This window comes from Shewanella ulleungensis (genome assembly GCF_014648315.1).
GTDB classification, from domain to species: domain Bacteria; phylum Pseudomonadota; class Gammaproteobacteria; order Enterobacterales; family Shewanellaceae; genus Shewanella; species Shewanella ulleungensis.
This window is the reverse complement of the sequence record NZ_BMQW01000001.1, coordinates 57,672-115,342: the sequence shown is the minus strand read 5'-3', so window position 1 is coordinate 115,342 and position 57,671 is coordinate 57,672. Positions and strand designations below refer to the sequence as shown.

47 protein-coding genes (2 of these 47 cut by a window edge) are annotated in these 57,671 nt (G+C 39.8%); 6 read left to right on the top strand and 41 right to left on the bottom strand.

Going from position 1 to position 57,671, the window contains the following annotated elements:
* The 4 genes in view from IEY40_RS00510 to sdhC are tightly spaced (at most 16 nt apart) and all read right to left on the bottom strand, a layout consistent with a single transcriptional unit that may run on beyond the window.
* Nucleotides 1-329, bottom strand: the 5' portion of a protein-coding gene (locus IEY40_RS00510; RefSeq protein WP_188952331.1) for a succinate dehydrogenase iron-sulfur subunit. It extends 379 nt beyond the left edge of the window; only the first 329 of its 708 coding nucleotides appear in the window; it begins with the start codon at nt 327-329; its stop codon lies beyond the left edge, outside the window.
* 16 nt (nt 330-345) lie between these two features.
* Nucleotides 346-2,112 (bottom strand): succinate dehydrogenase flavoprotein subunit, encoded by a 1,767-nt coding sequence (gene sdhA, locus IEY40_RS00505; RefSeq protein ID WP_188952330.1) that lies wholly within the window; start codon nt 2,110-2,112, stop codon nt 346-348.
* Nucleotides 2,113-2,460 carry a succinate dehydrogenase, hydrophobic membrane anchor protein gene (gene sdhD / locus IEY40_RS00500; protein ID WP_160054166.1) on the bottom strand — a complete coding sequence of 116 codons (348 nt, stop codon included), beginning with the start codon at nt 2,458-2,460 and terminating at the stop codon, nt 2,113-2,115.
* Nucleotides 2,454-2,849: a succinate dehydrogenase cytochrome b556 subunit gene (gene sdhC, locus IEY40_RS00495; protein ID WP_188739250.1), complete on the bottom strand. Its 396-nt coding sequence runs from the start codon at nt 2,847-2,849 to the stop codon at nt 2,454-2,456. The genes sdhD and sdhC overlap by 7 nt, the downstream gene beginning before the upstream one ends.
* A 410-nt stretch (nt 2,850-3,259) precedes the next feature.
* Here sdhC and IEY40_RS00490 point away from each other — a divergent pair, with 410 nt between their 5' ends.
* A complete protein-coding gene (locus IEY40_RS00490) occupies nt 3,260-4,546 on the top strand; it encodes a citrate synthase (RefSeq protein ID WP_160054168.1) in 1,287 nt (428 codons plus the stop codon).
* Between the two features lie 113 nt (nt 4,547-4,659).
* On the opposite strand, the gene IEY40_RS00485 is transcribed toward IEY40_RS00490, so the two are convergent.
* The 31 genes from IEY40_RS00485 to IEY40_RS00335 form a co-directional block, all read right to left on the bottom strand.
* Nucleotides 4,660-5,244, bottom strand: a complete 585-nt coding sequence (locus IEY40_RS00485) for an SEL1-like repeat protein (RefSeq protein WP_188952329.1) — start codon at nt 5,242-5,244, stop codon at nt 4,660-4,662.
* Nucleotides 5,238-6,011 (bottom strand): ChaN family lipoprotein, encoded by a 774-nt coding sequence (locus IEY40_RS00480; protein WP_188952328.1) that lies wholly within the window; start codon nt 6,009-6,011, stop codon nt 5,238-5,240. The genes IEY40_RS00485 and IEY40_RS00480 overlap by 7 nt, the downstream gene beginning before the upstream one ends.
* A 53-nt stretch (nt 6,012-6,064) precedes the next feature.
* Nucleotides 6,065-6,508 carry a hypothetical protein gene (locus IEY40_RS00475; RefSeq protein WP_188952327.1) on the bottom strand — a complete coding sequence of 148 codons (444 nt, stop codon included), beginning with the start codon at nt 6,506-6,508 and terminating at the stop codon, nt 6,065-6,067.
* Nucleotides 6,508-7,326: a TIGR02594 family protein gene (locus IEY40_RS00470; RefSeq protein WP_188952326.1), complete on the bottom strand. Its 819-nt coding sequence runs from the start codon at nt 7,324-7,326 to the stop codon at nt 6,508-6,510. Before IEY40_RS00470 ends, IEY40_RS00475 begins: the two co-directional genes overlap by 1 nt.
* Nucleotides 7,327-7,446: 120 nt before the next feature.
* A complete protein-coding gene (locus tag IEY40_RS00465) occupies nt 7,447-7,959 on the bottom strand; it encodes a hypothetical protein (RefSeq protein WP_188952325.1) in 513 nt (170 codons plus the stop codon).
* Complete coding sequence (locus IEY40_RS00460; protein ID WP_188952324.1) at nt 7,949-8,365, bottom strand: hypothetical protein; 417 nt, start codon at nt 8,363-8,365, stop codon at nt 7,949-7,951. Before IEY40_RS00460 ends, IEY40_RS00465 begins: the two co-directional genes overlap by 11 nt.
* A 123-nt stretch (nt 8,366-8,488) precedes the next feature.
* Complete coding sequence (locus IEY40_RS00455) at nt 8,489-8,776, bottom strand: hypothetical protein (RefSeq protein ID WP_188952323.1); 288 nt, start codon at nt 8,774-8,776, stop codon at nt 8,489-8,491.
* 10 nt (nt 8,777-8,786) lie between these two features.
* Nucleotides 8,787-13,733 (bottom strand): RHS repeat-associated core domain-containing protein, encoded by a 4,947-nt coding sequence (locus tag IEY40_RS00450; RefSeq protein ID WP_188952321.1) that lies wholly within the window; start codon nt 13,731-13,733, stop codon nt 8,787-8,789.
* A 6-nt stretch (nt 13,734-13,739) separates the two neighbouring features.
* Complete coding sequence (locus IEY40_RS00445) at nt 13,740-14,684, bottom strand: hypothetical protein (RefSeq protein ID WP_188952320.1); 945 nt, start codon at nt 14,682-14,684, stop codon at nt 13,740-13,742.
* Entirely contained in the window at nt 14,681-15,781 is a 1,101-nt protein-coding gene (locus IEY40_RS00440; protein WP_188952317.1) for a hypothetical protein, read from the bottom strand. Before IEY40_RS00440 ends, IEY40_RS00445 begins: the two co-directional genes overlap by 4 nt.
* 21 nt (nt 15,782-15,802) lie before the next feature.
* Complete coding sequence (locus IEY40_RS00435) at nt 15,803-16,093, bottom strand: PAAR domain-containing protein (protein ID WP_188952315.1); 291 nt, start codon at nt 16,091-16,093, stop codon at nt 15,803-15,805.
* 41 nt (nt 16,094-16,134) lie between these two features.
* Entirely contained in the window at nt 16,135-16,488 is a 354-nt protein-coding gene (locus tag IEY40_RS00430) for a hypothetical protein (protein ID WP_188952313.1), read from the bottom strand.
* Nucleotides 16,489-16,490: 2 nt separating this feature from the next.
* Nucleotides 16,491-18,347, bottom strand: a complete 1,857-nt coding sequence (locus tag IEY40_RS00425; RefSeq protein ID WP_188952311.1) for a type VI secretion system Vgr family protein — start codon at nt 18,345-18,347, stop codon at nt 16,491-16,493.
* Nucleotides 18,348-18,418: 71 nt separating this feature from the next.
* Nucleotides 18,419-18,898, bottom strand: coding sequence for an Hcp family type VI secretion system effector (locus tag IEY40_RS00420; protein ID WP_188952309.1), 480 nt, complete (start codon nt 18,896-18,898; stop codon nt 18,419-18,421).
* 360 nt (nt 18,899-19,258) lie between these two features.
* A complete protein-coding gene (gene tssH / locus IEY40_RS00415; RefSeq protein ID WP_188952307.1) occupies nt 19,259-21,865 on the bottom strand; it encodes a type VI secretion system ATPase TssH in 2,607 nt (868 codons plus the stop codon).
* A gap of 19 nt (nt 21,866-21,884) precedes the next feature.
* Entirely contained in the window at nt 21,885-22,892 is a 1,008-nt protein-coding gene (tssG, locus tag IEY40_RS00410) for a type VI secretion system baseplate subunit TssG (protein ID WP_188952305.1), read from the bottom strand.
* Nucleotides 22,889-24,718 (bottom strand): type VI secretion system baseplate subunit TssF, encoded by a 1,830-nt coding sequence (gene tssF / locus IEY40_RS00405; protein ID WP_188952303.1) that lies wholly within the window; start codon nt 24,716-24,718, stop codon nt 22,889-22,891. Before tssF ends, tssG begins: the two co-directional genes overlap by 4 nt.
* Complete coding sequence (gene tssE / locus IEY40_RS00400; protein ID WP_188953419.1) at nt 24,715-25,179, bottom strand: type VI secretion system baseplate subunit TssE; 465 nt, start codon at nt 25,177-25,179, stop codon at nt 24,715-24,717. The genes tssF and tssE overlap by 4 nt, the downstream gene beginning before the upstream one ends.
* Before the next feature lie 33 nt (nt 25,180-25,212).
* Nucleotides 25,213-26,001, bottom strand: coding sequence for a type VI secretion system accessory protein TagJ (locus IEY40_RS00395; RefSeq protein WP_188952301.1), 789 nt, complete (start codon nt 25,999-26,001; stop codon nt 25,213-25,215).
* Nucleotides 26,002-26,015: 14 nt separating this feature from the next.
* Nucleotides 26,016-27,551, bottom strand: a complete 1,536-nt coding sequence (gene tssC, locus IEY40_RS00390) for a type VI secretion system contractile sheath large subunit (protein WP_188952299.1) — start codon at nt 27,549-27,551, stop codon at nt 26,016-26,018.
* Between the two features lie 51 nt (nt 27,552-27,602).
* Nucleotides 27,603-29,096 (bottom strand): type VI secretion system contractile sheath large subunit, encoded by a 1,494-nt coding sequence (tssC, locus tag IEY40_RS00385; RefSeq protein ID WP_188952297.1) that lies wholly within the window; start codon nt 29,094-29,096, stop codon nt 27,603-27,605.
* Complete coding sequence (gene tssB, locus IEY40_RS00380; protein ID WP_188952295.1) at nt 29,096-29,596, bottom strand: type VI secretion system contractile sheath small subunit; 501 nt, start codon at nt 29,594-29,596, stop codon at nt 29,096-29,098. The genes tssC (IEY40_RS00385) and tssB overlap by 1 nt, the downstream gene beginning before the upstream one ends.
* Nucleotides 29,597-29,637: 41 nt before the next feature.
* Nucleotides 29,638-30,741, bottom strand: coding sequence for a type VI secretion system protein TssA (tssA, locus tag IEY40_RS00375; protein ID WP_188952293.1), 1,104 nt, complete (start codon nt 30,739-30,741; stop codon nt 29,638-29,640).
* A gap of 252 nt (nt 30,742-30,993) precedes the next feature.
* Nucleotides 30,994-31,764, bottom strand: a complete 771-nt coding sequence (locus IEY40_RS00370) for a PP2C family protein-serine/threonine phosphatase (RefSeq protein ID WP_188952291.1) — start codon at nt 31,762-31,764, stop codon at nt 30,994-30,996.
* Nucleotides 31,755-32,486 (bottom strand): type VI secretion system-associated protein TagF, encoded by a 732-nt coding sequence (gene tagF, locus IEY40_RS00365; RefSeq protein ID WP_188952289.1) that lies wholly within the window; start codon nt 32,484-32,486, stop codon nt 31,755-31,757. The genes IEY40_RS00370 and tagF overlap by 10 nt, the downstream gene beginning before the upstream one ends.
* Nucleotides 32,468-36,016: a type VI secretion system membrane subunit TssM gene (tssM, locus tag IEY40_RS00360; protein WP_188952287.1), complete on the bottom strand. Its 3,549-nt coding sequence runs from the start codon at nt 36,014-36,016 to the stop codon at nt 32,468-32,470. Before tssM ends, tagF begins: the two co-directional genes overlap by 19 nt.
* A 23-nt stretch (nt 36,017-36,039) precedes the next feature.
* Entirely contained in the window at nt 36,040-37,326 is a 1,287-nt protein-coding gene (gene tssL / locus IEY40_RS00355) for a type VI secretion system protein TssL, long form (RefSeq protein ID WP_188952285.1), read from the bottom strand.
* Between the two features lie 24 nt (nt 37,327-37,350).
* Complete coding sequence (tssK, locus tag IEY40_RS00350; RefSeq protein WP_188952282.1) at nt 37,351-38,679, bottom strand: type VI secretion system baseplate subunit TssK; 1,329 nt, start codon at nt 38,677-38,679, stop codon at nt 37,351-37,353.
* 24 nt (nt 38,680-38,703) lie between these two features.
* Nucleotides 38,704-39,174: a type VI secretion system lipoprotein TssJ gene (gene tssJ, locus IEY40_RS00345; protein WP_188952280.1), complete on the bottom strand. Its 471-nt coding sequence runs from the start codon at nt 39,172-39,174 to the stop codon at nt 38,704-38,706.
* Nucleotides 39,175-39,196: 22 nt separating this feature from the next.
* On the bottom strand, nt 39,197-40,510 hold the full coding sequence (tagH, locus tag IEY40_RS00340) for a type VI secretion system-associated FHA domain protein TagH (RefSeq protein ID WP_188952278.1): 1,314 nt from the start codon (nt 40,508-40,510) through the stop codon (nt 39,197-39,199).
* A gap of 58 nt (nt 40,511-40,568) precedes the next feature.
* The gene (locus IEY40_RS00335) at nt 40,569-42,557 is read right to left on the bottom strand and encodes a serine/threonine-protein kinase (protein WP_188952276.1); all 1,989 of its coding nucleotides are present in this window, start codon (nt 42,555-42,557) and stop codon (nt 40,569-40,571) included.
* A 322-nt stretch (nt 42,558-42,879) separates the two neighbouring features.
* Here IEY40_RS00335 and IEY40_RS00330 point away from each other — a divergent pair, with 322 nt between their 5' ends.
* A complete protein-coding gene (locus IEY40_RS00330; RefSeq protein WP_188952274.1) occupies nt 42,880-43,371 on the top strand; it encodes an OmpA family protein in 492 nt (163 codons plus the stop codon).
* 136 nt (nt 43,372-43,507) lie between these two features.
* Here IEY40_RS00330 and rhlP read toward each other — a convergent pair whose 3' ends face one another.
* Complete coding sequence (rhlP, locus tag IEY40_RS00325; protein ID WP_188952272.1) at nt 43,508-44,347, bottom strand: rhombotarget lipoprotein; 840 nt, start codon at nt 44,345-44,347, stop codon at nt 43,508-43,510.
* Nucleotides 44,348-44,658: 311 nt separating this feature from the next.
* Between rhlP and IEY40_RS00320 the strand changes: the two genes are divergently transcribed.
* The 4 genes from IEY40_RS00320 to IEY40_RS00305 all read left to right on the top strand — a co-directional run bounded on the left by IEY40_RS00320 (nt 44,659) and on the right by IEY40_RS00305 (nt 53,055).
* Nucleotides 44,659-45,729, top strand: a complete 1,071-nt coding sequence (locus IEY40_RS00320; protein ID WP_188952270.1) for an efflux RND transporter periplasmic adaptor subunit — start codon at nt 44,659-44,661, stop codon at nt 45,727-45,729.
* A 12-nt stretch (nt 45,730-45,741) separates the two neighbouring features.
* Nucleotides 45,742-48,993 carry an efflux RND transporter permease subunit gene (locus IEY40_RS00315; RefSeq protein WP_188952268.1) on the top strand — a complete coding sequence of 1,084 codons (3,252 nt, stop codon included), beginning with the start codon at nt 45,742-45,744 and terminating at the stop codon, nt 48,991-48,993.
* On the top strand, nt 48,990-52,055 hold the full coding sequence (locus IEY40_RS00310; protein ID WP_188952266.1) for an efflux RND transporter permease subunit: 3,066 nt from the start codon (nt 48,990-48,992) through the stop codon (nt 52,053-52,055). The genes IEY40_RS00315 and IEY40_RS00310 overlap by 4 nt, the downstream gene beginning before the upstream one ends.
* 106 nt (nt 52,056-52,161) lie before the next feature.
* Nucleotides 52,162-53,055: an MBL fold metallo-hydrolase gene (locus IEY40_RS00305; RefSeq protein WP_188952264.1), complete on the top strand. Its 894-nt coding sequence runs from the start codon at nt 52,162-52,164 to the stop codon at nt 53,053-53,055.
* Between the two features lie 75 nt (nt 53,056-53,130).
* Here the strand turns inward: IEY40_RS00305 and IEY40_RS00300 are convergent, their stop codons facing one another.
* From IEY40_RS00300 to IEY40_RS00280, 5 genes are all read right to left on the bottom strand, one after another.
* A complete protein-coding gene (locus IEY40_RS00300; protein WP_188952262.1) occupies nt 53,131-53,871 on the bottom strand; it encodes a phosphotransferase in 741 nt (246 codons plus the stop codon).
* Between the two features lie 252 nt (nt 53,872-54,123).
* Nucleotides 54,124-54,300 carry a Trm112 family protein gene (locus tag IEY40_RS00295; RefSeq protein ID WP_160054202.1) on the bottom strand — a complete coding sequence of 59 codons (177 nt, stop codon included), beginning with the start codon at nt 54,298-54,300 and terminating at the stop codon, nt 54,124-54,126.
* The gene (gene lpxK / locus IEY40_RS00290; protein WP_188952260.1) at nt 54,290-55,297 is read right to left on the bottom strand and encodes a tetraacyldisaccharide 4'-kinase; all 1,008 of its coding nucleotides are present in this window, start codon (nt 55,295-55,297) and stop codon (nt 54,290-54,292) included. Before lpxK ends, IEY40_RS00295 begins: the two co-directional genes overlap by 11 nt.
* A 12-nt stretch (nt 55,298-55,309) precedes the next feature.
* Nucleotides 55,310-57,121: a lipid A export permease/ATP-binding protein MsbA gene (msbA, locus tag IEY40_RS00285; protein WP_188952258.1), complete on the bottom strand. Its 1,812-nt coding sequence runs from the start codon at nt 57,119-57,121 to the stop codon at nt 55,310-55,312.
* A gap of 37 nt (nt 57,122-57,158) precedes the next feature.
* A protein-coding gene (locus IEY40_RS00280; protein ID WP_229776995.1) for a DNA internalization-related competence protein ComEC/Rec2 crosses the window boundary here: on the bottom strand, nt 57,159-57,671 show its 3' end. The gene runs 1,902 nt beyond the window's last position; 513 of the gene's 2,415 nt are visible here — the last part of the coding sequence; the start codon falls outside the window, past its right edge; the stop codon is at nt 57,159-57,161.

Genomic DNA, 57,671 nt, shown 5'->3' with positions numbered 1-57,671 from the left:
TTATAGAATTGAGTTAAGTCTACAACCAAATCACGAACTACCGGCATGCCTGGTAAAGGACGGATTTCAATTTTCTTCCCCTTAAAGGTAGATAATGGCGTGATACACGCTAAACCGTTTTTACCATTCATGTTTACACCGTCAGAACCACACACACCTTCTCGGCATGAACGACGAAACGCAAGCGTTGGGTCTTGTTCTTTCAGCTTAATTAATGCATCTAACACCATCATATCAGAGCCATCAGGCACTTCTAAGGTGAAATCCTTCATGTAAGGCTTGGTATCTACATCAGGATTATAACGATACAATGAAAATGTTAATTTCATTTTTGCAACTCCTGCCTTAGTAGGTCCGTTTTATCGGTGGAAACGCATCACGTAATTTAGGTGACATGTTGACATCACGTTTGCTCATTGCTTGAGTGATTGGATCATACAAGCTGTGGCATAACCAATTGTCATCATCACGTTCTAAATAATCTTCACGAGAATGCGCGCCGCGGCTTTCAGTACGGAAGTTAGCTGCATATGCAGTCGCTAGCGCTGTTGCCATTAAGTTGTCTAACTCTAAACATTCAATACGTTGAGTATTAAATTCTTTTGAGTTATCGCTTAACTTAGCATTTTCAAGACGCTTTTGAATTGCTTGAAGCTGTTCTAAACCTTCAGCCATGGCATCACCACTGCGGAAAACAGAGAAATTTAATTGCATACACAATTGAAGATCTTTGCGGATAACCGCAGGTTCTTCACCGTCTTTGTTGCTTTCCCAACGATTAAGACGGGCAAGTGATGCATTAATTTCTACGTCAGACGCCAGTTTTGGATCAGGTGTAGCATCTAATGCTTTACCTAAGTGCTGGCCAGCAGCACGACCAAATACCACTAAGTCAAGCAGTGAGTTACCACCTAAACGGTTTGCTCCGTGTACAGATACACAAGCAATCTCACCTACAGCAAATAAACCTAACACGTCTTGCTCTGTGCCATCGTCATTCTTACGAATAACCTGACCACTCACCTTAGTCGGTAAACCACCCATCATATAATGACAAGTTGGCAACACTGGAATTGGACCATCGGCTGGGTCAATATGAGCAAAAGTACGTGATAGCTCACATACACCTGGAAGACGTGCTTCTAAGGTCTCTTTACCTAAATGGTCAAGTTTAAGTAAACAGTGAGGACCTAAAGGACCATCTAAACCACGACCTTCACGAATTTCTGTCATCATTGAACGTGCTACCACGTCGCGTGATGCTAAGTCTTTCGCGTTTGGCGCATAACGTTCCATGAAACGCTCGCCGTCTTTGTTTAAAAGGTATCCACCTTCACCACGACAACCTTCAGTAACCAAAACACCCGCGCCAGCTATACCCGTTGGGTGGAACTGCCACATTTCCATGTCTTGTAACTGAACGCCAGCGCGAGCAGCCATACCAACACCGTCACCAGTATTGATATGAGCGTTAGTGGTTGATGCGTAAATACGCCCTGCACCACCAGTCGCTAAAATAGTTGCTTTAGCTTTGAAGTAAACAATTTCACCGGTTTCGATTTCAATTGCTGTACAACCCACAATAACGCCATCTTCGTTTTTAACGAGATCTAAAGCATACCATTCAGAATAAACATCTGTTTTATGCTTAACGTTTTGCTGGTAAAGGCAATGAAGCAACGCGTGGCCTGTACGGTCAGCCGCGGCAGCTGTACGAGCAGCTTGCTCACCACCGAAGTTACGTGATTGACCACCAAAAGGACGTTGGTAAATAGTGCCATTTTCAAAACGAGAGAAAGGTAAACCCATTTGCTCAAGTTCGATAATAGCTTCTGGTCCGGTTTGACACATAAACTCAATGGCTTCTTGGTCACCGATAAAATCAGAACCTTTAACCGTATCGTACATATGCTGTTCCCAATGATCTTCGTGCGCATTACCTAATGCTACGGTGATACCACCTTGAGCAGAAACAGTATGTGAACGAGTTGGAAACACTTTAGATAAAAGCGCACAGCTTTTACCTTCTTTAGAAATCTGTAATGCTGCACGCATACCCGCACCACCGGCGCCGATCACGATTGCATCAAATTCGCGTACTGGAATACTCACTTAAACACCCCACACTATTACAATGCCTGACGCTAAATAACTAAACGCGACCACAACAAAGGTAAACTGTAATACACCACGCAACGCAGTGTGCTTGACATAGTCAGTCAACACTTGCCATACACCAATCCATGCATGGATAAGTAAAGCAATCAGCGTTATTAGGGTAAACACTTTCATTGGAAGCGAGCTGAATAAGCCACTCCAAATCTCGAAGGTTAACGGGGCACTACACGCGATAAAGCCTACTAAAAAGATAGTATAACAAGCGAGAATCACTGCGCTTGCGCGTAATAAAATATAGTCATGAACACCACTGCGTCCAAAACTTGCTGCGTTTGTTACCATACCCAAATCCCCGCTATGATTGATAAGACCGCTGCTAATGCAAACGTAGCCTTAGCTGATGCGACACCCGACGTTAATTCTTCCCAACGGCCGGTATCCATAATTAAATGACGAATGCCACCTAATAAGTGATAACCCAACGCGGTTAAAATTCCCCAGAGGATGAACTTCATCACGAAACTATCAAACAAGGATTGTACGCTAGCGAAACCGTCTGCTGATGTTAAAGTTGAATTCAACAACCAAAGAAGGATACCAATAGCAAATAGCATGATGACACCGGAAATGCGGTGTAGTATTGACGCGATCGCTGTTGCAGGAAAGCGAATCGTTTGCAGGTCTAGATGGACAGGTCTTTGCTTTTTCACGTTCTGCTCACTCAGCTCCATTGAGCATTATTTTTGTTATGTGTCTATTTTTTGCTTAATGGACAATGTCGACATTCGGCATAACAGTCTTAAACAAAAAACAAACTACTCTCACACATCATAATCAGTTGAGAAATCACTATTTAGTACGTAAATCGATCATTGCTAAACTGTGACGTTGGTCTCCCTTAGGGACGCAGGCAAGTATACTCGCGGGAATTGTCAAATACAAACCTCACATTATGCAAAATAAGTTTTTTTATTAATTTTTTATTCTAATGCAAGCGCAGAGCGGTTTTCAGCGGACATATACCATGGTCTAACAAATTTAAACGCTTATTTAAATTGATCTGTGATCCACATTCACTGTACAGTAATGTCCGCTTAACATGCCGCACTCATAGATAAGAATGACGTAAGGAGAACGGGGTATGGCTGATAATATAGCCAAATTAGAGTTACCAGGAAACGATTCAATCGACCTACCTATTAAAAAAGGTACTGAAGGTTTTGATGTAATCGACATTAGCACACTTGGGAAAAAAGGTTATTTCACCTTCGATCCAGGCTTTTTAGCTACTGCATCTTGTGAGTCAGCAATTACCTATATCGATGGTGATAAAGGTATCTTGTTGCATCGTGGATACCCAATTGAACAGCTAGCAACCGAATCGACCTATTTAGATTTATGCTACTTGCTCCTTTACGGCGAATTACCGTCGAAAGTTGATTACGAACAATTTGTTGCCACAGTGAAAGAACACACTATGGTACACGAGCAAATTGCATTCTTCTTTAGAGGCTTCCGTCGTGACGCACACCCAATGGCAATGCTATGTGGTGTAACCGGTGCATTATCTGCTTTCTATCAAGATTCTCTTGATGTGAACAATCCAAAGCATCGTGAAATTGCAGCTTACCGCTTAGTGTCGAAAATGCCGACAATCGCAGCGATGTGCTACAAGTACTCAACGGGACAACCTTTTATTTATCCACGTAACGATTTAAGTTATGCGGGTAACTTCCTGTCGATGATGTTTGCTACTCCGTGTGAAGAGTACAAAGTCAATCCAGTCGTTGAAAAAGCAATGGAACGTATTTTTGTATTGCATGCTGATCATGAGCAAAATGCATCTACATCTACTGTCCGTTTAGCTGGTTCTTCAGGTGCGAATCCATTTGCATGTATCGCAGCTGGTATTGCTTCGTTATGGGGGCCCGCTCATGGTGGTGCTAACGAAGCATGTTTAGAAATGTTAGAAGAAATTGGCAGTGTTGATCGCATTCCTGAGTTTATCGCGAAAGCGAAAGACAAAAATGATCCATTCCGCCTAATGGGATTTGGCCATCGCGTTTATAAGAACTTTGACCCACGCGCTAAAGTAATGCGTGAAACCTGTCATGAAGTCCTTAAAGAACTTAAAGTGGTTGACCCATTACTAGACGTAGCAATGGAACTTGAGCGTATTGCACTTGAAGATGAATACTTCATCTCTAAGAAGCTATACCCGAACGTTGATTTCTACTCTGGTATCATCATGAAAGCCATTGGTATCCCTAACGATATGTTCACAGTGTTATTTGCACTGTCTCGTACCGTTGGTTGGATTTCACATTGGAAAGAAATGTTAGATCAACCAGGCCATAAAATCAGCCGTCCACGTCAGTTATACACTGGCGAGTCTGCGCGAGATTTTGTGAGCGTTGATAAGCGTTAATCTCTTGATTAACCAAACTAAAAAAGCGCCGAAAGGCGCTTTTTTGTTATCTAAAGGTAATCTAATTAGCTTGTACTTGTTTTATTGATTTCGAAATATGATGACGGTTGGTGTTATTTAGATAATCTCTCGCTAATATAAATTTTCTCGTCTCGAAAAAACTTTTTCTCCATGTTATTATTTTCATTATTAATAATATACTGCAAACTTTTTGAAGCATCCTGCCAAAGTTCCAATTCTTTGTATATGTTATACAGAGCTTTCTGAACTGTAACTAATTGATGCTTTGTCAGTGATTTATTTTTCTTGTGGCTCAAATAATCGGTATATAGATTAATAGACTTATTAAGATCCCTTTCAACGAAAGACCCATTACTATAAATCCACGCTAATATTTTGATAGCTTCAACATCATCAGCTTGTGCATGTTTTTTAACTTCATTGACATAGCGAGTCCCATCACCTGTGTAGTATCCAATGTATAGAAGTGATCTCCAACTCCCCATAGAATAAGCCTTCTCACACCACTCCTCGAGGCTGTATGGTGCATACATTGAACTTTTCGCACATTGTTGCGCGGCCTGTTCGACTGTTAAGTTTGGATCGTTAATATCAATTGTATGCCACAAACTGTTTGCATACACATTGTTGGAAATTAAGTTTAGCGTTAACAATATAAAAAAACTTATCTTTACCATTGCAATTCACCATTTGAATTGACCCGTTTTTCCGGAATATGAACCTGAAATGACTTAATAGCCGACTTATAAGGAAATCCTTCACGGTAAAAGTACTGCTGCTTAAGCGGAGTATCTTCAGCAGAACCTTTCCTGCAATCCTTTTCGGTTAAGCACAACATACCTCCAATAAAGTCTACAAAGACAACATTATGTATCCCTTGCTTTTGGATTAACGTATCAATGCCTTCTTGATAAGATGCAGCTTCAACAGCATGCCACCGATGCATGAAAGCCACCACACGATGTTGGTTTGATTCTTTTATGATACTCACAATATTATTTGTCCAGCTATCATTGCGTTTAGTATGAGTATCCTTACAAATACCCGCCTCAGCGTTGTCAGACGAGCAAGCTGCATCAAGACTTGCCATTTGCTCTAATGTCATGTCCAAAGCAACTATTTTCAAACCAGCAGTTCTTGCTGCTTTAACAAGTTCACCATAAGCATAAGGAACTAAATACCCCCATGCCCAGTTATCATTAAAGTAACGCTGAATAACTTCAAATCCCTTACCTGTACGTTGATAGAATGCCACTTGTTCCTTCATTGATTGTGGTAACATCTCTATAGCAAAATGGGTAAAGCCAGCTGCTTTTAATTGTTTGATCGCTTTAATCGCTTCATATTTATAACCAGCAGTGTTGTGATTAGACTCACCTAGCATAACTAAGCGAGCATGACCTGCCATCGTTTTGTAATTTACATCCATGTTAATTTTATTCATTATTTGTCCGTGATTTTTATTAAAACTTGACAGTCTAATTTTCTGAAATAATACTACTTACACCAATCTGCTACAGAAACAATATCGATCAACTTTTCTTTATTTTCAGCTAACCATACATCGATCACTGTTGAAGGTTTGAATTCAGAGCCAGTACCCGGCCAGTAGTAATTCCCTGCACTATCTAAACACAGCGCGACATAAACTGGAGTAGAATTAAAAATGACATCTTCACCTTCCTCGACAAGCATTTCATAGTTTATGTTTTTGTGAGATTCACCTTTATAAGTATCGAGGACTTCAGCAAAAAAGACCTGCTTTTCTAATCCATCATTCTGAACCGTTACTTCCACTTTAGTGACTTTTAATTTAGCAAGATAATGTACATTTTTTATAGCTTGTATAAAGCCGTTTAATTCTGATGAGGCTTCGTTTTGAGCGAGCGCTGGATGGATAACACCTACTAACAAGAATAGGAGAACTATGATATTTTTCATTATGCTTCACTTCCTGCAATCGATGACTTTTGAGTATAAACAGGTAAACTGGCAGATGATGAGTCAAAGTTAGAAGGAACAACAAAAGCATCCCACACCTCTTTTTTATACTTAGAAACTTTCACACTATTACTTTGATTACCTCCGAGCATAAATAAATAATGACCATCAACGCTTTGCCCTACTACAAAAGCAACATGCCCGCCCCCTTGTCTTGATTTGATGCCTATAGCACCGTAAACAGGTTGAGTTATTGGTTTACCAAAATCAATCCACGATTTGGCTCTAAAAGCATTTTTTACAGGTTCAATATTATTTTGTTTCATTACCCAAGCAACAAAAGAGCCACACCAGGCATTTTGACCACCACTGTCATCACTTCCCCAAAACTTAGAAGCTTTAAAATATTCTAAAATTTGAGGGTTTGCTTTAGTACCTGCAACTTCGGATTCACCCACCTCATTAACAGCTGTTTTCATCCAAAAAGCATTAGTTACAGGAATTTTTAAAGAGGTATTTACATTAGGAAGTACGGGTACACTCAACAGTTTTTCATTCATCTTTCTATGAGTTCGACCATTTACGTCAATTTTGCCATCTGGACGTACCATGTTGAGTACTTTACTTTGAAATAGCTTTATCGCTGCAACAGTTTTAGCGCTTTCAGGCCTAGAACCTAAACGGCCATCAACAATTAAAGGTTTTGTAGGGGGAATGAGTTTAAGTAGTTTGTTTAAACCAGTTTGTACTACTTTTACATCGTTTAAATTGTTAGCGCCACCCAGCCCGACAGCTTGAGTTATTTTTATTGATGACATCGTATTATCCTTGTCATTATTGGTGTAAAGCAGAAGTTAAATCTACTAATTTAGTACTTATTATGGTACCAATTAACTTTTTCACATAGATTGTGTTGGGCTAGAGGCTAAATACCCTCATCACTGAGGCCCCCCCCAAACCTGCTCAATAATGACCATCGGATTAAATGGTTTTTTTAATGATTCGATACTTTCTAATTGAGCTTTTATATTTTCAGTAAGATTTTCATACTCTCGAGCAGAAGCTACTGCAGATTTAGGAAAAACTAAAAGACGTATATTTTTAATTTGCTCATTTATAGCCTGAGACTTTTCAACCTTATTCTGCTCTTGTAATGTCAGAATAGCGCGAGCTAAATTAAAGACTTCAGGCTGAGCACAATTATATAACGCATCATCAAAAAGCTTACCGAGAACACCTGCAGTTTCTCGAGGCATCTGTTTTAATTTCAACATATCACTTTCTGGTAAAATGAAATCCGTTACTTGCTTAAAGCAATGGCTACTTTTATTCTCATATTTAGCTAAGTTAACCTGCAACATAAGTGTTGCATATTTTCCATCTTCAGAAATTTCAGCTTTAGCCATAAAAGATATAAATAAAAAAAATATAACGATACATTTATTCAACATTGGGCTTACATCCTTTTACTATTGAACTCCAAAACAAGTATTCCTTTGGGCTTCCGTTATGAGCCATAACCTGCTTAAATGCAATTTTGCTTATAGACTCCATGGCTATCTTATCAAAAGCACTAAATGACTCGAAAAAATATTCCCAATTGGCCTGACTCACTGCATACTCAGTTTGCGCCGCGTCAGAACCTGCAATTTGAAATGCCAAGGAATCATCCAGAAATCTTACACCAGAACCAGAAGTTCCTTTAACTGCAAGTCCCCCAAATATTGAATAAAACTGACCAATTAACAGAGAAAGCCGACCTATTTTTGTGAGATCATATATCTCATTAATCTCTGCAATTCCCAGCTTACTTTCCTCATCAAAACTTAGGCCTACTATCGCTGGACATTTTTTCATAACTATTTCCTTTAGTTAACATAATAGAGAATCCTTACCACTTTATTTTCTTTTTTTAATTTCTCGTAAATCACTTTCAATGACTGAACTTTTTCATTTTACGACAAATCATTCTTTCACAATTTAGCGATATAATTCCATTTCCATCAAGTATTCCCCGTATGCTCTCATTGTCAAAAACTGCTTACCTGCCAAATAATAATCTCTTTCTATACCCTTCATAGCCTCATCAATCTGCTTTGAATTAAGGTTCTTCTGATAACGAAAACTCCAGTATTTTTTAAGATCCAGCAAATTGAATGGATCTTTACCTATTAAAGGAGCTTCCTTTATTGCCTCATTTAACATTTGTTGATATTCAGCTTCTTCCTTTCTTCTAATCTCTTGTAACCATTTATCATGTTCATTCATATCATCACCACTAGTTTTCCCCATGAGCGTCAATAGCTTGCTTCCATGTTTTCCCTTTGTTAGCGCTAAGGGCGTTAATCGCATCCTTCTTGAATTTTCCATCTGGCAAAGCATTTGTCACTCTAAATATTTCTTCATTCGTAATTATTTTTTCTTTCAAATCAATCACAAATTGATTATTTCCTTTTCTTCTTGTTAGTTCCACGTAAGCATCTCGATTATAAACTGACGTTTTTCCATCTTTCACTACTGCAACCAATTCTTTATTTCCATTAGGCAGAGTGTGGTGCAATTCGTAACGGCCTAAATTTGGGTTATTTTCATAATACTGAACAAATTGGTTTCTATTGCCTCGAGCAGCGACAAATCCTCCAGCGACAACATCAAAAGGGACGATTGGATCATCTCCTCCTGGAGTTCGTAAAAGAACTCCTAGTAATGACATTTCAAGTGGTGCATCAACATCAAATACATTTACTTGGCGATCCGTTGCAAGCGCTTCTTTGTGTAGCCCCTCTATCTCATAAAGCCCACCAAGCCTCTTATCGACGATAATTGACGGTACTTTGCTTTTATTCTCAGATTTAAGCAACTCAACTTTGAGTTTATCCGAAAGCATTGCCGCTTCCCAATGCGTTTGATCATGTGTTAGCGTTGTATTATCTTTTTTCGCTTCATCAATCAATAAAGGTTTAATATTATCTGGGTTTATTACAGGAATATCTCCTAAGGCCAGTTCAGGGATAACGCCAGACTTCATTAACCTTGATTTACCCGCACCGGTATTACCTCTCATTGCATGAATAGCAGGTAAACCTACAAGTGTTTGTACTTTAGATAAAGCTTCGACTGTAACTCTATTTAAGATATCCGCATGTAATAACCTTCTTTCATCAAGCCAATTTTCATCTACTGCAGCTTTATCCCAGGACTCTCCCATTGCACTATCATCTGTAAATGCATCTAATGTGGTCATGGTACCATTGCTATTTGCTAGCTTTGTTTTACGAGCAGCATAGGTCTGCGAGTCTTCTTTACATAACCCAAACGGATCCACCCAATTAACGGGATTAGGCGCATATTGATAATGGTTTATGCCACCCACTAATCCGATAGGGTCTTGATGTATAAATCGTGCTTGCCCAGGGCTGTAGTACCTAAAGCGGTTGTAGTGTAACCCTGATTCGTCATCAAAGTACTGACCTTGAAAACGGATTGGGTTAGCAATTTTGTCTTGCAGAACTGCATAATCAACATGCTCATTATCCGCATCTTTACAATCTGCGCCTTCAATTGTTTGACCGAACACGTCTTGTTGGCTGCGCCAAACAATTTGGGTGTTTTCATCAGTTAAGCAAATCGGTGTGCCGAGTTGGTCTAGGTGATAATAATAAACCAGCCCGGACTTAATGAGTGCGACGGGTGTGAAAGTATCAGGTTGATAAATATACCAGGTGTATTCACCTAAGGTGCATTCGCCAATCAGTTGATGATTATCCCAAATAAAGTCGGTGCGACCAAGCTCAGTGATTTTCGCACTGCGGCGACCTAATGCATCATATTCGTATTGGGTCAGCTTGCCATTAACGTTGATTTGAACCAGTTGGTTTAAGCCATTAAAGCTGCGTTGTTGTTTGTCACCCCTACCCACTTGGCTGATTTGGTTGCCACTGGCGTCGTAGCGGTAATCGACACCCGCCATGCTTATTAAGCGGTCGTTGTTTACCACCACATCATGATTGTTTTTATTCGGTCTTACTGTTTCAGCTGATTGACTGCTAGCCGTTTCATTAGCGCTAACATGATTACTACTTATATCTTGGGTATGGGTATGAATATCACTAGCACGAATAGCCTGTAATGGGTTACCAAAAGCATCCCATTGGTATTGCTGACGAAAATCAGATGCATTGTCAGCAATATTTAGGTTTTCGCCAAACACGCCAGAATGACTATTACTGATTAACTGGCTAATTTTGTTATAGCTAAACTGTTTAACCTCTGGCTTGTGGTTAATGTGCTCAGAAGACTGACCATCCACAGCGCTATCGTTACCAAGCTTACTTTCGCAGCGTTGTAATTGATGCTGTTTATCGTATTGATAACGTCTTGATTCAAATAATTGCGTCTCTTTTTGTGCATGTCGCCATGTCTGCTCAATTAATCTTGAATGAGCATCATAAGCATGAGTGAGTTCAAGCTGATTACCCTGTATGGTTTTATCCAATAAACCCGATGGTAGATAGTGATAATGGGCCAGCTGCACAATCGGCTTCGATGGGCCATTGCCTGTAACGCTAATGCCACTTAATTGACTGTTTTTATTGTATTGATAATCAATCTGTTGCCCATCAGGTAAGGTTAAGACACTGCGATTGCCTGAGTCATCATATTGATAATCAAGTTGCCATTGGCTTTGTTGTACCTTGTTAATGCGCCCTTGAGCGTCAAGATGTTGTTGCACGGTACGATGTTGGTTATGGGCGCGGGTAATTTGCCCAATCTGATTATATTGATAAAAATTCTGGGTATTGAGTAATGCAGATGTGGCACTGGGCTCAAGTTTGACATGGCTACTTTGCTGACAAATGCGCCCCATAACATCACGTTTTAGCTCAACAAAACGAATATCACTGTCGTTCACGGCAACTAATTTGTCATTAGCGTCATATTGATAATGTTGTTCACGGCCATCAAAACCAATTAAGGTTTTAGGTTGTTCTGTTGCTGTGTATTCAATACGGTACTGAGCACCGTCACTGCGTTCGATGCGATTTAGGTTACGTTCTTTATCATAAAAAAACTTCAGCCAACTGCCATCGGCAAAGGTTTGTTGGCGCGGTTGGGCTAAACCGTCATAGTCAATAATGTTATCAATGTACTCACTATCGTTACTGAGATCTTGCTCGCCAGCAACATCAGCCTGTTGGCGCTGGCGAATAATACGGCCGGCATCATCGTACTGATAGTAATGACTAATGGCTTCTTCAGGTTTGTCTTGATTATCTTGTGGGTAGGATTTACTTTCGACAATTTGGCCTTTGTTGTCGCGAATAAATTCAGTGACCAAACCTTGCGGATTAATCGTGGCGTTAACACGTCCCAGTCTGTCATGGCTAAAACGGGTTAACGCATCACCGACTTGCGTTGCCAACAATTCGCCATCGCGGTCCCAATGGTAACGATGAACAACCCCATTAACATCGACTTTTTGCGTTAACTGCCCGGCATCATTGTATTGGTATTGACTTTGACGGCCATCAAAACCACTCTCAGACAATAATCGCCCCGTGGCATCGTAATGTCTTTTAGCCGTTCGGCCTATGGCATCTATGGTAACAATTCGTTGACCTAAGCGATTATATTCAAACCTTGTGGTACCACCATCTGCCTGAATAACAGCCAGTAACTGCCCTTGCTCGTTATAGTTGTATTGTATTTTATTATCGCATGCATCAACGGTGGCCACTTTACGACCGACAGCATCATATTGATGACGTATCACACTGCCATTAGGCTTATGATGCTCAGTCAAAAGCCCCTGTGCATTATGAATAAAAGTCTCGCGATGACCTAAAGAGTCTGTGCAACTGCTTTTTATACCGTTAACGAGTGTCGTATAGTCAAAGTGATAATGATAAATATCATCATCACCCCATTGCTCAATACATTTCGCACGCTGATCGTGCCCGTCCCACGAAAAGTGATGACTAAAGCCAGATGCTCGGGTTCTGCGTTGTAATAAGTAGGTCGTAGTTCTGCTACGATATGAAACATCTTCGTCAGCGGAATTTGTCGCCGACTTCACTTTGACATAACTGTAGCGCTCTACTCGTCCGTTGCTGTCTGTGGCGGCAATAAGGGCTTGATCATCATCGTATTGATAGCTAGCTAACAAATTTTGGTGAATTTGTTTGTTGCCTTCGTTATCTAACATGTAAGAAGCGACTTTTAACAAATTGCTTTGTGCATTGTAAAATAACAATACGCCACGTTTTGGGCCTGTGGTGATTTGGGTTAAACGCCCTTGCTGATCATAATACAGCTGAAAATATTGGCCTTGATGATTACTAATCGTTTCAAGTTGCCAAACCAGTTTACCCGCAACGGTTTTTTGTATAAATGCCCAATGGCTGTCATCTGGCTTTATTAGCACATGGCGGCCATCTTCTTGATGGACTAACGACCAACCTGTCGAAAGTTGAATGCTGGTTTGCCCTCGTTTAACCGAATCGAACACGTGTACTCGGCCTTCATCGTCGGTTAATTCAAACCAATATTTACCGGGTTTTTTAGGGCCTACTTTTTCAGGCGCTTGGTATTGATGGGTTAACTGTAAACAAAAATTGTGTCGCCAACCAAAACCCAATCCAACATTGTGTTCAATTTTGCTTGAGCGATATAAACGGCGCCACGTGAGCGGCATTAAGCCATTAAGCTCAAAATCAACCAGTGGCAGTATCTCCTCTCCACTGAGCATTGAAACAGGATCGCTGCGGCATTCTTGTTGCGCAATACCGACGTCGGTAGGTGTGTGGTTATTCACACTACCAGATGCAACTGCTGCTGAGGTTTGCTTACCCTTACTGGCTTTAGGCTTTTTTGAATTGCCAGAGCTAGCACCTAAAGAACCTGTTTCAGTAGAGTGTTGAATTTGTTGTTTAGGAGTTTCGACATACACTCGAAGTAAATTTCGGCTAATGGCATCACTCAATTTAACGGTAATGTCCCTTGCACGTAATGTTGTATTTAAGCCAACGCTCATCACCAACGCGTGCCCTTGCATTAATGCATTTCGATCGCGCACTAAATGAGGCGAAATTTCATTAATAATGGCACCGATATTGTCTGCTTGATCAAACGTTAATAACTGGAAACCACCTGGAGTGGATACACTGGTAGGCGCAATAACAATATAACGATTTAGGCCTTTAAAATAAAAATTACTTACCGTCATGTTTGCTTATGCCTTCTCTATCCATGAGTACATTGCCAAACCCAGATGAAGTTGTTGAGACACTTCAAGTTGTAAGCTTGTTCCTGTAATATTTTGTTGTTGATAACGATGATAGATATGTAAAAAATTGTATAAACCCGCGGCACAACCAATGTCGCCAGTAAAATAACTTGATTGAATGATTTTGGTATATTGGTCAATACTTCCTGCTAAATGCTCGTAAGCATTTAACCAATTGTCTGTCACATTCGCTTGGTGCCCAGGCAAATAAAGTTGTGACAAAATAAGCGCACTTTCAAGCTGACTAACACAATCAAATAAGGTTTTTATCGTTTGTGTTTGTTGAACACTGCTACAAGACTCTTGAAAAATATTATCTACTTGCAAGCCATCTGATGCTAAATTGATACTGGCCATGATGACAGCTTCAGCAGGGCAACGTCCTGAATCTTGTTGTTGTGAAATTAATTCGTTATTGCTACCTAACTCATCGAGTTCAAAAAACAAGCTGTCCAATGCAATAAAAGTCGCACCTGTCGTATCACTATCTGTAGCTTTTAGAGTGTTAAGTGCAGATAGTACCCCTGCACTTCCCATGGGGAAAAAACGGCTCTGCGGATGTTCAAAACAGTGTGGCAAAAGTGCATGCAAACGAGCAACAAAATCAATTAACTGTCGCTGTTCAAGGTTAGGTAATATCCAATAAACAGGCTGATGCCGATAAGGCTGCCATTGCTCCTCATTTAAAATGGGTAGCTTATGCAGTAATTCTATTAAACGCGAAAATTGGTTTTCAGTAGATAAACCATGTGCCATCAGTGAGGCAATATGTTGGCCATTAGGTAACTGAAAATCAAAATCTAATGGTTCTGAAAATGGCAGATTAATTAAGTGTTGAGGGTCTTGATACTCACCAACGATGATACTAACAACATTTGCCTTTATAATCATAAGGCAACCTTCACACGTTGCTGAGTGGGACTAATTTCATTTTTTAAGCGCAGTTTATGCAAAAAAGCCACATGCTGATGAACAGGGCTTGAGTGACTAATAATTTTGTCTATACTCGCTATATTGACCTCGATGCCGTTAATCAATCTCACTTCAGGCATTTTAGGGGCAAGCAACATCCAACGATGCAACAATTTAGCACTATAAAATTGTAAATATTCGCAACGTTCTACTTCATCTTCTTCAAATTGCCACTGGTAAGGAACAGCCTGATCGAGTTCTGGGCCTAAAATAGTCCGTAGCGCTCTAAAGGCGATTAATGTTTGATTAGGTTGTTGCATCGCTCTTGCTAAAAATGGCACGAACTTACTAAAACCAGAGAGTCCCATTAACTCGATTACCCGCAGCGTGAAATCAGTATGTTGACTCATTTGATTAAAAATCTGGGTAACGGTCTCTTCACCTAAAGACGTCATAAACACTTCGAACAAAGCACTATGGCAATACTCTAATTCGACAAATAAACCATAGAGTTTTAATGGCTGATTAATGTGAGTCATTAGCATTTCAATGTACAAAGAGGTTATAGATGAACGGGATATATTAAGAGAATCTATGCCATCTGCGCGTTTTAAGCGCTTACCACGATAAATACAAAATAAGATATATTGTTGAATTTGTTCTGCTGTTTTATTACTAGCGGTAAAGTTAACCTTGTCGAAATGTAATTGACTAGCCATTAGTGCTAATGATGATTGAGATTCTGAAGCATTAATCATCGTGCTCGCAAACAAAGCTTGAATGATTTTAGATTGCTCGGTAGGTTGAGACTTAAAATGGATCTGCAGTAGCAACGTTAAAATGACGAGTCTGTCTATTAAGGTGTAGTGCTGATCCGTTTCAAAAGCATTGACTATCTCATCATTAGTTTTCGCATTAAGTAACGGCCAGGCGCCATCATTTTTTTGCTGGATCATATTCAAAATGACCGTTAACGATTGAGTATTATCTTCAATATTTTTTGGCATACACTGAAACGACGACAACATCACTTGTCGCTGTGCTAATAGAAGATTAAAACTATCAATCAAATTCATTTACCACAATCCTTGTTCATACTAACCAATCATTACAGTAGGATTTCCTACTATAATTTTTCCTCCATGAGCCGTACCATCACCCATTCTTGCCGCAGGTTTACCATTGATAAGGACTGAACTTGACCCTGCATTAATAGTGTCTGGCGGGCCGACACAAATTAATTTGTCGCCTTTACGCGCTGCCGGTAATGAGCCAATTAACACGTTACCTGATCCCATAACAATTGGGCCGCCGACATGTGGCACTGGACCGGGATTTGTTTTAGGGCAAAGGTGCATGCATGAAATGGTTGCGGCTGGCATTCCCATCAAATATTCCTTTATTTGTTGTACTGCGCTTAATGTGTGGTTTACTCGCTATCTAACGGTATGACCAATAATGAACGTTGCTCAAGTGCTATCGCTATCGTGCTAATCATTTCAGATTCAGATTGCTGAATCGCGGCATAAGTATCATTGTGCAGATAACAATAAATCAGGTTTAACAATTCTGGAGAGTTTTTCCAACTGTGACGATTCACTAAAAACTGTTCACCAAATGTTGCGCTAACCCATAACGTCATATTAGGAGTATTGAGTAATGGGTCATGAGGCTTATCAACTGGTTTACACAGCAAATGTCGGTAACCAAATTGGCAAACAATTTCATGACCTCGACAAAAAGGGCCTAATAGACCGACGCCAGGATAGCGAGATAATGACATGTTTAGTTCAACTTAATTTGTGCGGCTTTCAAGGCAATGCTGGTACCATTCACCTTAACATTGGTACCTTTAATTTTGATGTTGGTACCTTCAATAGAAATAGAACCGTCGCTACTCATTTTGATTGAGGCACTTCCAGTTTTAATCACAATCTCTTTACCGGCTTCAATGTTAAGTACTTTACCGACTTTTAAACTGTCGTTATTAGCGATATCTTCAAATCGGTCATTACCAATTTTTACATTATCGTTATTAACGATATCGGTAAAACGGTCATTACCTATTGTGTCTTTTTGATCGTGCTTAACGTTTAATAAATGATCTTTTTCAGCTTGTAAAAACAATAACTCTTTGCCTTTTTCATCATCAAAACGTAACTCATTAAAATTGTCAGCCCCACCGTCTTTCGTGCTGTGAGTTTTAATACCTGACTGAGTCTTTTTAGCGGGTAACGCATAGGGAGGCATTAAGTCTGCGTTATACACAGCGCCACTGATTATGGGCTGGTCTGGATCGCCATTAATAAATTCGACAAGCACTTCTTGCCCTACACGAGGAAAGAAAAATGCACCCCATTTGTTACCTGCCCAGCTTTGAGCGACACGGATCCAACACGAACTTTTACTATTGAATTCGCCTTCTCGGTCCCAATGGAATTGCACTTTCACACGGCCAAACTTATCAATGTGTTGTTCATCACCAGGTTCGCCTGTAACAACGGCTGTTTGAACGCCATTAATGAGCGGCTTACGCAAATGAAGTTGTGATCGGTATGGTGTATTTTTGGGTACGCATTCAAAATCATTTTGATAAACGCTACCAGACACAGAATGCGATGCACCTGATTGATTAGGTTGCGATGCCGACGTTCTAAGTGAACTAACCACAAAACTTTTACCTTTGTAGCTGGCGTTTTCATGATCTTTGAAAGTAAAGAATTTACCCACCATAAAGCTACGGCAATCACCTTGACCACTGCATTTATTCATGTCTTTTTGCAGGGCTTCAAGTTGGTTATTAGCGAACGGTTGAGGGCGCTTATTAAACTCTGACTCACCTAAATAATCATAAACTTCAAGCGTGCTCTGCTCTGGCAAATTTGCTTTAGCGTGATTACCGGAAGGATACAGCTTAGGTTGTTCGTAATCGTAGCCTTTTTGAATAAAGCCACCACTGACCATGCTCATACCGCCTTGCCAATGTGAGACATGAGATTCAGCTAAATGGCCAGAAAAACAACGCACCTTTTCTTCTGCACAAGGTTTGTACGCATTAATGTCGTCAGCAAGAACTAAAGTATGAGCACTTAAACTGTGCTCGAAAAAGAAGAAAATGCCTTCTTGCTGCAATAATCGACAAACAAAATCTAAATCAGATTCTAGATACTGGACACAGTATTCATACTTTGGGTAAGAACTGGTTGTTTTATTTTGGAATTCAACTTTATGTTGACCAAACAAGTCGGTAATGATGTCTATAACAGACTTATTTTGAAAAATTCTACAATTACTTCGCTTTTTCATCATAGCCATTTGAGGCACGATAACGGCTTGATAATCGATATAGTTTTGAGCATCGTCAGACGCAGCAGTGCGCATTCCCGCAGACTCGAGATGACTTACCACACCATGAAAGTATCGTACTGCACCATCGCTTTCTGCATTGCGCAAAGTTAGGCAAACATTTTTACCCACTAAGCTGTCGAGGCTAATCTGTGTGCCAACAGTAAACATAGACACGCTGATTGAAAATAACTGAGAAATGGCTTCAGTGGCAGTAAAATGCGTGAGATACAGAGCATCCTTACCTAATGGCGTCGAGATACTAATGATATTATTTTTTTGCGTGGCCTTAAGCATTCCTTGCCTCAGTCTTTAAGAATAAAGATCTTGGGGAAACAAGTTCCCCAAGATTTAAGATCACAAACAACTTACATTTGTTGACCTTTAACACCGCTGTAGCCATAACGTAGCGCTGCAGTAATGTTATTTTTGTCATCAGTAGGCGTAACAGCCATCATCATTTCGGTGTAACTAATAGTGATTGTCTCAACAGGACGGTCACCATGTACAGAAACGCTGTAGCTAGAAATCATTGCATCAGTAAGTTCGATTTGCATGATCTCTTCGATTTTGTCACCTTGCTTAGTGATATGGAAAACCGCTTTTTTACCTTTACCGATAGTCGCTTCTTTGAACAAGTCAGTAGAAGAGTTATCTTGTAGTTTAGTAATAGTCACGTCACCTAAGCGAGTTGAGCTAGCTTCACGGTCTTTTGCAGTACCAGTGAAAGAAGTGATTTCACGGCTAACATTCCAATCGACTGATAACACAGTAATCATGTCTTTGAATTCTTCAGCTGTGGTTTCGCCTTTGATACCTTCATAGTTTAAATATGTATTTGCTTGCATTATTAATGCTCCTTTTGCGTGAATGTCATCCATTAATGGACAGTTTTATAAGTTCAATGATTTAAACTTAATATTTCAATTTATTAATATGCACTTACCAACCGACAAGACTTAATCGTAATGTCTATTTAAATATGGTGAGAGTTGTAATTAGCGAAAAAGATTATATCAAAGGTTTATTGATAATCAACTATTCGCAGAGATAAATATAATCATTATTTATTTAATATTTTTACATCAAAAATAATTAGATAACATCAATTAGGGTATATACCCACTAAGTAAAACCCTAATTATGATGTACTATAAATATAAAACTAATACTATTTAATAAGTATGTTTTTGCAATAAATATAACAACTAGATTTTATATACAAATTCTTCTTTCACAATATTTACTTTTACGTTTGAAGTTTTTTTATTGTTGGCCATATTCTGTAATATTTTTATAGAAAGGTCAGGTAACATCGTATTTTGTAAAATATTATGCACATTTCGAGCACCAGAACCCGCATCCTGACACATAGAGACAATCTGACTGACCACATCATCACTATAGGAAAATGTTGCTTGGTAATGGTCTGATAATCGATTACCAATTCGAAGTAACTGAAGTTTAGTAATTTCGTTTAACATTTGTTGAGTCAACGGAATGTAAGGGATTACATTTAAACGGCCTAAAAAAGCGGGTTTAAAATAGCCAAGTAAATCATCTTGCAATGCTTTTCGTAACCCATTTATTGAAGGGGTGATTTGTTCATCTTCAAACAATGCCATCGTGGTATCTGTTCCAGCGTTAGACGTCATAATAATTATGGTATTTTTAAAGTCGATATCACGCCCTTCACCGTCTTTTATCATGCCCTTATCAAACACTTGATAAAAAATATCTTGTACTCCAGGGTGCGCTTTTTCCATTTCGTCTAATAAAATAACGCTGTAAGGCTTGCGGCGAACAGCCTCAGTTAATACCCCACCTTCACCATAACCGACATAACCTGGAGGAGAACCCAACAATAAAGACACTTTATGTTCTTCTTTAAATTCTGACATATTAATGACAGTGACATTGTCTTCACTACCATACACTTGCTCGGCCAATGTTAATGCCGTCTCAGTTTTACCGACACCACTAGGACCTGTTAGCAAAAACACACCTATTGGTCGTTTTTCATCACCTAATTGTGCTCGAGACGTTTGCACCGTTTTTGCAATTAAGTCTAGTGCATGGTCTTGACCAATCACGCGCTTTGCCATAGTGTCTTTTAAGTTTAAAATCGTTTTTATTTCATCATCTTGCATTTTCCCTGCTGGGATACCGGTCCAATCAGAAATAACTTCGGCAACCAGTTGCTCATCAACTTGCCAATGCACCATAGGCTGTTTATTAGCTGATAATGTTGCTTTTAAAGAGCTTAGTTCGGCTAATAAAAGAGCCGTATCAGTGTCTGATGCTTGAATTTGGCCAACTAATTCTGCAATTTTCTGAACAGTGACGAGCTCTTTTTGCCACTGTGTCGTTAATGGCGATAATTCTTTTGACAACAGTTTGTGTTTTTTGGTTAATTCCGTAATTGATTTTTTATGGTCTGAACCGGTTTTTTGCTCACGATTAAGAATATTGATTTGCGTCTCTAACTGTTGAATTTGTCTTTGTAATGACTCAACCATACCTGGTGTAGAGGCCTGACTCATCGCAACTCGTGCACAGGCCGTATCCAATAAGCTAACGGCTTTATCAGGTAATTGACGCCCTGTAATGTAACGATGTGATAAGTGAACAGCCGCACATAACGCCTGATCAGAAACAAGAATTTTATGATGGCCTTCCATTACAGGTAACAAGCCACGCATCATAGCAACAGCTTGTTCAGGTGAAGGTTCTTCAATTTTTACCACTTGAAAACGACGAGTTAATGCAGCATCTTTCTCAAAAAACTTTTTATATTCTGCCCAGGTTGTTGCCGCAATAGTTCGTAATTCACCACGAGCAAGTGCCGGCTTTAATAAGTTTGCAGCATCATTTTGTCCAGCTTGTCCACCACTGCCTATCATTGTGTGTGCTTCGTCAATAAAAAGTACAATCGGTTTAACAGACTGTTTAACTTCGTTTATCAGTGCTTTTAATCTGTTTTCAAACTCGCCTTTTACGCCGGCACCGGCTTGAAGCAAAGCTAAATCAAGCACATGGATACGCACATTTTGTAATGCTGTCGGCACTTCTTTTTGAGCAATTTTCAGTGCTAAACCTTCGACAACAGCGGTTTTCCCTACCCCTGCTTCTCCCGTTAAAATAGGATTGTTTTGACGACGACGCGTTAAGATATCAATCATCTGTCTAATTTCATTATCACGACCAAGAATGGGATCGATTTTGCCATTTTCGGCTTGTTCAGTTAAATTTTGCGTAAACTGATCTAAGCTTGGCGTTTTACTTGGCGCGGTTGACATCGCTTGAGTTTCTTCAATATCGGTACTCGACACTTTATGCTCTGTCGATTGACGAGCAAGCTGTGGCCAAGCATGTTTAAGTTGTGCAGGATCAATTTTAAGTAATTGTTTTGCTGAACGTGACACTAAAGAGTTTAATGAATCATCTGTCAACAATGTAAAAATCAAATAAGCAGTTCTTATTTCACTATCGTTAAACTCAATACTGGTGTTTAACCATGTTTGACGTAACAAGCTCACAATATGTGGAGATAAACTTGGGGCCGCACTGTTACCCGTTTTAAACTTTTCTAATCCCTGGCGAATATCGCTAATCAACTGGTCTTTTTGGACAGAAAAGCTGGCCATGATGATATCTAAATCACCTGAGCTATTTTCTAATAACGCTAATAACCAATGTTCAATTTCAACACTAAATTGACTACGGCTATGGCATACGCTGGCTGCAGTTTCTAGAGATTGTCGACATACAGGGTTTAGTTTTCCTACCAATTTACTTAAAGTCATCGCTGACATATTCATAGTCCTTTATTAATTAAATCATTAAACTTTTTGTTTGTTGTCCGTGCAGCGCGCGGCTCATTAAACCACAGCCTAACCCGAGCCCAATAGCTGACTTAGACAATTGAGCTGTGGGCGCATCTTTTTGTTTTATTTCTAAAAAAATCTTATATTTTACTGATTGCCCCAAGTAACCTGACACCAAATCTTTCAACGCTTCATAACTGGCAGCACCGGGCATAAATTGAGTAACCGTTGCACCTTCTTTTGGCTTGATATTAATACTCACACTAGAGTTAATATCCCATACACGGCTGCCAATACTGGCATCAACACCCAAACGAGCATATTGCCCTTCCGGCATGCTTCTACTTGCCATGCGTGTTTGTTCTGTCTGTGATAAATGCTGCCAACGCCCTTGAAATGAGCAAACTTCAACTTGACAACCTGTAAAGTCATTAAGCATTCTTCGCAGCGATTCTGCACTCGGGGTTTTAGTGTGATTAAACCCTGCGTAATACCGATTGATTGATTTTTTACCGCTTAACAAGCTTAAGACATGGGTAAAACTGTCTGGTTTACATGCCGTTGATGATTGATAATTAACTGAAAAACGATATTTTTCCCAAGCACGGTAAAACAACGAGATGATACGGTGATTAAATAAGTCATAAAAATCGCGCATTCCGGTGTCTTTCAATCTTAAGCGTTCTAGTAATAACTCTGTGTAATGGGAGGGTAAAACACCGCTTGGACCTGTTAACCCCATAAATGACACATGCATATCAGCCGCTAATTTATCATCCTGATTGTACTTAATAGGCTGAACATCACTGATAGCCTGGCCAGGAAACCCAAGATGTTGGTCAGATTTAAAACGCAGCAGTTCTTGCTGTGGTATGGCATCAAAACCAACTTTATAGCCCTGTTCTCGACCTTGACCTAGTTGTTGCTGAAACTGATATACGGCCTGATAGAAGTCGTGTTCAGTTGGCGAATCAATTATCGCTTGTAACTGCTGATGAATGTTATCAGGCATCATAATAACGCCCTTTGACCAGAACGAGCAGGCCATGTATGTGCCACGGAATTTTGGTCTTTAAAACGCATACTTAAGCGAGTAAAGCTATTGATTGCTGCAAACTGTGCAAAGAAGTGATCTAAGATTGAACAAAAGAAAAACACGCCGCTGCCAGAGTAATGATCTTTAACAAAAGTGATTTCTATATGGCTACCACTGCAAAAACTAATTCTTCCATGTTGATTTACTCGCGCGGTATCAGGCTTAACTTCGACAAAATGAATATTCTCGATTAAGTTTTTATTTTCAGGAGAACATTTAAAGTCATATAACTTAAGGGTTTCTTTTAAGTTAACTAATGCATCTTTACCGCTAAAGCTATCAATAGATAGATGAGTGACAAGTTGCCAGCGTGACGCGTCGCTTAGTGACGCTCTAACAGGCAATGTAGGTGCCAATAAGCACTTAACATGTTTAATAATATCAGCACGTTCAGGAACAAACATTTTCGGCTCGTTTGTACCAAACGGCAAATGTGCGGGTAGATTACGATTGCTGCATTGAGCGGTAATACTTAAAATCCACGCACCATAATCTTCTTCTGCTTTAAAGCCCTTAAAGTTATGATCAACTAACGATAAAAATGACTCTGTGCCTAATTCAGCATAACCTCCCGACCAACTCGCCGATTCGCGTCTTACATGCCAGAATAAATTACTATGACCTAAGTATTGTGGATGCGACTCACCATAGAATGGCGTCACTTCAACTCGATTATCTTTAGGATCGTAAGCAATGACCTCTTGTACATTAATGATTTCAGTCACTTCTGAATCCGAATATCGTGCTGCTAGCTTATATTCATATTGTGATGCATCGACATTGACGGGTTCTAATTTTTGCTCAAAAAGATTGATAACAGGCGTGCACCCTAACAAGAAATGACTGGCAGTGACTTGTTTTTCGAGATCTTGTGAGCCTTCTTTCAAATAAATGAACAATGAAAACTTATCGTCTATGCCCTTCCAGCTATCGTCTAAATCATCGATGTCGAAGAATAGGAATTTTTCAGGGAAGATGAAGTTTTCGAGTAATAATCGATACCCTGCGCTACTGCGTTGGCTATAAGGAATAACTTGTTGTTCATCATCAAAACCAACCGCCTTCAAATGTCGTTTAGTTAAAAACTGACATACTGTTTGCTTCTCATTTACCAGCGCAAAACCAAGGCTATGCTCAAATAGTAATTGGTATAGTTGAAATGTCTGATGATCTTGACCATTCAGGAAAAAGCGTAATTTATTCACCCCAAGACTGGGCATGCTGACTTCTTCAAACTCACCGGCAATATCAAGTTTAATAATCGCTTTTGCTCGTTCTGGCCATTGCGGTTCAGGGGCATTAAACGGTGCATTCTGAAATTGTGCTTTTTGAACTTCTATTGGCCACAATTTCATATCGTAACAGGTTTGAAAATGGCAAGTTTTCATACCTTCGACTTGGGTATCAACCTTGGTTAAACGAGGAAGTGTTACCCCTGTCGTTGATAAATTTTCGGTCGTAACCTTAATCACAGACATTGACGGAATTGGCGCTTGATAATCAGGATATAACTGTCCTAATAAGGCTTCTGTTAATTCAGGAAAGCTGTCATCTAATTTCTGTCGTATCTGTGCCGTTAGTAAAGAAAAGGCTTCAATTAACCTTGATACATGTGGATCTTCGACATGCTCATCACTCAAGCGTAAACGACCAGCGACTTTAGGGTATTGCTCAGCAAATTCAGCTCCCATATGGCGAATAAATGCCAATTCACGGTTGTAATACTCCAATAATTCTTGATTCACAGTATTCCCTCGTTAACTATCATCGCTAAATGGACAGGCTCAACTTCAGAGTCAAAAGTAATGTATTCAGGCTCTGGTTCTGCATATAACAATGCGTTTATTTTCAGTCTTAATACTCGGTCAAGAGGCTGTTCGTTATCTACGGTTTCAACCATAACTTCTAAAAAACGAGGTTCAAATCGTTTAATCGTATCGGCAACCTGTTTGCACAACAATTGACGGCCATCGAGGCTCGCAACCGGCATTGACGAAAAGTCTCTCAGACCATAGTTCATCAATGAATGATCGAGTTCTTTTAAGTGTTCTGGCCAGGTTTGCCATTGCAACTTCGCATTTAACAAGTTCTCTAAATCACGTCTGACATTCGATCTTAATTGACGTAAATTAAGACCTCTATGACTGTCTTTAACATCTTGTTCTTCAGGAGCATCATCAATTAATCTATCTAAAATTGATGCCATAATGGGTTGTTGGCTTTTACTTAACACATCAACCTACTGTAAAACTGGAGTCGAAATTTTACTGATTTGATTTAATGCAACTGCGTTATCATCAGCAAACCACATTTTTAAACCTTTACCAGTCATGACTTCTGTTGCTATTTCTTGCCAATCTGTTTCACGGCCTAATTTTTGTGCATCGGTTTCACTGCCCGCATAAACCATAGGAATATGTGCTTCACCACTAGGACCATTTTTGATGGCCAAATCAACTCGACGCCAAACCATTTCGAGTAACGATGTTACTGGTTTAAAATTGATATAATCAATTTCAGATAATTGCGCTAAATAAAACTCACCATCAGTACCAAAAATTTCAACAAAACCGCCAACAGTATCATCGAGATCTCTCACTTCCTCTGTCATCTTGTCACTCAGCATTAGACTCACTTGAGGACGTGCAGACTCAAGATTATTAGCACACTCGCTAATGTCTTCTTTCGCGTCAGTCATAGCCAAGCGTAATTTCATTAGTGCCTCAACATGCGCATCTGAAGTCGCAAATAATTGTGGTACTGCTTTACCCAGCATAAAATCTTGTCGTGCTTGTTCTGCACGAATGAGTTGACGCAAATTTGCCGCACCTATAAGAAAATCAGGGTGTTTCTGCACTAAGAAATTCAATTGTTTATCAGCACGTTCTAATTCGCCATTAATGCACAATAATTCAACGTGCTTACTCTTAAAATCTACGTTCATTGGGTCATCTTTTAAGTATGCTTCAATAAACTGTATGGCTTCTTGTAACTGGCCGTTTTGCAGCATTTGCTCAATCTTTTTCATGGAATACCTTTAGGTTAATTTCTTGATGTCAGTTCCGTGACCAATTTAATACTGGACACCATCTGATCTAATTGAAAATGAGGTTGTAACTGGATAATTGAATAGAAATGCCCAGGTTTACCACGCATTTCTTTCACTTGTACTTGCGCATTACGTAGAGGATATTTGCTGCGCACTTCATCAGAAGATACATCTGATGCGGTAGTATATTTGTGAAGCCACAACTGCAGTTCTCGCTGACATGCCTCAGCAGAATGCAAAGAGCCAATTTTTTCTCGACCCAGTACTTTAATGTAGTGCGCAAAGCGAGACACACATAAGATGTACTGCAACATCGATGACAACTTGGCATTGATGTTGTCTTCGGGTAAATCATATCTAGGCGGCTTTTGTACTGATGCATTACTGTAAAATACTAAATGCTCGCACCCTAGTACCGGAGATAAAGGAATGAATCCTTGATCAGAAAATGCTTTTTCTGCACGATCACTGATGAGTAAGTCAACAGAGGGCTTCATTCGCTTACGATATAAATCTGGTTCATATTGGCTAACAGCTAAATCACACACCAAACCTTTTTTACGCGCACCAGGTTCCAAACCTCGAATATGGCCAAACCAGCCAGACTCACTAAATGCACGAATTAACACTCCCCCAAAGGCATAAGCAGCATTGCCCCATAAATGATCTTTTTTAGGGTTTTTAATCGATTCTTTAAATTTGAAACCTTCACTACGAGTGCCATCAATAAGATACGGTGAACGCATAAGAATGTTAGGCATAGTTAAACCAATAAAGCGTGAGTCATCCATTTTTCGCAATGAATTCCATTTAATATATTCATTTTGTTCAAAAATTTTTGCGATGTTCATGTGTGCAGATAAATCGGCGAAATCATCTGCCCCGAACAAAGAAGGGCTCGCTGATGCAATAAATGGCGCGAATGCTGCGGCTGCAGTGCGCGATATTTCTTTTAATACATCGATATCGTTAGTTGAAATACCTGGGCGTGATTTATGGGTAATTTGATAATCACCAATTAAAGTGCCAAATGGTTCGCCACCTGACATGTCATATTCGTTGTTATAAATCAGCTTAAAAAAGTCACTTTGGTCGAATTCAATGGCGCGATTAATGTCCTTAGACAACGTCGTCCAGCAACAGTCGAGCATTTTAACTTTTACTTTTTGATCTTTATCATGCAGCTCTTGTTGATTAACAAGGTAAAGTAAACCTCGCCAACTAGCTTCTAACGCTTGAAATGCATCATGATGAATAATGGCATTGATTTGTTGTTCTAGTTGTCTATCAATGCGTTCAATCGCCTTTAGCAAAAAAGGGAGAACAGAGGTTTTATCAAATTGAGACAGTGAATGACTTGAGTTTTCTAGCCACAACAATAACGACCTAGTCGAGTCCGATTCTCGTAAGAATCGTTCGACTAAGTGTTTATTTTTAAGTGCCTGTGATGAAGAAGATACAGGCTTTTTAACACCAGTATCTTCTTTGAAGATTTCACTTGTTACAAATGAAATGGTTTCATGCGGCATCGTTTGTTTCTATCCTTGAAAACAAATGAGGGTCACTGCGTTAACGCGTGATTATCCTACTTTAGGGATTTTCGCGACTAAACGTAAAGAAGCTGTTAGCTCTTCCATTTGTAACCAAGGGCGTAACCATGCAACTGCATTGTATGAACCAGGTTGACCAGGAATTTCTTTCACTTCAACTTTAGCGTCTGCTAATGGGTACTTAGCACGAATTTCTTGTCCACCGCCCTCTGATGCGTTAACAAAAGACAGGATCCAACGGTTTAGCCAAGCTTCAACATCTTCAGCTTCCATAAAGCTGCCAATTTTATCGCGTGCCATTACTTTTAAATAATGAGCAAAACGAGACGTTGCCATCAAGTAAGGTAGTCGAGCTGAAATAGCCGCATTCGCGGTGGCATCATGGTTGGTCATTACTTTCGGTTTCTGGCATGATTGCGAGCCAAAAAACACTGCATAATCAGTATGTTTGTAATGACATAGAGGTAAGAACCCTAGTTTGCTTAACTCAGCTTCACGACGGTCTGTAATACCAATTTCGGTAGGACATTTTAAATCTGGGTCACCGTCATCACTGGTAAATACGTGTGCTGGTAACCCTTCAACTTTACCACCGCCTTCTGCACCACGAATTGCAGTACAAAAGCCATATTTACTAAAGGCTTGGCCCATATTGGTTGCCATAACATAAGCGGCGTTCATCCAGCAGTAATCATCATGATCAGCGACTTTTGAACGGCCAGTTGCAGCGTCAATATCAAACTCTTCATAACAAAACTCTTCTACCGGTTTTGTCGCTGAACCATATGGAAGACGAGCAAGCACACGTGGCATAGTTAATGTTACGAAACGCGAATCATCGCTGTCACGGAATGAACGCCATTGTGTGTATTCTAAAGATTCAAACACCTTTTCAAGATCACGTGGTTTACTCAGTTCAGTCCATTCATCAAAACCAAACAAAGATGAACCCGCAGCTGAAATAAACGGACAAAAGCCCGCAGCGGCAACATTAGACATTAATGACAGTGCTTCAACATCTTCAGGGTGATTACTAAATTCATAATCGCCCACTAAACAACCATAAGGCTCGCCACCAGGTGTACCAAATTCAGACTCATAAATTTTCTTGAACATTTGGCTTTGGTCAAACTCAACGGCTTTACTTAAATCCTTATGAAGCTCTTTTTTAGACAAGCTCATAACTCGGATTTTAAGTGTTTCGTTCGTTTCAGAGTTTTTCACTGTATGGTGCAAACCACGCCAGCTTCCCTCAAGCTTTTGTAACTCTTCATTGTGCATAATTGCCGCTAACTGTTTAGAGATAACTTCATCTAAGCGGTCAATGGCTTTATTAAAGGTCACAGTAAGGTTTTTATCCCATTGTACCGTTCCTTTTAGTGCTTCTTCGGTTAACGAACGAATAAGCTCTTCTGCACGAGACGAATCGGTTTGTTTTGTAGCTACAATCGCCTGCTCTAAAATTGAAACACTCTGTGTTTGCTCTTCAGATACAGCATCTAATGTCGCGGCTTCCATGCTCATTATTCAGCTCCTTTGAGATTTAATTCACCTGCTAACTGGTCTAAACTGGTTGTGTTGTTCAACACTTCTTCTAGAATGTTTTCAAGATTCTCTGAGCGGTCAACTTTAGTCATTAAGTCACGAAGCTTATTTCGGGTTTCCATTAATTTCTTTAACGGTTCAACCTGATTAACAATCGCTGCAGGCTCAAAGTCTTCAATACTGTTAAATTGCAGCGCTACTTTCATTTCTGAATCATCGCCAGCTAATGTGTTGGGTACTGAAATATCAAGCTTAGGACTCATACGCTTTAATACGTCATTAAAGTTATCGCGGTCGATTTGTACAAAACGACGATCTTTAAGAGGCTTTAAATCTGCGGTGTTATGGCCAGTAAAATCACCAGTGACACCAATAACGAAAGGTAATTCTTTCTTTACCATTGTGCCTTCTGTTTCAACGTCATATGTAATATGAACACGCGGTTTTCTTACTCGCTTTAATCTATCATGTACACTCATTTGAACTCCTTTCAATAATATGTTGAGTAATCAACTACAGATTAATCTTCAGTTTTTATTCCAGATAACTTGAAGAAGCCATTCCTCGCTTCACCATCTTGGATTAACTCTTGCAACAACTCAGGTAAACTGAGGTCGCTCCACCGTATGACTTGTTCTATCGCATAAGACATAGGCGAATGTGGTTCTGTACGACGGAAAAAGTCAGCGATTGATTCAAGGTTGTGGATGGCTTGAGCTCTCGTGTTTAGCTGCCCATCAATCCCAGTCGATACAGTTTGGCTTTCAATCTCGCTGCTTTGAACTTCCGGCGTATGTTGTTCTTGTTCTTTATCAGTTTTGTTTTTGGCTATAATGGGAGCTGTAATCGAGTTTATTTGTAATGCACAAGCTTCTAGTGCTTTACGGATATAACTCGTGGGTTGTGGCTCACCTTTCATTGCATCGTCCATTGCAGCAGATAGTCGACTAAATGCTTTAATGGCGTTGTTAATATCTTGATGTAATTCGATAAAAAAGCTATCTGGTGTTTCTTTAATGCTGTGTTCTACATCCTCTAACGATACTGAACCCGACTCAAAACGTTTCTCTTGTTTGTCTTTATCTAAACGACTGGTATCAAGAGCCTGCTCATATTGCCAAGTTGAATAAACAATACTGCCATCGGTAATCGGTATCGTTCTTATGGGATGTATCAATGAACCTTCACTTTCAATCCCATTGAGGCCAATTAGTGGTGCTATCCGTTCAGCTAAATCATAAGGTTCTGGTGTTGGATACAGGGAGTCCCAAAAGCGCTCTATTAATTCAGAAGCGAGATTGAAACCAAAAGACAATCCTTTAAAACCGTGAAGACGACAAGCCGATTCGATAAACCATGCAACGTACTCAATATCTTTTGACTGTTCTTGTAAAATATGAGGAACTTGCTCAAATATTGGGCGCCACTCTGCTGCAACAGACAAAACATCCTCTTCATCTGTCAACGCTTTACGTTCTTTAGAACGTGCAATATTTCGTACATCTTTGAGAAGATAATACGTCGAAGTCGGGCTAATATCTTCACGAGGATCAATACCAGAATCTGAATCATCAGAAATAGGAAGAATTAATTCGTCAATAGATAAATCTTTAAGCTTACTCAATCTAATTCAGTCCCTGAACAAAATGATTAATAGACAATAATAAAAGCATAAAACATCAAAAACAATACGCAACATAGTATTGAACCAATATTAAACATAAAATATTGACCAACAATAATCACAAGTAATAATAAAAAACATAAATTACACCCAATGTAATTACATTATAAATAATGTTACTTAACCAGTACTAAAGTAACAAAACAAATGTTAATACATATTACATTATTAATTTTATGAATAACCATACAATTAATATGTGAAAACCGGTATGGTTTTATCATTATCGTCAACCAAGGATTTATTAACTTGAGTATTCTTGACTAAAATGCAGGTTACATTGTCACGAGCGTTTCTGACTAAGGAAGCATGTAATAATGCTAATCCTGAATCTATGATATTTCCTGATTTGATCGTTCGCTCTATTTCAATGTCGTTTAACTCTTTGTTAAGGCCATCACTACAAAGTAAAAAGACATCACCGACTTTAACTTTGTCAGTACGATGATCAATATCTAAAGTGTTATCGACACCTACAGCACGAGTAATCACATTAGCAAGAGGATGTGATTCTGCTTCTTCTGGCAGTAATAAACCTTCATCAACCATATCATTGACTTGACTGTGGTCTTTTGTCACTTGATTCATTTGTTGATCGCGTAGCAAATAAATTCGGCTATCACCAACCCATAATAAATGATAACTATCTTGATAAATCCAAAGCACAACAACGGTGCTACCAGCGACCTTACCTTCTAACTCTTGTTCGCTCATTTGCTGTAAAGCATGATTACTTTTCAATAACGACTGCTTTAACATATCCAAAGTAATGTTTTCAGGCTTTAGGTGTTCAACTGCCTGCTGGATACCATCGATAACAAGTTGGCTCGCAACATCTCCTGCAGCATGGCCTCCCATTCCATCAGCAACGACCCAGATACCAAGATGCGGTAATTCTAAAAAAGCATCTTCATTGATTTCTCTGACAGTTCCCCTGTGTGTTAATGCATGGCTTAAGTGCATGGCGTTGACTCCTTTACAAGTTCTGCAATATTCCATCCGCGAGCTTCCCATTGACCATTCAACATGGAGATAAACTGGCTGATTTGTGGCAAACCTTCAGTAACAATCAAACAGGGCTCAACGTCATCAGAACCTTCTGTCCACCAAAGACTATAACTGTCGAAGCGTTTTCTATATTGCTGATCAAGCAGCAACAATACATCTAGTGAGTCATCACCTTTAATAACCCATGCTTTTTTATTCTTATCTAATGATTCATGCTCTGTTAAACGTTCCTTATTTGCTCGGATTGATAATGATTCTGATAAAATCGATTTCAACCATTTATCTAGATCTATTTCGTCTTCAAGAACTTGTAATATCTGCTGTTCAAAAACATTGATCCATTCGCTTTTATGCCATCCACGTACTGCTGATTGATGGTGAAATCCTGCCAGCGTAAAGGGGTAATGACGACCAACATGGTCAACACTTGGGATCACCGTCCCAACGACGGCTTGATCACAACATACACCTGCAGATAGCGAAAAATGCCAAATAGGACTGGTCAAGTAATAGTCTAACCAGTCATGCTCAGTTTGTTCTTTACTCACTGCAATAACCGCTTGTAACCAATCATTCCAGTTTTTTAAAAAATCAACATTCAGGTTCTCTTGAATAAAATCGCCTTTAGAAGGGACTTTTCCACAATAGCCGACTGAAGTTAAAGGTTCGCAGGACATCTAAACTTCTCCATGTTCGCCATCCAAAATGGATTGTTTACACTGTTTGCCGTCAACTTAAGTACAGCGTTATACCCTTTAAGGTCGATAAATAACTTACCGTCCTTCTTAGTTTCTGGACGTTTTTTACTGAGCTCATCAAGCAATTTGAAAAATGACCACTCGCCTTCGTACTTTTTATTGATTGAACGCCCGCCATTAGGTGGAGAAAATGCGATTCTTGTTTCATTATTTGCTCCAGGTCCTGGCCAGGTAAAAAGCTCTTTTCGAGTCGGTCCATGTCGATATTTAAGTTGTTGTCCATCGATCTCAAATAAAATCATACTGACAGTACTATCTAACAACTCTGGTTCTAATGAAAAGTTAACAATAGGTTGTTTGGATCCAGGCTCGAAAAATGCTTCCTTGATAATTTCGGCTCTTTGATACATTTCAAGAATGTCATTGCGTATGCCGATGTTACGCTTGAAGCGCCAAGGTTTTTTACTGGTATCGACATGTGTCGCGAGGTACTGATCCCAAAACTTATCTAATGTTCCGCCGTAGCCAAAGAACTTACTAAAATCTTTCAGTCTCACTTGCTCATTAGACTTACGATCGAAAGGGTACCTGCCAGCTATAGCACGATTAAATTCAGCCAAAACTTGAGAACGCCATATACCGTTAAAACGTTGGCTTTGGTTTGATTTAGCAAATGAACGAGTTTTGTAAGCCACTTCGCTCAACCAGTTTTTAATTGGTTGTGGAAGGTCAATAAGTTGTTCAGACAGAGTGCTTCCTAATTGGGCAAAACTTTCTTCTGTTGCTTGGTTAACCACATTTGCTTGACCATCTGCTTGCATTGCTAATTTATTGTAATTGCGATTAAGTGCACGCAGCGTTGTTTGAATCTCATCAACATCTGCTAGGTTAATTTTTAATAGTTCAGTAAAGGCATATTCAACATCTTTACCCGGTAATTCAGTGTCTAATGTAATGTCTGTATCAGGTAACAATCTATTTAACTGTGCCTTTTTAGAACGAAATGCTACATCACTAAGGTTGTCAGCCACTTCAGCTGCAGCTTTTAGATTATTTGAATCCACGGGTAACTTAGTTAAATTTACATTTTTTTGTACTGCTGCAATGATGGTCTTTATTGGTTGATCAGGGCTAGCAAGAGCTGCAGTAACACGTTCGGCTTCTTCACGAGTCGAATAGGGTTTAACTGCAATATCACTTAAAAAGTCTTCCCAATAAAAGATATAATCACGAATATATCTCTTCTCTAATTCTTGGGTAATCCTTTCTTTAGCTTGATCATCTAATACTGCTAAGTCGTCTCCATAAACCCAACTATCAGCAGTTAAATTTTTAATGATCTTATTTTTTTCTAGGCTAAAAATACCGTGAAAACCATTAAACGTATAAAGGCCTGGAATGCCTTGATTAAACTGTTTGCCACTGATAAACATGAGTCCATCTAAGCTATCTAAACTTAGGATATCAACGAGTTTAAAGTCAGGGATACTACCGTTAGAAAAGTCATTTTTTAAGCGTTGATAAGCTCGTTCAACTAAAGGCAACATAGTCAAGTTAGCTCGTGCAGTGTCAACCGTCGCACTATCATATTTATCGCCACGGTTTCCTAAAGACAAGAGCGTATCAATGTGTTGGTTTAAGGCTATTCTGGTATCGTTATTTACATCACCTATCAAGTTTCTATCTATGTATGCAGAAAACCAAACTTGCACATCACTTTTATCAAAATGCTCAGGAGAAAAGAGCATTAAGTATGTTTTCAACGTTTCATATAGGTAATTTAGGTGCTCGCCATTGGCATCCATCTCTTCACTTAATGTTGCTTGTAAAAACGGCATTAAATGTGTTTCTAAGGCTCTGTGATAAGCCGCTGTCGCTGGCTGTTTAAGCTTTTCACCTTGGTATAAGCCAAAAGTATGTGCATCATCAGCCTTATCAGTGCCAAATCCAACGGGTAAGTCACGGATCAATGACAAACCTTGGGTTAGTGTTACAACGTCAGACTTTGCGTTTAAACCACCATTCGTTATGGTTTTATAGTCTGCAACCCCTTGAAAAGTCTCATCAATAAGCTGTCGATTCCAATCGTAACTTTGCCACCAAACATAACTGGTCATTAAAGTGATACAAGCAGCTGCCCCTAATGAAATTTTACGCAGCAACTTGTTATGATTTGCGTGCTTACGATTGGTTGAAGCTAAATTTTTCTCAGGGAAAATAACGTCTTCTAACAGTCGCTTTATAAAGTAGCTACGTTGTTTATTAGCCGCAAATGTTTTTGTTTTACTCTTTATGCCACTTGATAAATGATTAGAAAGGTGATCTATAGGTGTCCCCTCTTGCGTGGCACTTGTTAGGTAAACACCACGCAGTAAAGGCGCCTCTTCATAGGCATTTGGTGCAAATATTTCTTTTAGAAAATCATCTGCTGAGCTTTGTAATAATCTTAATTGCTTAGGAAACTCATAAATAGCCGCACGTCGCTCTAAATCTAATTCATTCTTTAAACGGCTATTTAAACGTGCATTTAAATTTAATAATAAATCATGAAACTCTTTGTTAAATGAACTAACAATGTCGGTTTCTTCATTGTCAGTATTTAAAGGGAAAGTAATACCCCAAATTTGTTCGCAATCTTCTTTTGTTAAATCGTCAAAAAATTCGTTAAATCCAGCCACTAAATCTGATTTAGAAAATAAAACATAAACGGGAAAAGTCATCCCTAATTGATTTTGCAGCTCTTGAAGGCGTTGCTTAATAGCACGTGCATGAAGGTTTCGCTCAGTTTTAGTCTGATTTAATAAATCAGACATCCCCATGCTGATAATCACGCCATTGATAGGACGAACTGGACGATATTTCTTGAGTAAACCTAAGAACCCCTGCCATGCACGCGAATCTTGCTTAACGTGACTATCTTGAGTTGTGTAGCGACCCGCCGTATCAATTAATACTGCTTTATTGGTAAACCACCAATCACAATGTCTTGTACCGCCAACACCTTCGATCATATCAACACCCATTTTTTCTTTTAATGGGTATTCAAGTCCTGAATGTTGAATTGCGGTAGTTTTGCCACTGCCTGGTGGACCAATCATGATATACCATGGCAAATCATAAATACTTTTATTTTTGGTCAGCTTAGTGCTTTTAAGAATATCTAACGCTTGAGTCATCTTATTCTGTAAAACAGTTATTTCACTTTTAGCTAAATCATCGCCAGAGACACTGTTGCCCTCCTCGCCATTAATTAAGCTATCAACCATTTTCTCGCTTTGCTTTTTTTGACTGAGTTGTTTAGAAAAATGAATGGCGCCAAAAATAATAATAATAACCAGTAATAAAATAATCCTAGTTGCTGCAGATGCCAGTGGTTCATATCCTGCTATGGCCAATAAAGGACCACCAAACCAGATGAGTAATGCTAAGCACGTAAACCCAATAATGGTAATCGCCCATTTCGATTTAAGTGTTTCGACAAATCCTTTGCCAATTGATTTTACAGACATTGATGCGATTCCTTTATGTCACATTAAAACAATAAGTCGATTTCAATTCGACGATTTAAGGCGCGATGTTTCTCGCTATCATTAGCCACTCGCGGTTCTGACTCTCCACGACCTTCTGGCCATAGACGACCACTGAGAGATGCGTTATTTGCAAGAACATTGGCCACGGATGTTGCCCTAGCCAATGATAAATGCCAGTTAGAGGGGTATTTAGAAGTAAAGATAGGTTCGTCATCGGTATGACCGGTAATTAAAATTTTGCCGTCTGTGCTTTCTAAAGTACGGGCTATTTTGGCTAAAATAGCTTCAAAATCTGAACGAGGTTGAGTGTTGCCTGAAGCAAATAATTCAGTTGCTCCAATTCGGATCCTCACTCGGTCATTTAGCTGCTCAACTTCTAGCAAGCCTTTACCTATTTCAGTTTGTAATAACTTTTCCAGTAGCAATGCTTCATCGCGGCTTAATTGCTGCTGTGCTTCTACGGTTTTTTCCCAAGGTACTATTGAAGTTAACTCTTTATAGGCTTCAGAAGAGTAATTATTAATACTGTAGTTAAAACCCATATAGATAAATAAAATAAGTACACTAAACAGCGCACCGATAACCCATAATGGAAATGGTTGTTCAAAGGTTAAATTAGGCACTATATTTTGTCGCCATCCAGGAGACAGCTCGCGATGAAAGTCGCCTTTACAAGATTGGATCGCTAGGTACGTTCTCTCACGTAATGCTTCTAATTTTTGGTTACCTTGAGGCTCAACTCTCATTTTTCCAACAAAGCCGAGCGTTAGGCATAAATACATCAACTCAAGTAAATTACACTTTTCCGCCGGATGACGAAGTGACGCATCGAGTAAGGTATAAAAATACTCCCCGCCGAGCGTTTCGTTATGAAAAGTTGAAAGGAGACTATCTGAAGCCCAGTAGCTTTGTTCTCCCCAAGGAGTGTTTAATACCACTTCATCAATAAAACAACATAAACAATACCGAGCAGATTTAATGTCATCAGATGCGAGATCTGCATTTCTGAGTTGTTGCTCATAATTTTTAATTAATTCAACACAGTGAACTCGTAATGTATTCACATCATCGTGTTGTGTGCTGTTTCGTAGTTGAGTACAAATCGACAATAATGTTCCGGCAAAATCGACTATCGGATTTTGCGATAAACTTAATTGAGAACGATTAGTTCTACTATCTGCTCGCTGATCTTGAATTAACGTTTTCTGGCTATCATCGACTTTGGTTTTATTGCCAGCCATACCCGCCCCTTTCCCTGGACGGGGTTTAACGATGGTTTTATCGTTCACAACATTATCCTTAATATTTGGCGGTTAAATACTCACGGCCCAAAGTTCAAGTTGAAGATCTGGATAGGCACCTGATATATGCATAGCAACTCCACCACTTGATTTAAGCTTTACCCAATGACTATTATTTTTATCTAATTGGAAGTAGTGATAGCCAGCATGATATGGCACTTGTCTTGGTGCTACTGGTAAGTTAGATATACCAATACCAGGTAATTGGTTATTAACAAGTTCACGAATAGACTCAACAGAACCAATCTTAATTTGTGATGGTAAACGTTGACGTAACTCATCATTTGGTACGTTAGCTTTAACAGCCAAGATGAACTCAGCATTGTCCAACATACTTTTATCTGCAATAGTTGAGAAATACACCCCAAATTTTGTTTTCTCTAATATCAGTTCGGTCGCACTTTGCTCTAAGACACTGCTTAAACCGTGATTCACAATAACCATGGTGTTACTAAACACGTAGGTTAAATTATCATGTTGATATTGAGGGAAATTTTGTGGGCGTTTACTCGGACTACTGAAGGTAGACAATTCGCCTGAGAAACCAATTAATGTGCGGTATAACACTTCAGGGTGAATATGATTAACTAAACTATAATGTTCAAAAATTGGCTGATATTTATTTAATAATTGCAGCATTAAGAAATCAGCAATAGAACTTGAAGTGCCTTGAGATTGGCTTAATCGACCCGCGATTGCTTCTGCGCGTTGGTTAATCATACCTGTCACTTCTGTGGTGACGTTCATCAACGCTTTGATGTGTTCTATACCTGTGCATGCCGGAATAAATTTTTTGTCTAAACGGATCACACCTTCTTCTGTCACATCAATAACTCTTGCGATTGCGATTGAGACATAACCGGAACGATCTTCACTTTGTAATTTTAACCGGCAATCTAGTTTCGCAACTTGTAATACTTCCATAGCATCAGAGCCAACACTCGTGTCGACAATATTGTGATCTTCGTAAACATATCGAGTAATCTGGTTTTGTTCAGAAGACGAAATATTTAAGCCATTACTTTTAGCGACCGGCAGCACAATATAAACAAGCTGGTCAAAAGTACCTGTCGGTATTGTAATTGCCTTGGGTAATGGGCTTTGCTCAGGTAAGCACGCTAAGGTGTTATCTGGAAATACGCAGTCAATTCGGTCTAAACCAAATTGACCTAATGGCAACAGACTATAGTTCACTTCATAACTCACAACACCCCATGCTAATGGATTATTATTGTTTGCTATGCGTGCTTGCTGGTGTTGCAAAAAACGCTCTTGCTGTTGCATATGTTGTGGACGAAGAAACATGCCCTCTGTCCATGCTATTGGGCTAAAATCGCTCATAATTTCCCTATTTATTCACAACAATTATTTTTCAGAGTTATAAACGGCTATTTTCTCAATGTTAATGATGACGTCGTCATAACCAGTTGGATCAACCGATACAACCGAGCGCCAACGCGACGAATCAATATCGCGGTATGCCACAATGACACCAACAAAGCGCGTATTATTGCCAAGAGACATTGAGTACTCTCGTATTTCTGATGGTTGTAGCTCTAGCTCATCTTTACGAATAAGATCGGGTCCAAGTACGCTTTCAGCAGACTCATCGAGCGTAAAAAAATCTTGAGTATCAAATATTGTTCTAGACGATAATTCGAAAATCTTAACCACTACCGGTGAAGGACGGTTATTAATGTCAGGATTGACATCTGCACTTGCGTTGAAAGTAATGTCTGTTGACGGAGGTACTACTGCGTTAATGGTTTTACAACCTGTAACGAGTACTAACATACTCATCAATACAATTTGATATAGACCTAACTTCAATTTCATTTATTAGCCCTTAGTAAATTAATTATAATGTTTTGATTTTATTATCATATGCTTTAACAAAATCGTCTGATAATGCTGCTGCACTGTCTTGCATGAATTCAGATTTTAAGTCTGAATGTAGGCTTCGATACACTTTCCATTGCCGGACCTGTTTTTGGCCTGGAACGAGCAAGCTGGTAATCGATTGCCCTTGGCTTTTTGTTTCAATAGCATCTGGATCTAATTGATTTAGTAATCCACGAATAGCACCTAAGGTTCCGGCGGTTAATGCTGTGTCGTGTTTTCTACCGTCATTAAATGCTTCCGTAATCGCTTGTTGCGAAGATAAAAAGCTAGCGCTTTTTCTTAAAAAGAGATTTTGAAATACATCATCAATGGTGGCAGAAAACTTTAATGGATTATTTTCTCGCTGTTGGAATGTGGTTTGATTAATTCTAAATTCTGTTTTTAACTTAGAACGTTGACGTAATGAGTCCATTAACCCTGTCAGCATCAGTTGCATATTTTGACCAAGTTCAAACATCAACTCTTCGCTCAACACGCCTGCGTAATCTTGCTCATTAACTCCCATTCCTTGAAAGAAAGCTTTAGTTAACGAAGATGAAGGTGTGACTTGATTATTAACGTGTACATTCGCAACAGGTGAGGCATTAGATATTGTTGGAGATTCAGTACTCACAGCGGGCTGTTGAACAGCAGATGGCTTTGATTGCTGTGTAACTGGTAATGCAGTCTCTATTGGCTCTGGCTGACCAAAAATAGCTTTATCCCATTCTTCTGGAATTGAAGCTGGTGGTTGAAAATGGTCTTGTAAATCAGCATTCATATCAGACAAACCTGCCGATTGCTGCCTAGATTGCTTTAACAACATAGCAGAATCAAAACCCGCTAAGTCAGAGTCAACACCAGAATGAAGCATCGATGACACCGTTGAAGAAGCCGCTTGATGATTAATCTTTGGTGTAACGGGTAATTCTTGCTCATGTTGAGGAGCTTGATAATGGGTATTAACTTGTTGCACGGGCAACTTGGCACTAATTTCGTAATCACCAAATGTAAATAAATCATCGTGCTCAACCTTGTGTTCTCGGTTAGCACCTAACGCATCAACAGCGCGGTTGACGTAAAGACCATTGGTTGATAAATCTTCAATATAAAAACCATCGCTACGCTTAGTGATCCTAGCATGAGTACCAGATACCACTTTCTCAGGATCAGGTAAATACCAATCACATGTATCAGATCGACCTAAGGTTAATGTATCAATAACGTCTTTTGTTATGATTTGCTCAGGGGATAATCTGTGATAACTCACAATCTCTAGCGATAATTCCATTTTATTACATCGTCCTTTATCAACTAAACAAACAACTCAACCATTATCTAAGAGTCAGTTATAAACGCTGAACACCGTTAAGGCGTTCATACATTTCGTTGCCTCTAGCAAATAATTCTCGAGCTGTTTTCAGATATTGTTTTTCTAAATATATATTTGCTTGTCGTAAAAATGACGCAGCTAAACGTTTATCAAGAGTCAGGAGTGGTTTGAAGTCAGCAGGTAAATTAGTTGCAAGATCTCTGACTTCCCTATCAAACTGTTGTAAATCTTTAGGGTCATCAATTGCTTCTAATCGAAGGGTTAATTGATCAAACGTATCTCGATAATAAACTTCAGCTGCATCGTATGGATAAACAGCGTTTACGCCTTTAGCTGTTGCCTCGTGGTAGTCATTTAATGCCTTAACAGCGACCTTTAACTCTGCTCCATAACTAATCAGTGCTTTGGCCTCTGGATAATTAACAAAGACAATCTCACCCGTTGTAATTAATGCAGCGATTTGATTAATATCATGCTTCTTTAACGCATTATTAAATGAGCCGGAATACAAAGCATATTCTTCACTGCTTGCCATATATTGATAATTAGGTTCAACAAAGGTTAATCCTTCTACTATCAACTCAATATTATTACTCCCCTGCTCGTTATAACGAGCTTGAGACAACAATAAACTCAATCGTTCAGACAAAGCATCTATAACCGATTGTTTGCTTCGATCCGCTTGATTTTTCATTTGTAATAAACGAACAGAATCAGGGTAGTATGCTTCTACGTCTTTAATGACTTGGGCAATTTTGACATAATCTTGATATAAGCCATTATCGCTTTTGGGTAGCGATGCAATTTGTTGCTCTACAATGTCTAGAACTTCAGATTGATGTGTTTTTAACAAGCCATTTTTGATGAGTACATTATCGTCCGGAATATCATCTACTTGGTCTAGTAATTTGGACACAGGAATAAACTGATACGCTTGCACTTCGCTTTGTACTTTATTGGTTTTAGCAACCTTAGTTTGTAAATCATCTAACTGAGACTGATAATATTGCTGTGCTTGTACACCGCCAATCACCAACACAGCACCAGCAGCTATCGCGACCGGGACAGGCCAGGCTCTGCTGTGAAATTTATTAATAATTTGATCAATGGATGATGCTCGTTGTGCTTTTTTAAGTGCTAAGCCCTTTTTCAAACTAGGCCATAATCGCATGCTAATATGCTTCGGTTTAACCAGTTTATTCTTGTTTATATCAACATCATTTGCAGCAATTCGTTGATATGGATGCTTACTGGTTAAAAGCTCGTAGCTGATGCATGAAAAAGCAAAAATATCATCGGCAATACAAGCATCTTGCCCTGTAAGCTGCTCGTAACTTGCATAAGCAGGGGTATAGCCTGTTAAAGGCGAGTCTTGATCTGGTTCAGCAAAGGCATATTGATCTTCTCTTTGCTGTAGATTTTTAGCCACACCAAAATCGAATACTTTGATATTTCCTTGACGAGTCAAAAAGATATTTGAAGGTTTCAAATCGGTATGAATAATACCTTGTTGATGAGCATATGATAATGCTGAAGCGATCTGGTCAATGATTTTCATTGACCCTTTGAAATTAATTCCCAGCGGTTTTGAACGTTTAATGACTTGATCAAGCGACTCACCATCCAACCACTCCATAACCATGAAATGATATCCATCATCAGTATCGACATCGTAGACACGAATAATGTTAGGGTGAGATAACTGCTGAGTTTGAACAGACTCTTTAATAAGCACTTGTTGAGCTTCAGGGATGTTGGATAATTGCGATAACAAGACTTTTATTGCAACAAATGGATCAGCTACATTTAAAGACTCCAAATAAAGGTCTTTTGCTCGGTATATATCACTCATACCGCCATGACCAATTTTAGATTCAATTAAATATCGATTTTTGAAACATTTTCCGACCAAATTAACTTTGTTGGAATTGCTTTCAGAATTTTCAAATCCAGCGACTACTGTTTTATCTTCAGCAGTGATATTTGATGCTTTACTCTTATCCATAAGTACAGGTTAATCCCTTCATATTATCCTAAAGTATGTAAACTATCTTCCTAGTAAATCAAAATAACCCCAATATGTTGCAGCAAGAAAATATAAAAAACAATACTTAAAAATATACAAAACGGTATTTAAGGAAATAACCATAAAATAAAACACCCATTAGTATGTATTAAATAAAAAAAACATCAAAAAGGATGTTTATTAATTAAATTCACTCTGAAATTTCGCTTAAATATCGTTTTTCTATTGACCAAATTAAACATTATCGGTAATTTACGAATTCTTTTTTAATGGACCGATTATTTAAAGGACTAACGTTAATATGAAACATGTAAACCTTTCATTATCCGCTATAGTTTTATTAGCATTAACGGGTTGTCAATCAGCACCTGTTGTTGTATCAGAACCTGTAAAAACATTTTCAATTTCTCCTGAATGTATTGAATATACCTTACAAACAGATGATGAAATGGTGATTGGATTCAGACCAGTATATTTTGAATTAAATAGCGACAAATCATACAGTAAACTTGATACTCATATGAACTGTATTGCAGATTATCTTGCTAATCATTCTGATAAAGAACTGAATGTTCAAGGCTTTACAGACGACAAAGGTACTGTTAAGTACAATAAAGCATTAGCACAACGTCGAGCTGACGGCTTGGTTGACTATTTAACCTCTATAGGTATTTCAAGCGCGCAACTGGTTTCAAGCACTAAAGTGATTGAAGACAAAGGTGTTAAGTTATCAAGTTCAGAACGTTCTAAAATTCGTCGAGTAAACTTTTCTGTTTCTGACAAATCGTCATAATTGATGGTTTAACAAGCAAGAATTGATACTTTGTATATTGAGACTCAACATTCTTACATTGAGTCTCAATATACACATCCACTATGATAATTACACTAGTAAAAGAACACACGAAATAAACATTTCTATCTATAAATCATTGTCCTTTATATTTACGAATTCTCACAAAGCACAAAAATAGTAATATTAAACTAAATTCAATATGCAGTGCCCCTCCACTTCCTTTATAGCTGCTTGAATGTTCTACCTTGGCAATTTTCTCTTCTTTTACTCTGACTTTAAAGCGTGCTAATTCATCATCTAAGTTTTTAGTCATATCGCTGACAGCAATATTAAATCCTTCCATCGATTTATCAGATAAAGTTTCGTCTATGCCAACGGCAGTTGTGCGTTTTTCGAGTTTGCTGATACCCGGAGCTCTAAAGAGCATTTTGCGGCTTTTAATATCAAACACCGCAGTATCAACAAAAGTTTGTACTGTATTCTCATTTCCAGGAATAACGTACATACCAACTATGGTCCAGTACAAAAGCGCTGCGTTATTTTCTACTGACTGAGTGACTTGATCATAAGACACTAATGCCATCACATCGACATCGTATAAGCGACCCACTTGCTCTAAAGTTGTAAATCCTTCACCACCAGCAAGATACGTGCTGGGAATAATCTCAATACGGTCAATATAATCGTACTTTACAAACGATGCTTTTACTTTTTCCAGTAGTTCATACTGATCTTTATTATGAATAGCTTGATATTGCCCACCTGAAGACGGCACAAAAGCGATACCCACTTTGACAGGTAATGTGAGTACGGGGATGTCTTCATTGAGCACTGTACGGTCTTCTTTTTCAGGATACAAAAAGTCTATTAAGCTGCTTGATACTGACTGTTTACCCGTTTGTTGACTCACTAACATACTGCAAGCCGATAATAGGCTGACAGATGCGATCATGACTAACCATGTTATTCTCATTCACGTTTCCTTTTGTTGTACTTATGTCCGTGTTTAAATCAGAAAGCCCATTAATCAGTCGATTAACGGATCTCGTTAAAAGTTAATCTTTTTCACTACTGTAACATTGTCAATTTTACCAACCCATTCACAATAAAACACTAACTCATTGTTATATATCAATTAACACTATTGGCACACTATGTGCTTTCTATTGAGTTATCGACACTCATTAACATTCGTTACAAATGATAACGTGACGTTTAGAGATAAAGGCATAGCATCTTGCTAAAACGTCACTCAATTAAAAATATAACACTGGCAGGTACCCCATGGATAGGTTCAACAGCATGAAAAAATTGGCAATCCCATTACTTTGCATTGCAGCATTGAGTGCATGCTCAGGTGAAGCAGAACAAACAAAAGAAGAAGAAAAATTTGCTATACCGGTAGAAACGGCATTGGTTGAGACGGGTAATGTATCGTCATTTTATAGCACAACTGCGACACTTGAAGCGCCAGAAGAGTCTCATGTTATGAGCAGGATTGCAGGTATCGTTGAGCAAATCAATGTTGAAGAAGGCGATAGAGTCACTAAGGGGCAAGTGCTTGCTGTGATTGATGCTAAGCGCCAACGATATGACTTTAATCGCTCCGAAGCTGAAGTTCAGATCATTGAACAAGAATTAAATCGTTTAAATAAAATGAGCAATAAAGAGTTTATTAGCCAAGATGCCATGGCAAAACTGGAGTTCAACTTGCAAGCGGCAAAAGCACAACGCGATCTTGCTGAGCTTCAAGTCAAAGAAAGCCAAATAACCTCGCCTATCGACGGTGTTGTAGCTGCACGTCATATCAAACTTGGTAATATGGCTAAAGAGTTTCAAGAGCTATTTTATGTAGTCAATCAAGACCAATTGCACGGTATTTTACATCTACCAGAACAACAATTAGCCAGCTTACGCATTGGTCAACATGCCAGTATTATTCAACAACAATCCAATCACACTGCGGCCATTGACGCTAAAGTACTGCGAATTAGTCCTATTGTTGATGCTCAAAGCGGTACGTTTAAAGTGACCTTAGCGGTACCCAATCAAGATGCGACCTTAAAAGCGGGGATGTTTACACGAGTAGAACTTAAATACGACACCCATCAAGATGTATTAACCGTGCCTTACAATGCCTTAATAAACCAAGACAATACTCAAGCTTTATATGTGATTAAAGACACCAAAGCCGAGCGACGTGAAGTCATTCTCGGCTATCGAGAAAACAATACAGTAGAGATATTGTCTGGCGTTAGCGCAGGCGAGCAAATTGTGATCCGCGGCCAACAAAACCTCAAAGACCAATCATTGGTAGAAGTCATTACCCCGCTTAGCTTTGCAGCCATTCGATAACGGAGCAAGATCATGTCTATGATAAATACTTCTGTTAAGCGCCCGGTCACGGTATGGATGTTTATGCTCGCCGTAATGCTGTTTGGTATGGTGGGGTTTTCACGCCTTGCGGTAAAACTACTGCCTGATTTAAGTTACCCCAGCGTGACCATTCGCACCGCATACGATGGCGCGGCACCCGTTGAGATTGAACAACTGGTGTCAAAACCCATAGAAGAAGCGGTCGGAGTGGTAAAAGGTTTACGTAAAATCAGCTCGATTTCTCGCTCTGGTATGTCTGATGTCGTGCTCGAGTTTGAATGGGGCACCAATATGGACATGGCAAGCTTAGAGGTACGCGAAAAGATTGATACCATTGAGCTGCCATTAGACATTAATAAACCCCTGTTATTACGCTTTAACCCTAATCTCGATCCCATTATGCGTTTAGCGTTTTCAGTGCCCGACGCTGATGCAGAACAACTTAAGCAAATGCGTACTTTTGCAGATGAAGAACTTAAGCGTCGCCTTGAAGCGTTGTCAGGTGTGGCAGCGGTTCGCTTATCTGGGGGACTCGAACAAGAAGTACATATTGAGCTTAATCAACAAAAACTCAGTCAATTAAACCTCAATGCAGATCAAATTAAACGTCGCATTAATGAAGAAAATATCAATTTGTCTGCAGGTAAAGTGATACAAGGCGACAAAGAGTATCTAGTCAGAACATTAAATCAATTCAACTCATTAGAAGAACTTGGTCAAGTCATTGTTTATCGAAACGAGCAAACTTTGGTGAGACTGTCTGACATAGCCGTCATATCTGACGCCTACAAAGAACGCAGCGACATCACCCGTATTGGTGACATGGAATCGATAGAACTCGCCATTTATAAAGAAGGCGATGCCAATACAGTTGCGGTTGCTAAAAAACTACAAGATGAACTGAGTAAAATCAATTTAGCAGGCAATAAAAATCAATTAAACGTCATTTACGATCAATCTGAGTTTATTGAAAGTGCCGTTAATGAGGTCACTTCTGCAGCATTGTTTGGTAGCTTGTTAGCGATGTTGGTTATTTATCTGTTTTTACGCGATATCATTGCCACGTTAATCATTTCTATCTCAATCCCCTTCTCAGTTATCGCCACCTTTAATATGATGTATTTTGCCGACATCAGCTTAAATATTATGTCACTTGGTGGTATTGCGTTGGCAATCGGATTATTAGTTGATAACGCCATTGTAGTACTGGAGAATATTGACCGTTACAAATCCCTCGGGATGAGCAAGATTGATGCTGCTGTAACAGGCTGTAAAGAAGTCGCAGGGGCAATTTTTGCCTCAACGTTAACGACGCTAGCGGTGTTTTTACCGTTGGTCTTTGTTGACGGTATTGCCGGAGCATTGTTTGCAGACCAAGCATTAACCGTGACCTTTGCACTACTCGCTTCATTATTTGTTGCGTTAACAGCTATCCCAATGCTGGCCTCTCGCCAAGGATTCACCAGTTTACCAGAGCCTGTGGCTGCGCCAAAAAAGCCCAAGCCCGCAAGCCTAAAAGCAAAAATCGTTTACTACCTACTTGCAGTACTTAAATTTCCGTTTACATTATTATTTAGTTACTTACCCGCAGGATTGCTCACCGCAGTTATCGTTAGCAGTCGGTTTGTTAGTAGTGTACTTGGGTTGATATTAACCCCCATTTGCGCAGGATTTAATGCGGTTTATCGATTGGTTGAATCATTTTATTATCGTATTTTACGCCATGCTCTGCGTCATCAAGTCCTTACGGTTGTCGTTGCTTTGATTATGACCTTAGCCTCAAGTAGCTTATTGCCTAAGCTCGGTATGGAGCTTATCCCGCCGATGAACCAAGGCGAATTCTATGTGGAAATATTATTACCGCCTGGAACCGAAGTCAGCGAAACAGATGCTGTTTTGCAGCAACTGGCTTTATCAATTAAGGATCGTGACGATGTAAAACATGCCTACAGCCAAGCAGGTAGCGGCGGTTTAATGACATCAGACACAGCTCGAGGTGGCGAAAACTGGGGGCGTTTGCAAGTGGTATTAGCAGATCATTTAGCCTTTAATGCGGTCAGTCAAGTGTTACGAAAAACAGTCCGTAATATTCCTGAGCTAGAAGCTCAAATAGAACACCCTGAACTCTTTAGCTTTAAAACCCCTTTAGAAATTGAGCTTTCGGGCTATGATTTAAGCTTACTTAAACAAAGCGCTGATCAGCTAGTAAAAGCTTTAGCGGAAAATGATCGCTTTAGCGACATCAACACCACATTACGAGATGGCCAACCTGAGATAAGCATTCGATTTGATCATGAGCGTTTAGCCGCGCTAGGTATGGATGCGCCGACAGTTGCCAATCGTATCGCGCAACGTGTTGGTGGCACTATTGCCAGCCAATTTACAGTTAAAGATCGTAAAGTTGACATTTTAGTGCGCAGCGAATTAGCTGAACGCGATCAAATAAGCGACATTGAATCGTTAATTATTAACCCTAATAGTAAGCAACCTATCCCACTCAGCGCAATTGCCGCCGTGCATCTGCAAATTGGCCCCTCAGCCATTAACCGCATTAGCCAACAGCGGGTTGCGATTGTGTCATCAAACTTAGCTTATGGGGATTTAAGTGAGGCTGTAGTAGAAGCTCAACAGATATTAGCGAAACAACAACTTCCCAGTTCTATTCAAGCGCGCTTTGGTGGGCAAAATGAAGAAATGGAACACTCATTCAACTCGCTTAAAATTGCCTTAGTCTTGGCAATCTTTCTCGTTTATTTAGTTATGGCCAGTCAGTTTGAATCACTATTGCATCCGCTGTTGATTTTGATTGCCGTGCCGATGGCAGTCGCTGGCAGTATTGTGGGGTTATTCATCACGGGTACACACCTGAGTGTTGTGGTGTTTATCGGCCTTATCATGCTAGCGGGTATTGTGGTAAACAATGCCATTGTATTGGTAGACCGTATTAACCAGCTTCGCCGTGAGGGGCAAGATAAACTCAGCGCCATAAATGATGCTGCAAAGTCGCGTTTACGCCCTATTATGATGACAACCTTAACGACTACGCTAGGATTATTGCCCATGGCGATTGGCATGGGTGATGGCAGTGAAGTGCGTGCCCCCATGGCCATTACCGTTATATTTGGCTTAAGCATGTCGACTTTACTGACATTATTAGTTATTCCTGCGCTTTATGCCCTTTTTGACCGCAAGCAATACGATACTAATGACGTAGAGCTAAATACCGCGGAGACTCAAGCATGAATATCACTCAATTAGCGATAAAGCGCCCTGTCACCACCAGCATGTTTTTCTTGGCCATCATGCTCTTTGGTATGGCTGCGAGCAGAATGCTACCACTTGAGATGTTTCCAGGCATCGATATTCCGCAAATTGTTGTCAATGTGCCTTACAAAGGTTCGAGCCCTGCAGAAGTAGAGCGTGACATAACTAAAGTGTTAGAGGAGTCGCTTGCTACCATGAGCGGCATTGAAGAGGTACGTTCTGATTCAACCCAAGACGGCGCTTTTATTCAGCTTAATATGAAATGGGGCGAAGACGTTGCCACCAAAAGCTTGGAAGCTCGCGAAAAAATCGACTCAGTTAGACATTTACTGCCCAAAGATGTTGAGCGTGTGTTGATCCAACAATTTTCTACTGCCGACATGCCAGTGCTGACGATCCGCATCTCAAGCGAGCGTGAACTATCAAACGCATTTGACTTACTCGACAAACAGTTACGTAAACCACTAGAACGCGTCGATGGGGTATCTAAGGTAACCTTGTATGGTGTAGAGCAAAAACAAATCGAAATTAGATTAAATGCCGACAAATTAGCATCATCAGGGATTAACAGCCTAGATTTACGCACGCGCTTATTATCCGAAAACTTTGTCATTAGTGCTGGGAACATTCGTACTAACGCACAAGTATACCAAGTCACCCCCAAAGGAGAATTTACCAGCCTCGACGACATCAACGCGTTGGTGATTATACCTGGTGTTCATTTACAAGACATAGCAACGGTGAGTTACGCCCTACCAGAAAAAGTAGAAGGTCGACATTTAGATCAAAAATACGCTGTGGGGATTGATGTATTTAAAGAGTCTGGTGCAAACTTAGTTGAGGTGTCAGACCGTGTGCTTAAAGTCATCGACCAAGTTAAGCAAGATCAACAATTTAATGGCATTAAGCTATTTATCATGGAAGACCAAGCTTATGGCGTTAAATCATCACTTAAGGATTTATTACTGTCTGGCTTAATGGGCGCAGTATTATCATTTGGGGTGTTGTATTTGTTTTTACGCAATCTCAAAATGACCTTAGTCGTGGTGTCATCTGTGCCGATTTCATTATGCATGACCCTAGCCGGAATGTACTTTTTAGGCTACAGCCTGAATATCTTATCCATGATGGGGCTGCTATTAGCTGTCGGTATGCTAATTGATAATGCCGTGGTGGTCACAGAAAGTGTGCTACAAGAAAAACAAGCCGCTAATATCGACGACACTTGCCAAATTAAAGCCAATCAACGGGCAGTATTAACAGGTGTAGAAAAAGTATCACTGGCAGTACTGGCTGGCACACTTACCACTGCGATCGTATTTTTGCCCAATATTTTTGGTGTAAAAGTGCAGCTAACCATATTTTTAGAACACGTTGCCGTGGCTATTTGTATCTCGTTAGCGGCCTCTTTATTAGTGGCAAAAACCCTTATTCCACTCATGCTTAATCGTTTTCACTTTGAGGTAGAACCTGCCAATGACCATAACCATTTAGGGCTGTTTTATCAACGCAGCTTAACGTGGATTTTAACTCGCCCCAAGCGTTCTGGTTTAATAGCCTTAGCGCTATTAATATCGACAGCTCTGCCACTAAGCTTAGTGCAACAGGACCAAGGTGATGGCGAAGGCAATGACCGTTTATACATTAACTATCAATTAGAAGGTCGGCATAATTTAGCTGTTACCGAAGCGATGATTAACCGTATGGAGGATTACCTATACAGTAACAAAGACACCTTCTACATCGACGCGGTATACAGCTATTATGCGCCGCAAGATGCACAATCGACCATTTTGCTAAAAAAAGATATTCCCATTGAAATTGGCGAATTGAAAAAGATGATCCGCGAAGGATTTCCTAAATTTTCAATCGCGACCCCCCAGTTTGGGTGGGGTAATGAGAATAGTGGAATTAGGGTAACATTAACGGGCCGATCTACCACAGAACTGATTCGCCTCAGCGAACAAGTCTTACCGTTATTAAGTAATATTGAAGGCTTAGTTGATGTACGCTCAGAAGTGAACGGTGCGCAACAAGAAGTGGTTGTGGTGATAGATCGTGAAATGGCAGCAAGACTTGACCTCACCTTAAGCGATGTAGCCTCTAACATTGCAATTGCCCTTAGAGGTTCACCTTTACGCTCATTTAGACACGACCCTAGCGGTGAGCTTCGTATCGAGTTGGCTTATGACAAAAGTTGGCAAAACTCGCTTGAAAAACTTAAACAATTGCCAATTATTCGTCAAGGCGATCGCGTGTACACTCTGGACAGTTTAGCTACAGCCACGGTTGTTCCACGTTTTGATACCATTAGACACTTTAATCGCCAAACGGCCCTTTCAATTGGTGCAAACCTAGATGACTTCACAACAGAAGAAGCACAAGAAAAAATAACCCAAGTAATGGATTCTGTTAACTTTCCTTACGGCTATGGTTACTCGCTGCGAGGTGGCTTCGAGCGTCAAGATGAAGACCAATCTATCATGGCTGTTAACATGATTTTAGCTATCGCGATGATTTATATCGTGATGGCGGCATTGTTTGAATCCTTACTGTTACCTACCGCCATTATTACTTCGATTATGTTTTCCATCACTGGGGTATTTTGGGCTTTATGGCTAACAGGCACGCCTATGTCGGTCATGGCAATGATTGGCATCTTGATTTTAATGGGTATTGTGGTCAATAACGGTATTGTATTAGTCGATCAAATTAATCAGATGACACCCGAATTAGATAAACTGAGCGACACCATTATTAATGTGTGTATCACCCGGTTACGCCCAGTGTTAATGACGGTAGCAACAACCGTACTTGGCTTAGTTCCATTAGCAATGGGCGACACCCAAATCGGCGGCGGTGGACCACCCTACTCACCGATGGCTATTGCCATTATAGGTGGCCTTACTTTCTCCACTGTCACCAGTTTGTATTTAGTGCCTTTGTGTTATCAAGCACTATACTTAACTCGCCATAAGGCAGCGATTCGATTGGGTTTAGCCAACAATTTTGCCCAAAAGCTGTTACCTTGGACTCGATAAGATTATTCATAACAAATGTGTAACCTGCAAGTGATCAAATAAGCCAGATATTCAGTATCAATCTGAGGTTTATTGCAGGTTTCACTGCACAAATAAAGGGACAAACATGAAACTGAGATTTCAAAAAAAGATGATTAAATTGAGCACATTGGCCTTATTCGCATTCAGTAGCTGTGTGATAGCGGATGACAGCATGAGCGATGTCAAAATCACCTCAAAAAAGCTTAATGACAATACCTATATGTTTATGGGGGCTGGTGGCAATATTGGCGTATCAGCTGGTAGCGACGGTATTTTGATTATTGACGATCAGTTCGCGCCATTAGCCGATAAAATTTCAGCATCATTAAATGAGATACAAGCTGGAGTGCCTAAATACATTGTTAATACTCATTACCATGGAGATCATACTGGTGGTAATGCACATTTTGGCGCCACCGGCACCATTTTAGCCCACCACAATGTATTAAAACGATTAAGTGAAGACAGCAAAACGCCAAAATCTGCGCTGCCAGTCATTACCTTTGCTGAAAACATCTCTATTCATTTTAACCAAGACACTCTAGAAGTTATTCACCTTGGTCCAGGTCATACCGATGGCGACAGTGTGGTGATGTGGCAAAAAGCTAATATTATCCATATGGGCGACTTGTATTTTAAAGACCGTTTTCCTTATATTGACCTAAAAGGTGGCGGTTCAGTTGTGGGTTACCGCGATAATGTCAGCGCTATTTTAGATAAACTCAACAGTAAAACTCAGGTGATCCCAGGTCATGGTGAGTTAGCAACCCGTAACGAATTATTAAAATTTAAACATATGCTTGATGATTGTATCAATTGGATGCGCGGTGAAATTGAAATGGGACACGATCTGGCTAAAATTAAACAGCAAGGAGTTCCTAAAGACTATAAAGATTGGGGATGGCAGTTTATCTCAGCAGAAAAATGGATAGACACCTTATATCAAGATCTCAGTCCAACAGCAGATCAACAAAACTAAACATCGAGATGTAAATATCAACATCTAAGCAAAATTGAAAAAGCTTGCCTATCAGCAAGCTTTTTCGTCTATAAACTATAACGCCACACTCGGCAACGCATTCTCTTGCCTAAAATGCCAAAGCACCCAATAAACTGGTTTTAAATCTTTGCCACCAGCATAACGAAATGGCCAAGCAAAATAATACAGCCACTGCCAAGACGCTAAAAATTGTTTTGCTTTTTGCCATATCAATTCGCCACCCGCGGCACGATAAGCGTCGATAGCTTGAGAGATCAATGCATTGCGAGGGCCAATATAACGATACAAGCTGTGAATAAATACCAGTAAGTCTCTCACTTGTTGCGATATTTCCGATTTGTCTTGTTGATGCGCTTCAAAATCAATGAACTTCACTTCGCCATCTTGCCAACTAATATCGCGCAGAGCGGGACGTCCATGGGAAAAATGCATCATGTGTAAACTTGCTAAAGCAATCGCAACATCGTTAAGGATAATAGGCCAATGAGCTTCTTGATCATGAGCAAGCAAATCTTTAATCGTTGCACCCGCATCCTCAATAACCATATAGCCATCGCCGACATCAACCACCGCAGGTACTGGGGCACCATGCCTGGCCAACTCAGTAAGTACATCTATTTCTTTGTGTAATGCGAGAGCTGAATTCTGTTTAAGCAAACGCATCGCACCAGCTAGTTTCTCTACTTGTTTAAGCCAATAACGTTTGCCTTGAAACTCAAACGAGACCACTCGCTTTCCGCGATGTTCACGAATGAGTTCAGCAACTAATTGTTGAAAACGTTCATGTTCAGCCATAAGACTACCCAGTCAAAAAACACATTTTACAGATAAATAAATTATCTACCTGACTGGGAATAAGTTCAATAAAACCAATGCTTTTTGTTGTTATTAGATATGCATTTAGCGTTTTACTTTCACTTTAGCTATAGCGTGTTAACATTCTAAAAACACTGATAACACTCGCTTGCAGAATTAAGCAGAGTTTGAAACACGGACATAAAAAAACGTCCCTAAGGACGTTTTAATCATCATATTGCAGTGACTTGCTTATTCAGCAACCCAAGGGGTAGCGCGGTTTTCTAACAACACAGGGATGCCTTCTGTAATTGGATAAGCTAACTTATCAAATTTACAAATCAATTGTTGTGCTGTTTTATCGTATTCCAACTTACCTTTGCATACTGGGCAAGCCACAATTTCGAGTAGTTTTTTATCAAATGCCATGAGACAGTCCTTTTTTAGTTTGAGCCACTTGCTGTAATTGGCTCAACAATGCGTGATCAAATTCTGGGGTAAGCTTCGCATTTACCGGTAAATACCACCAGTGACTTTCAGCAAAATCGCGACATTTAACCGCATCTTTTTCAGTCATCACTAATGGGTGCTCGCCAGACAAGCGATGTAACTCTGTCGCCGAGAAAGCTTGGTGATCGGTAAATTCAACCGTATTAGCTAGGTTATAACCTAATTGAGTCAATGTATTAAAAAAACGTTGCGGATTACCAATAGCAGCCATCGCTACCACGTCTTGTGCAATAGGCAGTGGCTCACTATCAGATTGGCTCACCTGAACAAGTGGTCCCGGCGTTAAGCTCATTAACACTTCGTTTTGTTGTGCAGGTCCGCCATTGTTAATTATAAAGTCAACACTTTTTAAGCGCCAAAGTCCTTCGCGTAACGGGCCTGCAGGGATAAGGCATTGATTACCATATCGACGCTCACCATCAACTAAGGCGATTTCAATATCGCGTGCTAACGCATAATGCTGCAGGCCATCGTCACTGATAATCACATCCACATCATTATTTGCTAACAACATATTTGCCGCATCAACACGCTTAGCACCCACCACCATTGGTACCTGAGTGCGAGCGACTATCATCGCAGGCTCATCACCCACATCAATGGCTTTAGCTCCCACATTTACCGCTATGCAGCCTTGGATCTCAACGCCATATCCACGGCTGATAACACCAGGGGTGTATCCTTGCTGACGCAATAATTCAATTAAGTAGATCACGGTAGGTGTTTTACCACTGCCGCCAGCTGTAATATTGCCCACCACAATCACTGGTACCGGCAATGTTGTAGCGTGTTGAATACCAAGACTGAACATTAACCGTCTTAACATGGATACGACACCAAACAACCCAGACAATGGCAAAAATAACCATTTTGCCCAATGATTGTGATACCAAATACGATGGATTAATTGCTGCATTCCACCGACCCCTTACTGACTAAACTGCATCTTGTACAAATTCGCGTAAATACCCGCATGAGATATCAGTTCACTGTGATTACCGCGTTCCACGATTTTCCCCTGGTCAATAACCAAAATCTCGTCAGCACTTTCGATGGTCGATAAGCGATGAGCAATCACAATTGAAGTTCGATTATGACGCAAATTATCTAAACCTTTTTGAATGGCTTTTTCAGATTCTGTATCTAACGCTGAGGTGGCTTCATCTAAAATTAACACTGGCGCGTCTCGCAGCATGGCTCGAGCAATAGCAATACGTTGACGTTGACCACCAGAAAGTAACACGCCATTTTCGCCTACTTGAGTATCGAGACCATCAGGTAAGGTATCAATAAACTCCATGGCATAAGCAAGTTCTGCCGCGCGCACAATTTGCTCGCGCGTCACTTCACCTGGGTATGCGTAGGCAATGTTGTTGGCAATGGTGTCATTAAATAACGTCACTTGTTGCGACACTAGTGCAACTTGATTACGTAAAGACTTGAGCTGGTAGTCATAAATACTGGTGTCATCAAGGGTGATATCACCTTCGCTCAAGCCACCATAAAAACGGGTGATTAAACTGGCAATCGTTGATTTACCAGAGCCAGACCGTCCAACTAACGCCACAGTTTTACCCGGCTGCACTTCAAAGTTAATTCCATTAAGTGCCGGTTTTTCTTGTTCTGGATAAGCAAAAGTCACATTATCAAAACGTAGTTTACCTTTAACTCTGTCAACCGAATGCTGGCCATTATCTGGCTCAGGAGCGGTATCTAGTAATTCAAAAACAGTGGTACAAGCTGCAATACCGCGCTGAAACTCAGCATTAACACGGGTTAAATTTTTAATCGGCTGTAACATGGCAAGCATGGCACCTAAAATCGCCGCAAACGTACCCGCGGTCAAATCCGTTTTCATGCTGTCCCATGTGGCGGCATACAATACAAATGCCAGTGCAAACGACCCAATCACCATAATAAGTGGTTGACTCACCGCCTGAGCGACTGCGAGTTTCATATTTTGATATCTGTTGCGATCATTTACGTGGAAAAAACGATCAACTTCCGTTTTTTGACCACCAAACACTAATACGTTTTTATGGCCTTTAATCATTTGTTCAGTGGTGGCAGTAACCCCGCCCATGGCTGATTGAATTTGTTTAGAGACCTTACGAAAACGACGACTGACAACACTTATTACTATACCGATAATTGGCCCTATCACTAAAATACACAGTGAAAGCTTCCAAGAGTAATAGAACATAATCGCCAACATTCCCACAGCAGTCATACTGTCGCGAACAATAGAAATAAGCGCACTGCCAGATGCTCTGGCTATTTGTTCTGTGTCAAAGGTCACGCGAGAGATTAAATTACCGCTATTTTCACGGTCAATGTAGCTCACAGGTAAACGTAAATAATGCTCAAACACTTGCTGACGCATATCCATAATCAGTTGTGCACTGATAAAAGACACACAGTAGGTAGACACAAAGTTAGCTACCCCGCGCAACGTAAACATCAAAATCACCACTATAGGTGCCATAAACATAATGTCGTTGTCGGCATTAAATCCACCATGCGAAGGGACATCTACCCCCGCAACTACCGTTGGCGTTTGACTAAAGCCTTCGTCAATAAAGGGTTTAATAAAGGCAATAAATGCGGCGTCGACAGCACCATAGGTGAGTAGCGCAAGCACCGCCATAATAAACATGGTTTTCATTGGCGCGACATAAGTCATTAGGCGTTTAAAAACGACCCACATTTCATTTTTATCATTAGGAGTTGATACTGACATTGAATCCAATACTTAACTAGCAAACATAGGCCACATTCTACTCTGCTTTAAGTGACTCACCAAATTTAAACAAATGGTTATACCAAAATGGAGCTAAATGTTGGCGGTAAGTGGCTATTTTGTAGCCTTTTTCTGTAAATGTGATACTTATTTGACCTACATGTCCCGTCTGTAATGAGCTGATATCCCGCTGTTGATAGCGGGCCATAACATCACTTTTAGGAAAGCCATACTGATTGGCAAAACCTGCCGTCACAATAGCGAGTTCAGGGTTAACCACATCAATAAAGGCGGGAGTTGAAGATGTCCGACTACCATGATGGGGGACGAAGATAATGTCGGCTTCAACATCAGCCTGAGTTTGCAGTAACGATTGCTCTCGTAGCGTTTCAATATCTCCGGCAAGTAATACTCGCGTATTGCCATCAGATAACCTCATAACACAAGAGTTATTATTGTCATTGCCATTAAGCAATTGATTGTCGATGAAATGCATATTCAAACCATGCCAAGACAAATTACCTTGACACCTTTGGCTCAGAGACCTATC

Excerpts from the sequence above, each read along its gene's own strand:
- sdhD (WP_160054166.1), bottom strand. The coding sequence starts at position 2,460 with ATGGTAACAAACGCAGCAAGTTTTGGACGCAGTGGTGTTCATGACTAT.
- sdhC (WP_188739250.1), bottom strand. The coding sequence starts at position 2,849 with ATGGAGCTGAGTGAGCAGAACGTGAAAAAGCAAAGACCTGTCCATCTA.
- IEY40_RS00490 (WP_160054168.1), top strand. The coding sequence starts at position 3,260 with ATGGCTGATAATATAGCCAAATTAGAGTTACCAGGAAACGATTCAATC.
- IEY40_RS00485 (WP_188952329.1), bottom strand. The coding sequence starts at position 5,244 with ATGGTAAAGATAAGTTTTTTTATATTGTTAACGCTAAACTTAATTTCC.
- IEY40_RS00480 (WP_188952328.1), bottom strand. The coding sequence starts at position 6,011 with ATGAATAAAATTAACATGGATGTAAATTACAAAACGATGGCAGGTCAT.
- IEY40_RS00475 (WP_188952327.1), bottom strand. The coding sequence starts at position 6,508 with ATGAAAAATATCATAGTTCTCCTATTCTTGTTAGTAGGTGTTATCCAT.
- IEY40_RS00470 (WP_188952326.1), bottom strand. The coding sequence starts at position 7,326 with ATGTCATCAATAAAAATAACTCAAGCTGTCGGGCTGGGTGGCGCTAAC.
- IEY40_RS00465 (WP_188952325.1), bottom strand. The coding sequence starts at position 7,959 with ATGTTGAATAAATGTATCGTTATATTTTTTTTATTTATATCTTTTATG.
- IEY40_RS00460 (WP_188952324.1), bottom strand. The coding sequence starts at position 8,365 with ATGAAAAAATGTCCAGCGATAGTAGGCCTAAGTTTTGATGAGGAAAGT.
- IEY40_RS00455 (WP_188952323.1), bottom strand. The coding sequence starts at position 8,776 with ATGAATGAACATGATAAATGGTTACAAGAGATTAGAAGAAAGGAAGAA.
- IEY40_RS00450 (WP_188952321.1), bottom strand. The coding sequence starts at position 13,733 with ATGACGGTAAGTAATTTTTATTTTAAAGGCCTAAATCGTTATATTGTT.
- IEY40_RS00445 (WP_188952320.1), bottom strand. The coding sequence starts at position 14,684 with ATGATTATAAAGGCAAATGTTGTTAGTATCATCGTTGGTGAGTATCAA.
- IEY40_RS00440 (WP_188952317.1), bottom strand. The coding sequence starts at position 15,781 with ATGAATTTGATTGATAGTTTTAATCTTCTATTAGCACAGCGACAAGTG.
- IEY40_RS00435 (WP_188952315.1), bottom strand. The coding sequence starts at position 16,093 with ATGGGAATGCCAGCCGCAACCATTTCATGCATGCACCTTTGCCCTAAA.
- IEY40_RS00430 (WP_188952313.1), bottom strand. The coding sequence starts at position 16,488 with ATGTCATTATCTCGCTATCCTGGCGTCGGTCTATTAGGCCCTTTTTGT.
- IEY40_RS00425 (WP_188952311.1), bottom strand. The coding sequence starts at position 18,347 with ATGCTTAAGGCCACGCAAAAAAATAATATCATTAGTATCTCGACGCCA.
- IEY40_RS00420 (WP_188952309.1), bottom strand. The coding sequence starts at position 18,898 with ATGCAAGCAAATACATATTTAAACTATGAAGGTATCAAAGGCGAAACC.
- tssH (WP_188952307.1), bottom strand. The coding sequence starts at position 21,865 with ATGTCAGCGATGACTTTAAGTAAATTGGTAGGAAAACTAAACCCTGTA.
- tssG (WP_188952305.1), bottom strand. The coding sequence starts at position 22,892 with ATGATGCCTGATAACATTCATCAGCAGTTACAAGCGATAATTGATTCG.
- tssE (WP_188953419.1), bottom strand. The coding sequence starts at position 25,179 with ATGGCATCAATTTTAGATAGATTAATTGATGATGCTCCTGAAGAACAA.
- IEY40_RS00395 (WP_188952301.1), bottom strand. The coding sequence starts at position 26,001 with ATGAAAAAGATTGAGCAAATGCTGCAAAACGGCCAGTTACAAGAAGCC.
- tssC (WP_188952299.1), bottom strand. The coding sequence starts at position 27,551 with ATGCCGCATGAAACCATTTCATTTGTAACAAGTGAAATCTTCAAAGAA.
- tssC (WP_188952297.1), bottom strand. The coding sequence starts at position 29,096 with ATGAGCATGGAAGCCGCGACATTAGATGCTGTATCTGAAGAGCAAACA.
- tssB (WP_188952295.1), bottom strand. The coding sequence starts at position 29,596 with ATGAGTGTACATGATAGATTAAAGCGAGTAAGAAAACCGCGTGTTCAT.
- IEY40_RS00370 (WP_188952291.1), bottom strand. The coding sequence starts at position 31,764 with ATGCACTTAAGCCATGCATTAACACACAGGGGAACTGTCAGAGAAATC.
- tagF (WP_188952289.1), bottom strand. The coding sequence starts at position 32,486 with ATGTCCTGCGAACCTTTAACTTCAGTCGGCTATTGTGGAAAAGTCCCT.
- tssM (WP_188952287.1), bottom strand. The coding sequence starts at position 36,016 with ATGTCTGTAAAATCAATTGGCAAAGGATTTGTCGAAACACTTAAATCG.
- tssK (WP_188952282.1), bottom strand. The coding sequence starts at position 38,679 with ATGAGCGATTTTAGCCCAATAGCATGGACAGAGGGCATGTTTCTTCGT.
- tssJ (WP_188952280.1), bottom strand. The coding sequence starts at position 39,174 with ATGAAATTGAAGTTAGGTCTATATCAAATTGTATTGATGAGTATGTTA.
- tagH (WP_188952278.1), bottom strand. The coding sequence starts at position 40,510 with ATGGAATTATCGCTAGAGATTGTGAGTTATCACAGATTATCCCCTGAG.
- IEY40_RS00335 (WP_188952276.1), bottom strand. The coding sequence starts at position 42,557 with ATGGATAAGAGTAAAGCATCAAATATCACTGCTGAAGATAAAACAGTA.
- IEY40_RS00330 (WP_188952274.1), top strand. The coding sequence starts at position 42,880 with ATGAAACATGTAAACCTTTCATTATCCGCTATAGTTTTATTAGCATTA.
- rhlP (WP_188952272.1), bottom strand. The coding sequence starts at position 44,347 with ATGAGAATAACATGGTTAGTCATGATCGCATCTGTCAGCCTATTATCG.
- IEY40_RS00320 (WP_188952270.1), top strand. The coding sequence starts at position 44,659 with ATGGATAGGTTCAACAGCATGAAAAAATTGGCAATCCCATTACTTTGC.
- IEY40_RS00315 (WP_188952268.1), top strand. The coding sequence starts at position 45,742 with ATGTCTATGATAAATACTTCTGTTAAGCGCCCGGTCACGGTATGGATG.
- IEY40_RS00310 (WP_188952266.1), top strand. The coding sequence starts at position 48,990 with ATGAATATCACTCAATTAGCGATAAAGCGCCCTGTCACCACCAGCATG.
- IEY40_RS00305 (WP_188952264.1), top strand. The coding sequence starts at position 52,162 with ATGAAACTGAGATTTCAAAAAAAGATGATTAAATTGAGCACATTGGCC.
- IEY40_RS00300 (WP_188952262.1), bottom strand. The coding sequence starts at position 53,871 with ATGGCTGAACATGAACGTTTTCAACAATTAGTTGCTGAACTCATTCGT.
- IEY40_RS00295 (WP_160054202.1), bottom strand. The coding sequence starts at position 54,300 with ATGGCATTTGATAAAAAACTACTCGAAATTGTGGCTTGCCCAGTATGC.
- lpxK (WP_188952260.1), bottom strand. The coding sequence starts at position 55,297 with ATGCAGCAATTAATCCATCGTATTTGGTATCACAATCATTGGGCAAAA.
- msbA (WP_188952258.1), bottom strand. The coding sequence starts at position 57,121 with ATGTCAGTATCAACTCCTAATGATAAAAATGAAATGTGGGTCGTTTTT.